The organism is Streptomyces sp. NPDC087300 (assembly GCF_044744425.1).
In the GTDB taxonomy this organism is placed as follows: domain Bacteria; phylum Actinomycetota; class Actinomycetes; order Streptomycetales; family Streptomycetaceae; genus Streptomyces.
Window position 1 is genome coordinate 343,960 of sequence record NZ_JBIUYI010000005.1, and the last position, 54,184, is coordinate 398,143.

General features: G+C 69.6%; 54 protein-coding genes and 8 pseudogenes (2 of these 62 running past the window's edge). 25 read left to right on the plus strand and 37 right to left on the minus strand.

All coding sequences use genetic code 11. The features are described 5' to 3' along the window. Positions 1 to 1,113 carry the 3' portion of a trypsin-like serine protease gene (locus tag ACIO9J_RS21770; RefSeq protein ID WP_402001874.1) on the plus strand. It extends 429 nt beyond the left edge of the window, so only the last 1,113 of its 1,542 coding nucleotides appear in the window; its start codon lies beyond the left edge, outside the window; the stop codon is at positions 1,111 to 1,113. Between the two features lie 559 nt (positions 1,114 to 1,672). On the opposite strand, the gene ACIO9J_RS21775 is transcribed toward ACIO9J_RS21770, so the two are convergent. From ACIO9J_RS21775 to ACIO9J_RS21785, 3 genes are all read right to left on the minus strand, one after another. Beyond that, positions 1,673 to 2,329 (minus strand): sigma-70 family RNA polymerase sigma factor, encoded by a 657-nt coding sequence (locus ACIO9J_RS21775; RefSeq protein WP_402001877.1) that lies wholly within the window; start codon positions 2,327 to 2,329, stop codon positions 1,673 to 1,675. An 88-nt stretch (positions 2,330 to 2,417) separates the two neighbouring features. Further along, entirely contained in the window at positions 2,418 to 2,729 is a 312-nt protein-coding gene (locus tag ACIO9J_RS21780; protein WP_402001880.1) for a hypothetical protein, read from the minus strand. Positions 2,730 to 3,055: 326 nt separating this feature from the next. After that, the gene (locus tag ACIO9J_RS21785) at positions 3,056 to 4,015 is read right to left on the minus strand and encodes an ArsR/SmtB family transcription factor (protein ID WP_402001882.1); all 960 of its coding nucleotides are present in this window, start codon (positions 4,013 to 4,015) and stop codon (positions 3,056 to 3,058) included. Positions 4,016 to 4,120: 105 nt separating this feature from the next. On the opposite strand from ACIO9J_RS21785, the gene ACIO9J_RS21790 reads away from it, so the two are divergent. Together ACIO9J_RS21790 and ACIO9J_RS21795 are read left to right on the plus strand one after the other, a co-directional pair. After that, positions 4,121 to 5,359, plus strand: coding sequence for an alpha/beta hydrolase (locus ACIO9J_RS21790; protein WP_402001885.1), 1,239 nt, complete (start codon positions 4,121 to 4,123; stop codon positions 5,357 to 5,359). 91 nt (positions 5,360 to 5,450) lie between these two features. Then, a pseudogene (locus ACIO9J_RS21795) lies at positions 5,451 to 5,884 on the plus strand (hypothetical protein); the annotation flags it as partial. Positions 5,885 to 5,923: 39 nt separating this feature from the next. On the opposite strand, the gene thpR reads toward ACIO9J_RS21795, so the two are convergent. Then, on the minus strand, positions 5,924 to 6,547 hold the full coding sequence (gene thpR / locus ACIO9J_RS21800) for an RNA 2',3'-cyclic phosphodiesterase (RefSeq protein WP_402001888.1): 624 nt from the start codon (positions 6,545 to 6,547) through the stop codon (positions 5,924 to 5,926). Positions 6,548 to 6,593: 46 nt separating this feature from the next. Between thpR and ACIO9J_RS21805 the strand changes: the two genes are divergently transcribed. Together ACIO9J_RS21805 and ACIO9J_RS21810 are read left to right on the plus strand one after the other, a co-directional pair. Further along, entirely contained in the window at positions 6,594 to 6,806 is a 213-nt protein-coding gene (locus ACIO9J_RS21805; protein ID WP_402001891.1) for a hypothetical protein, read from the plus strand. A gap of 1,143 nt (positions 6,807 to 7,949) precedes the next feature. Beyond that, complete coding sequence (locus ACIO9J_RS21810; RefSeq protein WP_402001894.1) at positions 7,950 to 8,759, plus strand: SAM-dependent methyltransferase; 810 nt, start codon at positions 7,950 to 7,952, stop codon at positions 8,757 to 8,759. A 25-nt stretch (positions 8,760 to 8,784) separates the two neighbouring features. Here the strand turns inward: ACIO9J_RS21810 and ACIO9J_RS21815 are convergent, their stop codons facing one another. From ACIO9J_RS21815 to ACIO9J_RS21835, 5 genes and pseudogenes are all read right to left on the minus strand, one after another. Then, the gene (locus ACIO9J_RS21815; protein WP_402001897.1) at positions 8,785 to 9,744 is read right to left on the minus strand and encodes a helix-turn-helix domain-containing protein; all 960 of its coding nucleotides are present in this window, start codon (positions 9,742 to 9,744) and stop codon (positions 8,785 to 8,787) included. Between the two features lie 80 nt (positions 9,745 to 9,824). Beyond that, a complete protein-coding gene (locus ACIO9J_RS21820) occupies positions 9,825 to 10,064 on the minus strand; it encodes a DUF397 domain-containing protein (protein ID WP_402001899.1) in 240 nt (79 codons plus the stop codon). Between the two features lie 523 nt (positions 10,065 to 10,587). Beyond that, positions 10,588 to 10,788: a hypothetical protein gene (locus ACIO9J_RS21825; protein ID WP_402001902.1), complete on the minus strand. Its 201-nt coding sequence runs from the start codon at positions 10,786 to 10,788 to the stop codon at positions 10,588 to 10,590. A 119-nt stretch (positions 10,789 to 10,907) separates the two neighbouring features. Continuing rightward, on the minus strand, positions 10,908 to 11,171 hold the full coding sequence (locus ACIO9J_RS21830; protein ID WP_402001904.1) for an FAD-dependent monooxygenase: 264 nt from the start codon (positions 11,169 to 11,171) through the stop codon (positions 10,908 to 10,910). Beyond that, positions 11,096 to 11,287, minus strand: a pseudogene (locus tag ACIO9J_RS21835) (ISKra4 family transposase); the annotation flags it as partial. The gene ACIO9J_RS21830 and the pseudogene ACIO9J_RS21835, both read right to left, overlap by 76 nt. A 44-nt stretch (positions 11,288 to 11,331) precedes the next feature. Here ACIO9J_RS21835 and ACIO9J_RS21840 point away from each other — a divergent pair. Beyond that, a complete protein-coding gene (locus ACIO9J_RS21840) occupies positions 11,332 to 11,463 on the plus strand; it encodes a hypothetical protein (protein WP_402001907.1) in 132 nt (43 codons plus the stop codon). Positions 11,464 to 11,494: 31 nt separating this feature from the next. Here the strand turns inward: ACIO9J_RS21840 and ACIO9J_RS21845 are convergent, their stop codons facing one another. Then, positions 11,495 to 12,613 (minus strand): serine hydrolase domain-containing protein, encoded by a 1,119-nt coding sequence (locus ACIO9J_RS21845; RefSeq protein ID WP_402001910.1) that lies wholly within the window; start codon positions 12,611 to 12,613, stop codon positions 11,495 to 11,497. 19 nt (positions 12,614 to 12,632) lie between these two features. After that, entirely contained in the window at positions 12,633 to 13,187 is a 555-nt protein-coding gene (locus ACIO9J_RS21850) for a hypothetical protein (protein ID WP_402001913.1), read from the minus strand. A 95-nt stretch (positions 13,188 to 13,282) separates the two neighbouring features. Here ACIO9J_RS21850 and ACIO9J_RS21855 point away from each other — a divergent pair, with 95 nt between their 5' ends. Together ACIO9J_RS21855 and ACIO9J_RS21860 are read left to right on the plus strand one after the other, a co-directional pair. Further along, positions 13,283 to 13,909, plus strand: coding sequence for a TetR/AcrR family transcriptional regulator (locus ACIO9J_RS21855; protein WP_402001916.1), 627 nt, complete (start codon positions 13,283 to 13,285; stop codon positions 13,907 to 13,909). A gap of 1,060 nt (positions 13,910 to 14,969) precedes the next feature. After that, positions 14,970 to 15,092: pseudogene (locus ACIO9J_RS21860) on the plus strand (DUF6531 domain-containing protein); the annotation flags it as partial. Between the two features lie 294 nt (positions 15,093 to 15,386). On the opposite strand, the gene ACIO9J_RS21865 reads toward ACIO9J_RS21860, so the two are convergent. Continuing rightward, entirely contained in the window at positions 15,387 to 16,037 is a 651-nt protein-coding gene (locus ACIO9J_RS21865) for a TetR/AcrR family transcriptional regulator (protein ID WP_402001919.1), read from the minus strand. A gap of 117 nt (positions 16,038 to 16,154) precedes the next feature. On the opposite strand from ACIO9J_RS21865, the gene ACIO9J_RS21870 reads away from it, so the two are divergent. Continuing rightward, the gene (locus ACIO9J_RS21870; protein ID WP_402001922.1) at positions 16,155 to 16,850 is read left to right on the plus strand and encodes a hypothetical protein; all 696 of its coding nucleotides are present in this window, start codon (positions 16,155 to 16,157) and stop codon (positions 16,848 to 16,850) included. A 72-nt stretch (positions 16,851 to 16,922) separates the two neighbouring features. Here ACIO9J_RS21870 and ACIO9J_RS21875 read toward each other — a convergent pair whose 3' ends face one another. The 16 genes from ACIO9J_RS21875 to ACIO9J_RS21950 form a co-directional block, all read right to left on the minus strand. Continuing rightward, positions 16,923 to 17,429 (minus strand): DUF6624 domain-containing protein, encoded by a 507-nt coding sequence (locus ACIO9J_RS21875; RefSeq protein ID WP_402001925.1) that lies wholly within the window; start codon positions 17,427 to 17,429, stop codon positions 16,923 to 16,925. Positions 17,430 to 17,571: 142 nt separating this feature from the next. Next, a complete protein-coding gene (locus ACIO9J_RS21880) occupies positions 17,572 to 18,393 on the minus strand; it encodes a hypothetical protein (protein WP_402001928.1) in 822 nt (273 codons plus the stop codon). Continuing rightward, the gene (locus tag ACIO9J_RS21885; RefSeq protein ID WP_402001931.1) at positions 18,390 to 18,692 is read right to left on the minus strand and encodes an acyl carrier protein; all 303 of its coding nucleotides are present in this window, start codon (positions 18,690 to 18,692) and stop codon (positions 18,390 to 18,392) included. Before ACIO9J_RS21885 ends, ACIO9J_RS21880 begins: the two co-directional genes overlap by 4 nt. A 46-nt stretch (positions 18,693 to 18,738) precedes the next feature. Then, positions 18,739 to 20,496 carry a fatty acyl-AMP ligase gene (locus tag ACIO9J_RS21890; protein WP_402001934.1) on the minus strand — a complete coding sequence of 586 codons (1,758 nt, stop codon included), beginning with the start codon at positions 20,494 to 20,496 and terminating at the stop codon, positions 18,739 to 18,741. A 125-nt stretch (positions 20,497 to 20,621) separates the two neighbouring features. After that, positions 20,622 to 21,419 (minus strand): hypothetical protein, encoded by a 798-nt coding sequence (locus ACIO9J_RS21895; protein ID WP_402001937.1) that lies wholly within the window; start codon positions 21,417 to 21,419, stop codon positions 20,622 to 20,624. 694 nt (positions 21,420 to 22,113) lie between these two features. Beyond that, positions 22,114 to 23,562, minus strand: coding sequence for an amino acid permease (locus ACIO9J_RS21900; RefSeq protein WP_402001940.1), 1,449 nt, complete (start codon positions 23,560 to 23,562; stop codon positions 22,114 to 22,116). A gap of 144 nt (positions 23,563 to 23,706) precedes the next feature. Continuing rightward, positions 23,707 to 25,473 carry a hypothetical protein gene (locus tag ACIO9J_RS21905; RefSeq protein ID WP_402001943.1) on the minus strand — a complete coding sequence of 589 codons (1,767 nt, stop codon included), beginning with the start codon at positions 25,471 to 25,473 and terminating at the stop codon, positions 23,707 to 23,709. A gap of 168 nt (positions 25,474 to 25,641) precedes the next feature. Next, entirely contained in the window at positions 25,642 to 26,877 is a 1,236-nt protein-coding gene (kynU, locus tag ACIO9J_RS21910) for a kynureninase (protein ID WP_402001946.1), read from the minus strand. Continuing rightward, on the minus strand, positions 26,871 to 27,926 hold the full coding sequence (gene dmpG, locus ACIO9J_RS21915; RefSeq protein WP_402001949.1) for a 4-hydroxy-2-oxovalerate aldolase: 1,056 nt from the start codon (positions 27,924 to 27,926) through the stop codon (positions 26,871 to 26,873). The genes kynU and dmpG overlap by 7 nt, the downstream gene beginning before the upstream one ends. Beyond that, on the minus strand, positions 27,923 to 28,837 hold the full coding sequence (locus tag ACIO9J_RS21920; RefSeq protein WP_402001952.1) for an acetaldehyde dehydrogenase (acetylating): 915 nt from the start codon (positions 28,835 to 28,837) through the stop codon (positions 27,923 to 27,925). The genes dmpG and ACIO9J_RS21920 overlap by 4 nt, the downstream gene beginning before the upstream one ends. Further along, positions 28,834 to 29,856 carry an amidohydrolase family protein gene (locus tag ACIO9J_RS21925; protein WP_402001954.1) on the minus strand — a complete coding sequence of 341 codons (1,023 nt, stop codon included), beginning with the start codon at positions 29,854 to 29,856 and terminating at the stop codon, positions 28,834 to 28,836. Before ACIO9J_RS21925 ends, ACIO9J_RS21920 begins: the two co-directional genes overlap by 4 nt. Continuing rightward, the gene (locus tag ACIO9J_RS21930) at positions 29,853 to 30,422 is read right to left on the minus strand and encodes a 3-hydroxyanthranilate 3,4-dioxygenase (protein WP_402001956.1); all 570 of its coding nucleotides are present in this window, start codon (positions 30,420 to 30,422) and stop codon (positions 29,853 to 29,855) included. Before ACIO9J_RS21930 ends, ACIO9J_RS21925 begins: the two co-directional genes overlap by 4 nt. After that, positions 30,419 to 30,847, minus strand: coding sequence for a RidA family protein (locus ACIO9J_RS21935; protein WP_402001958.1), 429 nt, complete (start codon positions 30,845 to 30,847; stop codon positions 30,419 to 30,421). The genes ACIO9J_RS21930 and ACIO9J_RS21935 overlap by 4 nt, the downstream gene beginning before the upstream one ends. After that, positions 30,844 to 31,623, minus strand: coding sequence for a 2-keto-4-pentenoate hydratase (locus tag ACIO9J_RS21940; protein WP_402001959.1), 780 nt, complete (start codon positions 31,621 to 31,623; stop codon positions 30,844 to 30,846). The genes ACIO9J_RS21935 and ACIO9J_RS21940 overlap by 4 nt, the downstream gene beginning before the upstream one ends. Further along, a complete protein-coding gene (locus ACIO9J_RS21945; protein ID WP_402001961.1) occupies positions 31,620 to 32,498 on the minus strand; it encodes a 2-keto-4-pentenoate hydratase in 879 nt (292 codons plus the stop codon). Before ACIO9J_RS21945 ends, ACIO9J_RS21940 begins: the two co-directional genes overlap by 4 nt. Next, the gene (locus tag ACIO9J_RS21950; RefSeq protein ID WP_402001964.1) at positions 32,495 to 33,922 is read right to left on the minus strand and encodes a 2-hydroxymuconic semialdehyde dehydrogenase; all 1,428 of its coding nucleotides are present in this window, start codon (positions 33,920 to 33,922) and stop codon (positions 32,495 to 32,497) included. Before ACIO9J_RS21950 ends, ACIO9J_RS21945 begins: the two co-directional genes overlap by 4 nt. 240 nt (positions 33,923 to 34,162) lie before the next feature. Between ACIO9J_RS21950 and ACIO9J_RS21955 the strand changes: the two genes are divergently transcribed. Continuing rightward, positions 34,163 to 35,152 (plus strand): LysR substrate-binding domain-containing protein, encoded by a 990-nt coding sequence (locus ACIO9J_RS21955; RefSeq protein WP_402001967.1) that lies wholly within the window; start codon positions 34,163 to 34,165, stop codon positions 35,150 to 35,152. A 168-nt stretch (positions 35,153 to 35,320) separates the two neighbouring features. Continuing rightward, complete coding sequence (locus tag ACIO9J_RS21960) at positions 35,321 to 35,587, plus strand: GlsB/YeaQ/YmgE family stress response membrane protein (protein ID WP_402001969.1); 267 nt, start codon at positions 35,321 to 35,323, stop codon at positions 35,585 to 35,587. A gap of 61 nt (positions 35,588 to 35,648) precedes the next feature. On the opposite strand, the gene ACIO9J_RS21965 is transcribed toward ACIO9J_RS21960, so the two are convergent. Further along, positions 35,649 to 35,879, minus strand: a complete 231-nt coding sequence (locus tag ACIO9J_RS21965) for a hypothetical protein (protein ID WP_402001972.1) — start codon at positions 35,877 to 35,879, stop codon at positions 35,649 to 35,651. Here ACIO9J_RS21965 and ACIO9J_RS21970 point away from each other — a divergent pair. After that, the gene (locus ACIO9J_RS21970) at positions 35,878 to 36,444 is read left to right on the plus strand and encodes a tetratricopeptide repeat protein (protein ID WP_402001975.1); all 567 of its coding nucleotides are present in this window, start codon (positions 35,878 to 35,880) and stop codon (positions 36,442 to 36,444) included. The genes ACIO9J_RS21965 and ACIO9J_RS21970 overlap by 2 nt on opposite strands. A 46-nt stretch (positions 36,445 to 36,490) precedes the next feature. Here the strand turns inward: ACIO9J_RS21970 and ACIO9J_RS21975 are convergent, their stop codons facing one another. Both ACIO9J_RS21975 and ACIO9J_RS21980 read right to left on the minus strand, forming a co-directional pair. Further along, the gene (locus ACIO9J_RS21975; protein ID WP_402001978.1) at positions 36,491 to 36,727 is read right to left on the minus strand and encodes a hypothetical protein; all 237 of its coding nucleotides are present in this window, start codon (positions 36,725 to 36,727) and stop codon (positions 36,491 to 36,493) included. Positions 36,728 to 36,801: 74 nt separating this feature from the next. Beyond that, on the minus strand, positions 36,802 to 37,356 hold the full coding sequence (locus ACIO9J_RS21980; protein ID WP_402001981.1) for a TetR/AcrR family transcriptional regulator: 555 nt from the start codon (positions 37,354 to 37,356) through the stop codon (positions 36,802 to 36,804). A 268-nt stretch (positions 37,357 to 37,624) separates the two neighbouring features. On the opposite strand from ACIO9J_RS21980, the gene ACIO9J_RS21985 reads away from it, so the two are divergent. Continuing rightward, complete coding sequence (locus ACIO9J_RS21985) at positions 37,625 to 38,806, plus strand: 4-hydroxybenzoate 3-monooxygenase (protein WP_402001984.1); 1,182 nt, start codon at positions 37,625 to 37,627, stop codon at positions 38,804 to 38,806. A 188-nt stretch (positions 38,807 to 38,994) separates the two neighbouring features. On the opposite strand, the gene ACIO9J_RS21990 is transcribed toward ACIO9J_RS21985, so the two are convergent. After that, positions 38,995 to 39,576, minus strand: a complete 582-nt coding sequence (locus ACIO9J_RS21990; RefSeq protein ID WP_402001987.1) for a DUF3291 domain-containing protein — start codon at positions 39,574 to 39,576, stop codon at positions 38,995 to 38,997. 69 nt (positions 39,577 to 39,645) lie between these two features. Then, on the minus strand, positions 39,646 to 40,107 hold the full coding sequence (locus tag ACIO9J_RS21995) for a nuclear transport factor 2 family protein (RefSeq protein WP_402001990.1): 462 nt from the start codon (positions 40,105 to 40,107) through the stop codon (positions 39,646 to 39,648). Between the two features lie 257 nt (positions 40,108 to 40,364). Here ACIO9J_RS21995 and ACIO9J_RS22000 point away from each other — a divergent pair, with 257 nt between their 5' ends. Both ACIO9J_RS22000 and ACIO9J_RS22005 read left to right on the plus strand, forming a co-directional pair. Continuing rightward, complete coding sequence (locus ACIO9J_RS22000) at positions 40,365 to 40,997, plus strand: TetR/AcrR family transcriptional regulator (protein ID WP_402001992.1); 633 nt, start codon at positions 40,365 to 40,367, stop codon at positions 40,995 to 40,997. Between the two features lie 201 nt (positions 40,998 to 41,198). After that, positions 41,199 to 41,366, plus strand: a pseudogene (locus ACIO9J_RS22005) (DNA-binding protein); the annotation flags it as partial. A 640-nt stretch (positions 41,367 to 42,006) separates the two neighbouring features. Here ACIO9J_RS22005 and ACIO9J_RS22010 read toward each other — a convergent pair. Further along, positions 42,007 to 42,543, minus strand: coding sequence for a hypothetical protein (locus ACIO9J_RS22010; RefSeq protein WP_402001995.1), 537 nt, complete (start codon positions 42,541 to 42,543; stop codon positions 42,007 to 42,009). A gap of 256 nt (positions 42,544 to 42,799) precedes the next feature. Between ACIO9J_RS22010 and ACIO9J_RS22015 the strand changes: the two genes are divergently transcribed. The 7 genes and pseudogenes from ACIO9J_RS22015 (at position 42,800) to ACIO9J_RS22045 (ending at position 47,799) form a co-directional block, all read left to right on the plus strand. Further along, positions 42,800 to 43,201 (plus strand): transposase, encoded by a 402-nt coding sequence (locus tag ACIO9J_RS22015; protein ID WP_402001998.1) that lies wholly within the window; start codon positions 42,800 to 42,802, stop codon positions 43,199 to 43,201. A gap of 207 nt (positions 43,202 to 43,408) precedes the next feature. After that, positions 43,409 to 43,792 (plus strand): annotated as a pseudogene (locus ACIO9J_RS22020) (IS5/IS1182 family transposase); the annotation flags it as partial. Positions 43,793 to 44,125: 333 nt separating this feature from the next. Next, complete coding sequence (coaD, locus tag ACIO9J_RS22025; RefSeq protein WP_402002001.1) at positions 44,126 to 44,581, plus strand: pantetheine-phosphate adenylyltransferase; 456 nt, start codon at positions 44,126 to 44,128, stop codon at positions 44,579 to 44,581. 339 nt (positions 44,582 to 44,920) lie between these two features. After that, a pseudogene (locus ACIO9J_RS22030) lies at positions 44,921 to 45,235 on the plus strand (aspartate/glutamate racemase family protein); the annotation flags it as partial. A 25-nt stretch (positions 45,236 to 45,260) separates the two neighbouring features. Further along, a pseudogene (locus ACIO9J_RS22035) lies at positions 45,261 to 45,473 on the plus strand (membrane dipeptidase); the annotation flags it as partial. Positions 45,474 to 46,099: 626 nt separating this feature from the next. After that, positions 46,100 to 46,348: pseudogene (locus ACIO9J_RS22040) on the plus strand (FAA hydrolase family protein); the annotation flags it as partial. An 86-nt stretch (positions 46,349 to 46,434) separates the two neighbouring features. After that, positions 46,435 to 47,799: a pyridoxal phosphate-dependent decarboxylase family protein gene (locus tag ACIO9J_RS22045; RefSeq protein ID WP_402002004.1), complete on the plus strand. Its 1,365-nt coding sequence runs from the start codon at positions 46,435 to 46,437 to the stop codon at positions 47,797 to 47,799. Positions 47,800 to 48,010: 211 nt separating this feature from the next. Here ACIO9J_RS22045 and ACIO9J_RS22050 read toward each other — a convergent pair whose 3' ends face one another. Then, entirely contained in the window at positions 48,011 to 48,976 is a 966-nt protein-coding gene (locus ACIO9J_RS22050) for a pirin family protein (RefSeq protein ID WP_402002006.1), read from the minus strand. 196 nt (positions 48,977 to 49,172) lie between these two features. On the opposite strand from ACIO9J_RS22050, the gene ACIO9J_RS22055 reads away from it, so the two are divergent. Further along, the gene (locus tag ACIO9J_RS22055; RefSeq protein ID WP_402002009.1) at positions 49,173 to 49,691 is read left to right on the plus strand and encodes a methanogen output domain 1-containing protein; all 519 of its coding nucleotides are present in this window, start codon (positions 49,173 to 49,175) and stop codon (positions 49,689 to 49,691) included. After that, positions 49,688 to 50,425 carry a hypothetical protein gene (locus tag ACIO9J_RS22060; protein WP_402002012.1) on the plus strand — a complete coding sequence of 246 codons (738 nt, stop codon included), beginning with the start codon at positions 49,688 to 49,690 and terminating at the stop codon, positions 50,423 to 50,425. Before ACIO9J_RS22055 ends, ACIO9J_RS22060 begins: the two co-directional genes overlap by 4 nt. Here the strand turns inward: ACIO9J_RS22060 and ACIO9J_RS22065 are convergent. Further along, entirely contained in the window at positions 50,397 to 52,619 is a 2,223-nt protein-coding gene (locus ACIO9J_RS22065; RefSeq protein WP_402002015.1) for a hypothetical protein, read from the minus strand. The genes ACIO9J_RS22060 and ACIO9J_RS22065 overlap by 29 nt on opposite strands. 229 nt (positions 52,620 to 52,848) lie before the next feature. On the opposite strand from ACIO9J_RS22065, the gene ACIO9J_RS22070 reads away from it, so the two are divergent. Next, positions 52,849 to 54,084 carry an acyltransferase family protein gene (locus ACIO9J_RS22070; protein WP_402002018.1) on the plus strand — a complete coding sequence of 412 codons (1,236 nt, stop codon included), beginning with the start codon at positions 52,849 to 52,851 and terminating at the stop codon, positions 54,082 to 54,084. 6 nt (positions 54,085 to 54,090) lie between these two features. Here ACIO9J_RS22070 and ACIO9J_RS22075 read toward each other — a convergent pair whose 3' ends face one another. Beyond that, a protein-coding gene (locus ACIO9J_RS22075) for an Lrp/AsnC family transcriptional regulator (protein ID WP_402002021.1) crosses the window boundary here: on the minus strand, positions 54,091 to 54,184 show its 3' end. The gene runs 401 nt beyond the window's last position; the window shows 94 of its 495 coding nt (coding positions 402–495); its start codon lies beyond the right edge, outside the window; the stop codon is at positions 54,091 to 54,093.

Here is a 54,184-nt window from a genome sequence, read left to right on the forward strand (position 1 = left end):
GCCCCCGCCGCGGGCGAGACGCTGACCGGTGCCGGCTTCGGCCGCACGAAGACCACCTGGGTGCCGGACGCGCTGCACACCGGGTCCTTCCGGGTGGACTCCACCGACGGCACCACCGCCGCCCTGACCGGTCTCGACGGCGCGTCGGTCTGCAAGGGCGACGCGGGCGGGCCCCTGCTGCGCGTCAAGGGCGGCAAGGCCGAACTGGTCTCGCTGCACAGCCGTTCCTGGCAGGGCGGGTGCCTCGGCTCGCAGGCCACACGCACCGAAGCGGTGGACGCACGGGTCGACGACCTGGCCGGCTGGGTCAAGGACGTCAGCCACCGTGACAAGATCCACCCCGCCGACATCGACGGCGACGGCAAGGCCGACCTCCTCGTCCACCGCACCAACGGCGACGTGGTCTACCACCGCAACCTGGGCAGCCGTTTCGCGGCCGGCACGGTCATGTCCTCCGGCTGGGGTCGCTTTGTCGACGGCAAGGACTTGGGCCGTCTGTACTTCTCGGATGTGACGGGTGACGGCAAGGCCGACCTGGTCGTACACGGTCGTGACGGCAAGGTCGTCGTCCGCAAGAACATGGGCGCCCACTTCGATGGTGGGACCGAGTGGACGAGTGGCTGGGGTCGCTTTGTCGACGGCAAGGACTTGGGCCGTCTGTACTTCTCGGATGTGACGGGTGACGGCAAGGCCGACCTGGTCGTACACGGTCGTGACGGCAAGGTCGTCGTCCGCAAGAACATGGGCGCCCACTTCGATGGTGGGACCGAGTGGACGAGTGGCTGGGGTCGCTTTGTCGACGGCAAGGACTTGGGCCGTCTGTACTTCTCGGACGTGACCGGCGACGGCAAGGCCGACCTCGTCGAGCATCGCCGGGACGGCAAGGTCGTCGTCCGCAAGAACATGGGCACCCACTTCGACGGCGGCACCGACTGGTCCTCCGGCTGGGGACGCTTCGTCGACGGCACGGACATGGGTGTCCTGCGGTTCGCCGATGCGAACGGTGACAAGAAGGCCGACCTCTTCGCCTACGTGATCAACGACGGCACTGTCTCCGTCCGCAAGAACATGGGCAGTTACTTCGACGGTGGCACCGTGATGCTCACCCTCTGACAGGTCCTCCAGGGCCGCAGCCGGACAGCAGCAGTCCGGCTGCGGCCCTTCTGTCGTGGTGGCCGCTCTGTCGTGGTAATCGCCTTGTCGTGCGGCTGCCTTGTCGGGGTGGGCGACGGCTGCCCAGGCGTCCGCTCTCGCACCACCCACCCGCCACTCACCCACAACAGAACTGGCTGTCAGCCGCGCGCAGGTGAGGGTGGCGCCACGTCCGACGGCGCTGACGGCGCTGACGACGGTGGCACGGGCTGCGGCGCCGGCGACGAAGGCTTGGTGCTCCTCTCGTGGGGGTGCGCCGGTTCGACGGGCGCTTCCCCGCCCTGCCGGTCGACCCAGCCCAGGGTCAGCAGGACGCAGGCCAGGACCGCCGCGAGCGCGAGCAAAGTCAACGCGGTCGCACGGAGAGGGAAACGCCTGCCCGCCTGCTCGGACGGCGGGGTCGGGCGCCGCAGGGAGTGAGGGCCGACCGTACGCGCCCGTGCGTCCAACGCGGCGCGCAGCCGGTCTTCGAGCAGTTCCTGCCCGGGACCTGGGCCGGGACCGTGCCCGTCCTTCGGGGTCATCGAGTACCTCCCAACTGCCTGCTCAGTGCGTCCAGCGCCCGGCTGGCGGTGGACTTGACCGCGCCGCGAGAGAGATCGAGGGTGGCGGCGATCTGGGCCTCGGTGAGGTGGGACCAGTAGCGCAGCACGAGCACCTCGCGCTGGCGCCGGGTGAGCCGTCTGACCGCTTCGAGCACCTCACGGTGTTCCTCGGCCAGCAGGACGTGCTCGTCGACAGGCGGAACGTGGCCCTCACGCTCGGGTGTGTGCGCACGGGCCGTCCTGCGGCGGCGCAACACGGAACGGGAGCGGTTCACCACGCTCGTCCGCAGGTACGCCTCCGGCTCGTCCACGCCTTCCAGGCGGGCGCCGTGTCTGCGGAAGAGCGCCGCGAAGGCGTCCTGCACGACGTCCTCGGCGGTCGGCAGATCGTCGACGAGGAACAGCGCGAGACGGACGAGGTCCAGGCGGCGGTGGTGATAGAGGTCGTCGATCCCGGGTCCGGAATCGCCCGGCGTGGAGAGGGGCGTGGTCGGCACGGACACCGACTGCCGTATCCCGGGCGGTGGTTGACCCGTACGAGCCAGGAGCCCGCGCAGCAGACGATCCCACCCACGGCGCAGCGCGCTGGTGGCGGGGAAGGCGGGGACGACCGGGTACGTCGCTGTCCTCATGGTTCTCCTGGACGCGGGGCGTGCGGGCCGCCGGGTGATCGGCCCGGCGGCCCTCCTACGGCTTGCGGCTACGGCCTGCGCTGCGACGTCACTTCACAGCCGGGCGAGCGGGGGCCGGGGACGGCGCTTCGTGTCCGGGCTTCCCGGGCGCCGGGGACGGCGCCTCGTGCTGGCCCTTGGCCGGAGCGGGAGCGGGCGCCCTGTGCTTGCCCTTGCCCGGCGCCGCGGACGGACCCCGGTCGGGCGTCGCGTGCTCGGCCGCAGCGGAACCGGACTTGGCCGGGGCCGGGGCGGGATCGGCGGAGGCGGCGTGTGCCACCGCGCCACCGCCCAGGGCGAGAGCGGCGATGGCCGTCGCGGCGCCCAGGGCCTTGCGGGTGGAGACATGACGCAGGGACATGCGGTTCCTCGATTCGTGCTTGTGGTCGTGCTTGTGGTCGGGGTCGATGCATCAAACGAAGGCGCCTTCACCCCGACAGACGTCCGGGCCCCGGGGAGGTTGCAGGTAGCCGCGAAGTTTTCACGGGCACTTTCACCCGGGGGCGGCGACGGCACGGTCCCGCCGGTGCGGCTCGGGTCTCCCCGGTTGGGAGAGCCCCTGGAGTCGGATCGCTATGGCTGCCCCATGGGAGCGGCTCAGCGACGGCTGGTGCCGTGTCCGCGTACGTTCACCGCTCCGCTGGCCCTGCCCGCACCAGAAGCCCCCGTGGCAGCTCGACGCGAACCCTACGCGTCCTGCCGCAGCAACAGACCGCCGAGCGCGGTGCGCCGATGCAGTACCGACTTGCCGGCCCGCGAAGTGGAGATCAGTCCGGCGCCGCGCAGAGCCGCGGTGTGGGCCGAGACCGTGGCGGCGCTGACGCGGAGCCGGCGGGCGAGTTCGGTCGTGGTGTGTTCATCGGCCAGCAGGTGCAGCAGCTCGACGCGGGTGTTCCCGATCACCTTGACCAGCGCCTGCGGACCGGCAGTGCCATCGGGTCGTGGCGGGAAGCCGGTACCGGCCGGGTACGTGAGAGCGACCGGGCGGTCGGCGAGTTCGGCCAACAGCGGTCCGCCGGTCCAGTGGAAGCTGGGCAGGAGAAGCAGTCCGCGCCCGCCGAGGTGGACCTCCCGAGGCGGGCCCGGGAGCTCCCAAACACCCCTGTGCAGGCGGGCGCCGGGCAGCAGCCCGGTCAACACCGAACCGACGCCGCCTTCGGCGAGTTGCACGGCCCGTCGCACGAACTCGGCGTGGTGCAGGTCCTGCACCTGCGACCAGACCGGGCCGAGCAGCACCTCGTACGCGGCCATCTGCGCACGGTGGATAGATCGCCATGCCTCGGGGGCACCCCGGTGCAGGTCGTGGATCCACACCGGGGCGGGCGTGCGCGCGGGTGCGTAGACCCGTTCCAGTTCGGCACTGACCAACTCGGCCGGGGCCGAGCGGACCTGTTCCAGGGCCTCCGGGAGCGAGTCCGCCAGCACATCCAGGAAGCCCGGCGCCCGCCCGGCAGGGACGAGGTCCGCGAGCGGGAGGGTCGCCTCCGGCAGCGCGCGCAACGCCCGCCGTCGCCAAGCCCCGTGGAGCAGCTCACCATCCCTGCGGCACATCATCGCCAGCGCCAGGTTGAGCTCCTGGAGCGGCGCAGGCCGTGGCGCGAGGCTGACCCGGGCGAAGTCGTCGGGCGTGAAGTGGATCCGGAACACGGCTCCCCCCTCGCGTGTCGGCCCCACACTTGTCCCGAGTGCAATCCTTGAGCCCCAAACCTAAAGGATCGCCGCCACCAGGCCGGGCGCACCAGCATGCATGCCATGACTCGCGACTTCTCCGTCAGCCGACGCACCGTCACCGCCTCCGCGCTCCTCGGCTCCGCCGCGCTGATGCTCGGTGCAGGCGGCCGCGCCTACGCCAACTCCCGAACCTGCAAAGTGGATCCGGACCCGGTATCGGCCGACGCCGTACTAACCCTGCCCGCACCCACCGGCCCCCACCCCGTGGGATGCCAACCGCTGTACCTCGTCGACGACACCCGGTGCGACCCGTGGGACCCCGCGATCCCCGTACGGGAGCTCATGCTGACGGTCCATTACCCCGCCGGCGACGTCACCGGCCTCACACCGGCTGCACAACTGCCCCCGCAGGCCGCGATCTGGTTCGGACGGATAGCCCCGCTCACCCTGCTCCACCTGCCCGCCGCAGGTGTGGACTGGGGCGCCACCCGGTCCCACGCGTTCGAGGGCGCGCCGCCCCTGCCGGGCCGATGGCCGGTGCTGGTGCACAGCCCCGGTGGCGGCGACCCGCGCGGCCTGGGGACGTCCCTGGCCGAGGACCTGGCCAGCCACGGCGCCGTCGTCGTCTTGGTCGATCACCCAGGCGACGCCGCAGCGGTCGAGTTCCCGGATGCCCGGCCGTATCGGGACGACACCGTGCGAACGACCGTCTTCCGCAGCGATCCCCGGGACCAGCCGGACGTGGCCCGCACGATGATCGACGCGCGTATCGCCGATCTGCACTACGTCCTCGACCGGCTCCGGCACGCGGCCGAACTGCCCCTGCCGCGCGGCCTCGCCGAGACGCTCGACCTGCGCCGCCTCGGCGTGTACGGGCACTCCGCCGGAGGGAGCGCCGTGACCGAGGTGATGTACGAGGATCGGCGGGTGCGTGCCGGGATCAACCTGGAGGGCTACTTGGACTATCCGCCCTCCGCGCCGGGGACCGCCGCCGAACCGTTCCCCGTCGCGGAGAAGGGGGTTGACCGGCCACTGCTCCTACTCGGCAGCGAGGGGTTCGACCGACGGCAGGAAATGGATCGCTCCTGGTCGGCCGTGGCCGCGCTGTCGGGTCGACGGGTCCGCCGCGCACGCGTCGCTGACGCCAACCACTGGACCTTCACCGACTACGCAGCGATGCTTCCCCAGCTCCAGGTGGCCGGGTTGATGACGGCGGCGGAGAGGAACGCGCTGGTCGGCAGCGTCACACCAACCGTATCGATCCCCACGGTCCGCCATACGATCCGCAGGTTCTTCGCACGGCACCTGGCCGGCCACTGATCTGAAGCGACTGCTTCCGCACTCGCAGTCAGGATGTATTCAGGTTGTGGCTGGCACGGTCACGCCATGACTCAGGACTCATCGCACCCGGAAGGCCGGGCTCGGCCTGACGGGTGTGTCGGTACTGATGAGCGTTCTGCTGGCGGGAGTGTTCGTCGCCCAGTTCCGCACGCGTGCCTACAGGCCGGGCGTCTACTGGTCGGCTGTCGCGCTCATCAGCGTCGTGGGCACTCTGATCAGTGACAACTTGACCGACAACATGGGAGTGCCGCGGGAGTTGTCCACGGCGGTATTCGCCGTGCTTCGCTCGGCCTGGATGCGGTGTGGAGTTTCTGGATGGCGTACATCCTCACCCGGCCGCTGGGCGCGTCGATGGGCGACTACCTCTCGCAGCCCACCGGAGACGGAGGACTGGGCCTGGGCACGGTGGTCACCAGCGTGCTCTTCCTCGCCGTCATCCTCGGTCTGGTGGTCCACCTCTCGGTGACCCGCAAGGACACGACGCCGTCCTCCACGCCGGCCTGAACAGGCGCTCGCCCCAAGTGCCCGGCTCCGCGTTCCGCGTCACGTGAGCCGGGCCTGCGGCGGTTTCGGAGCGGGATGGCCGTGCCCGGTGACCAGGGTCCATGCGTCGACGTCCTGATAGCGCCGCGGGCCCGAGTGGCCTCTCTCCGTGCTGCCGACCAGATGGAGGCGTTCGGTCCGCCAAGGGCTCCCGGTGAAGCCGTCGAGGCAGACGGCAGCCTGTCCCACCGACGTGCTGTCGTAGCGGCGAGCGCGGGCCAGCGTGAGGTGGGGGCGCAGCGGACGTTCGGGGAAGACGGTGTCGCAGTCCCTGACCCGCGCACGTACCGCTTCGGCCAGCTCGTGCAGTGGGTCGAGATCGCCCCCGATGCCGCTCCACAGCACACGCTCGTCGAAGTGTCCGCCACCGAGCAGCGTCAGTTCGAGAGAGGGGCGGGTGGCCGCCAGTTCGGCGAGGGGTGAGCGGAGCCGCTGGACGGTGCGCATCGGTAGCTCGCCCAGGAACGCGAGGGTGATGTGCCAGTCCTCGATGCGGTTCCACCGCAGGTCGGGGTAGGCGGCATAGGCCGGACCCAGCGCGTGTGCCAGCTCCTTCTTGGCGCTGTCGGGCGGAGCGAGGGCGACGAACGCGTGCTGGGTGGCGGTCTGGGGTGGTTCGGTCACGGACGTCTTCATACCTCATCGCGTCCCGAGGGGTACGACGCGGACCATGTCCTCCCCGCAGTTCGGTGCCGATGGCGCCGTGTCGGGCGTCGGCACCAGGCCGATGCTCCGGGGCGATTCTTGGCGCCCCGGGCTATTCGGACGCGGAATCGATTTCCGCGAGCATTCCCAGTCGATTCAGCTCTCCGACCGATCAAATGTGATCGAGGAAGAGCTAATTGCCTGGGGTGACGAAATGAAATTACGTGGGGGGCGCTGACGGCCAGATCATCTGGTTCGGCGCGGTACGTTTCCTGTCGAGCCCCTTCGTGGGCCCGCCCGGGTTGGGCGCGCTACGCCTTCCCCGGGGACACGAAGCTCGAAGGAAACACATGAAAATGTTCGAACTAATGTGCCGAGGGCCAATGCTCTCCGGGCATTTGGACGTTACCAGCTGGCCCATCACTCCGGCAGGAATTCGCCGGGAATCAAGTGGCAGAGCGACAGTTCGGCTGAGCGCTCTTCTCGCCGCCTTCGTCCTCGTCTGGAACCTCATCACGGACGCGGGTGTGGACGCGGCACGGTCCGCCTTCATCGCGATGATGCTCGGATTCGCGTATCACGCGAGCATCGACGTGGTCTGGCGACGCCCACGCAGGCAGTAACGGTGGTGCGGTCTCGCGCCCTTGGGGGTGCGACACCAGGTTCGGCACCACGGGTCGACGCGAGGAGTGTCTTGTCTACGTCTTCATCACTTACCTTCGGGACCACCGGATGCCAAGGATCCGTTCCCTGCCAACCAACCCGGTCGACAAGGCCGTCAGGGGCATCTGCGCTGGAACTCGGCTGCCTGGCGTTCGCCGAACGGAACAGGCCACAGTACGTACGCTTTGCCTTGTCCCACCTGGCAGCCGAAGACGCGGCGTACGCCGCAGTCGATGCGACTCTCTTGTACGCCCGAGAGAGGTGGAGTTGGCTGCTGACCCAGCCGCGACTCGCAGCCCTGGTCTGGACTGAACTCAGGCGGCAGGTCAGCGCTCGCGCGGGCCGCGCGTCCGCAACCGTCACCGATACGGCCGCGCTCTGTAGGCGACTTCCGCGCGTCAGCGCCGACAGCGTGCTGCTGTGCCATGAGCTGAAGCTGCCGATATCCGAGGCGGCCGACCTCATGGGCGTGGACTCCGCCGCCGTCGCAGCCGGGTTGGAAGGTGCCCGGCGAAGCTTGCCTCAACTGCACGGCAGAGTACGGTCTTGAATCCGTTCTGATCCCGCGCCACCGAGCACTACCGGCGCATGCCTTTGCGCCAGTCCCCGCCATCCCGCGCCACCCATCACTCGAATCAGTGGTGGTGTGCTGCGTGCTGCCCTCCTAACATGGGCAGTTCACTTCGTGAGCAGCGGATCCAGCGAGGGGACTTGTCCGTTGACGGAACAGAAGCGAGTCGATCTGTCGGTGCCCAGTGCGGCACGCATGTATGACTGGCTCCTTGGCGGCAGCAACAACTACGCGGTCGATCAGGCCGCTGGCGAGCAGTTGTTGGAGGTGGCGCCGACATCGCGTGAGATCGCACTCCAGAACAGGTGGTTCCTGGAGCGGGTGGTGCGGGCTCTGGCGAAGGAGCACCACATTAAGCAATTCATCGACTTCGGCTCGGGACTGCCCACGCAGCGGAACGTGCACCAGATCGCGCAGGAAGACGATCCGGGGGCGCGCGTCGTCTACATCGACAACGACCCGGTGGTCCTGGCGCTCGGGCAGTCGCTGTTGGCCGAGAACGAGAACACCGCGATCTTGGCCGCGGACATGACGGACACGGACACCATCTTCGCGCACGACGACGTGGTACGGCTCATCGACCTGGAGGAGCCGGTCGCGGCGCTGTTCGTGTCCGTGCTGCACTGTCTGCCGGATAGTGCCGACCCCAAGGCCATGGTCGACCGTGTCATCGACCGTCTGGCGCCGGGCAGCTTCGTCGTGCTCTGCCAACTGGTGAGCGAGGACGCCGAGGTGCGGGACGCCGTCACCAAACTCATGAGTGAACAGACCCATGACAACTGGGGGAGGGTCCGTCAGAAGAGCGACGTGGACGAGCTCTTCGACCGGCTGATCGTGCAGGAACCAGGACTGCGCGACGTCACCGACTGGCGCCCCACCTCCGAACTCCAGCAACGCCAACGCAGCATCGAGTGGACGGAGTACGGAGGGCTGGGCCAGGTGCCACCTCGGCGGTAGGCGCGGTCCGAGGCCCGCGGGCGGGCTACCGGAACCACCTGATGGCGTCGTCCAGCAGTTTGCGGCTCTCGGTCAGCGAAGCGCACGCTTCTCCTTGGAGACGCAGTAAGAGCTGCTGGTGGCGCTCGAACTCCATGATCTTCTGTGTCCGGTCCCGGGCGGTCTGCACCGGCTTGCTGAGGTAGTCGGCCTTGAGATAGCCCTCGGTGTAGATGAAGTCGGGCAGACCGCCCCGGCCGAACTTGAGTTCCGCCATGGAGCCGGCCATCGAGGCCTCGTTGCCCGCCAGGGGGCGGTCCAGCGGCACGAACCTGATGGAGACGCGCGGGCGGTCGGCGGCCTCGCGCAGAAACTGCATCTGCTCCCGCATCACGTCATCGGGCCCGACGCGTCGGCGCAGGACGGACTCGTCCATCAGGAACGTGCACTGCGGGGGGTCAGGCTGGTCCAGAACGCGCCGCTGCCGCTCAAGGCGTTGCTGGAGGCGCAGTTCCAGCTCGTCGCCGTTCTGCTCGTTCAGGTGGAGGCCGGTGCGGATGACGGCCTCGGTGTACTGGTGCGTCTGGAGCAGACCGCAGACGAGGCGTACGTCGTAGGTGACCAGGTGCACCGCCATCGACTCCATGCCCAGGAGGCGTTGCAGGTAGTCCGGGGTGACATCGGCGAACCGCTGCTGGAACCATTCCGGCTCCGTGGAGCGCTCCAGGAGCACGATCATCGTCTCGCGCTCGGACGCGTCGATCGGCAGCACTTGGATGATCTGCTCGACGGTGCGCGGCTCGACCTTCGCCTCAGCGGTCTCCAGACGGCAGACCGTGGGGGTCGACACGTGGGCCCGACCGGCCAGGAACTTCTGCGTCCAGCCGGCGGAGTCGCGCGCCGTGCTGACCATGACGCCCAACATGATGCTGGCGGCCGTCCTCGTCACACCCGGCCCGGTGATGGGCCGGGCCAGGCGGACGATCGAATGGGGTTCCGGGGGCACGCTGTCTCCTTAGAGCGTTGTCACATCGATAGTGGCACGCCCATGTTGACTACGCCCGTCGAACCCGACGGCCCATAAGGCTAGTTGGGAACAGCCAGGTGATCGAACTCGCCCTTCTTCGCGCCGTCGAGGAACGCGTCGAATTCCTCGACGGTATAGACCAGCGCCGGGCCGTTGGCGTCCCGTGAGTTGCGCAGGGCGACACCTCCTCCCGGCAGGCCGACGGCCTCGATGCAGGTTCCGTTGGCCTCGGACTTGCGGCTCTTGATCCATTGCCCAGGGATGAGGCCGGCGCTCATCCCGTTCGCGTACTCCTGCATTGCTAGGTCCCTTCTGTTCGACGGGCCTGCACGATCGATTGATCGTCGGGTCCAGTGCCTGGGATCGTGCAGGTGGGAGGCGTATGAAATTCCGTCATGAAATTTCACCAGCGCCGCCCCCGAATGCTAGCGCCTGGGCTTCGAAAGAGGCTGTCCCACGAACGGGTGGCGTTGGTCGTATCCGTTGCTGGTAAGCCCGGCTATCAGAACTTGCGGAATGCCCAGCGGCGCAGTCGAGCAATCCACCCAGCCCTCGGAGGTGATCCCCCATGCCCGACGACCTCACCCCCGCCGCCCGTCCGGGACAGGCTGCCCCGTGCCAGCGGAGGTCGGGCGGCGCATCACGGTCGGCGCCGGTCCGTTCACGGTTCGCAAGCCGTAGCAACCTGCATGTGATGCCGACTGCTTGGCCTGCGGGAACACGAAGAACCCACACCGTGAGCTGAGGGCTTCGGGGCCGCTGGCCCTCCGTTCCGACCGGCCGGCGCCGCTCAACACGGACCGGTCAGGGGCGGCGGGTCGGTTAGCGGGTGCCGGGCATCACGTTGCCGCCCGACGCCATGTTGAAGACGTCGTGCTGGCTCGGAGAGAGCTGCGCGGTGTCCTGCAGCGCTACGTGCCCAGCGTTCCCGTTCCAGTTGCCCAGGGCCGTGGTACCGCCCGGCGCCGAGCCGGGGGCGAAGTCGAGCGGTACGCCGGCTCCAGTCGGGGAGGGTCCGAACATGGCGTCAGTGCCAGGGTCCTGGTCGGCAGCCTGTGCAGGGGCAGCAATGACGAGCGCGCTGAGTCGGTCCTCCGGGAGCCTAAGGTCGTCTCTCACGTTGTCTGAGTCGTCCAAGAGGGTCAGGAAAGTCCCATCGCTATCGATCGCCTGATACTCGGTGTGCGTGACCCTGGGACCTGTTCGACCGTGAGTCTGCCCACCGCGCGGCGCTCGGATTCGTAGTCGTCCAGGACTCTCGGACCGGCGTCGCCGCGCACCGCGGAGACCAGTTTGGCGGTGAGGTTCCAGGCGTCCTGGATGCCGGTGTCCAGTAGGCGTCGAAGTCGCCGTTGTCGTTCAGCGCGCGGAGTTTGAGGACGGCTTCGGCCCCGGCGAGGCCCCATCGGGCTCCGGTGATCTCCAGGCGGTCGCCGATGCGGTGCCGGCAGACGCCCTCGAACGCTCCGGTCGCTCCGGTCGCGATCGGCCAGCCGCTGGCGAGGGCGGTGTCGTAGCGGAGTTGATCGAGGTGACCGGTGAGGTCACCAGGCGTACCGCGACGGCATGGAGGACCAGATCGACGTACTCGGCCTGGTCCTCGACTACAGCTTCACCGCCTTCGCTCCGGCCGTCGGCGCCCTGTGCCCGCTGCGCGACCCGGACTCACTCGAGCTGGACGAGGAGGAAGAGGAATGAGAGCGGCCAACGGGCGGTGCAGGCGGCCCGGTCAGCCGTACATCGCCACGCGGTACAGGATCGCCAGTGCGTCGTCGATGGGATGGGGTTGCGGCGTGCCGTTGGAACCGAGTCGGTTCCAACGCTGCATGTTCACCGCGACCGCCAGCTGTCGCTTGCCGTCGGCGCGGGTCATGGCCAGCGTCCCGCCGCCCCAGACGGTGCCGCCATGGCCCCAGAAGGTGCCCTGACCGGGACCTTCCATCGGGTGCAGGCCGAGGCCGTAGTCGATCACCTTTCCCTCTTGGGAGACGACCGGGACCGTGCGCCGCATCTGCGCCAGCGACGATGGGCTGACGATCTCCCCGGCCAGCAGCCTGCGGTAGAAGCGGTTGAGGTCCGCGACAGTCGATATCAGCGAGGCCGACGGCCCCACCCAGGACATGTCGAAGACGCTGTAGTCGCGCGGCGGGTCGATCATGCCGAACCATGCTTCGTAGAGCTGCGAGTGCGGCCCGTCGACATGTGGCGTGGCAGGGAATCCGGTGTCCCGCAGCCCGGCGCGCTCGATGACGTTCCGGGTGATGTGCTGCTCGCACGCGGTGCCCGTCACCTGTTCCAGGAGCTGGACGAGGAGCAGGTAGTTGGTGTTGGAGTACACCCCCGGAGCGCCGCCGGGGACGCCGACGGCGGGTGCGTTCACCCCCATCTCGATCAGCGCCGTGGGATCGAACCGCGTGAACCGATGGTCGTCCAGACTCTGCGGCCCGGTGTCAGCGAGGGCGGGATACGCCTTGAGGGAGGGGTAGGCGTACGGGAGATACTCGGCGAGGCCGCTGGTGTGGTTGATCAGCATCCGGACCGTGATCGCGTCCCCGCGCTCGCCGGGCACCAGCTTCGGAAGATACTGGCCGATCGGCGTGTCGAGGCCGATCCGACCGGCCTCGACCTCCAGCAGGACCGCGGCGGCGGTGAAGGTCTTGGTGACGCTGCCGACACGGTGGCGCATGTCGGCGGTGACGGGGCGTCCCGTGGCGACATCGGCAACCCCGGCGGCGCCACGCCAGACCTCGTCGCCATCGCGTACCTCGGCGAACAGGCCCGGCATGCCGGCGCGGTGAACAGCTCCGATGGCGGCGTTCAGTGCTGTGCTGTCCAGAGGGCTTGTCACGTCATGATTCCTTGTCACGTCATGAGTCCTTGTCTGTCCTGGGAGCCAGCCGTGCCGGCAGACTCCGGGTGATCGGCCGGTGGCCGAGGGCGGTTGTGCGCGCACCCTTACGGCGCCACAGCCGTATGACCGCCGCGCCCCCGAGCACGCACGGCAGCAGCGTCAGCACGCCGTAGCCGACCGGCACGATGACCTTGTACTGCTCGCCGCCCGCGCTGAGGTTGACCAGTGCCACCGTCACACCGGCGCCCCATGCCGCGGTGGCTGCGGCCCGCGCCCAGCGCCTGCCTGTCGCGACCGCACGGATCGTCAGGAGCCATAGCAGTGCCCCCAGTCCTCCGGTGACGGCGAGGTAGGTGGTGATCGCGGTGCGGTCCTGGCCTACGGGCCCCGGACCCCACTGGGGGTACGCCGCGCGGACGTGCCCGGCGATGGTGTCGGCGGTGGCCGCGTCCACCAGTGGGGCGATTGCGGTCACGGCGGTCAGCGCGAGTCCGGCGTACATCACGCCGATGGGGGCGCCCGGCGGGCGCGCGGCGGGCGCTGCCTTCGGCGGGGCGTCAGCGGTGGTCATAGGTGTCCCTCCCCGAGTCATCAAACCTACGGCGTAGATTTCAGTCGGCACGTTATGTTCTACGTCGTAGGTTTGGCAAGGGACAGGAGGATGGCGTGGTGCGACGCGCACGAGGCACTTCGGCCGGGCTGGATCGCGCGAGTATCGCGATTGCGGCGGTCGGCCTGATCGACCGCGACGGGCTGGATCAGTTCGGGGTACGGCGGCTGGCCGACGAGCTCGGGGTGGACCCGATGTCGATCTATCACCACGTCAAGGGCAAGGCGGCACTGCTGGACGCGGCCTGCGAGGTGGTCCTGGCTGAAGTGCGGATTCCCGACGGCGAACCGGAAGGATGGCAGGCCATCGCCCGCCGCACCGCCCACGCGTATCGGGACATGGCCCACCGTCATCCTCAGGTCTTCCCGCTGCTGGCAGGCCGCGCCCAGACCTCAGCCTCGGCGCTTGCCGCGCTGGAGCGGCTGGTCTCGGCGATGCGGGACGCGGGCATGCCTGAACAGGTCACCGCGGACGCGCCCTCGGTGCTCTTCGGGTTCCTCAACGGCCATCTGCTGGCGCGCACCGCGGCGGAGGCCCACGGAGCCGCGGCAGTGCCGGACTTCGACGCCGACGCGTATCCGACACTGACCGAACTCGCACCGCGGCTAGCCGACTTCGGCTCAGAGGCGGAGTTCGACCGAATGCTCGGCACCATCCTCGCGGGCATCGCGTCAGGACGCTGACCGCCAGCCCGGACCACCCACACGACGACGACACGCGTCGCATCCACGAAGTCGACCGGCTCGGCTGCAACCTCCCGGGGCAGCAAGTGGAAACGGATCAGGAAACCCGCTACCGCCGTCAGTAATTGCAGTAGGGCAGTAATCCGGGCCGTCAGATCGACTTCCCCGGCTGCCCATATGCCGTCAAACGATGGCGAGCCCAAGGAATGAGAGCACTAAGACGTTGTTGCGCATGCGGTTCCGGGAGAGGAAGCCAGGGCCGCCCGAGGGCGCGGTAGCGCCCTCGGGCCTCGCGTCAGGCGGCCGCGTCCTGCCTCGTCCAGCCGGGGTTCCTCTTTTTCTCGAACTGCCGCCGCCGGCAGGGGCGCGGCAACGCAACCATGCGCAGCGGGGCCCTTTCCAGCCGAAGCGGTCTCTGCCGGACCATTACTGGTGGGGCAGGAACCAGGTATCGGCGCGCCTTGCACGGTGGACCACTTGTCGCTTTCGCGGCAAAGGCCAGTAGCAATCGGGGCTGAAACACCAGGCAACCGATGGGGACATTTGTGCGATTTTTGCCGTGTGGTGTCTAGCGTGCGATGGCCCAGTGGCCGTCGGGGTTGCTGGGGTGCATTCCTGAGGAGAAGCATGTCTTCACGCACCACAGGAACACCGCACAGACGTTCGCGGATTCGCGCCTGACGTACCGCCGTGGCGGCTTTGGCCTCCGTTGCACTCCTGGCCGGAGTCGTTCCGGCCGCCTTCGCCCAGGGTGATCAGGCCGCCCCGTCCTCGGTCTGGGGCAAGGACGGGGACAAGGCCGAGATGCCCCCCGGTGAAGGTCGGCGAGACCAGGGCCCCGGCCTCCGTGTCCGAGCGCGAGCCCACATCGGATGTTGCGCGGTAGCGGGCGGCGCAGAAGGAGCGCGCCCACACCGCGACCGCGCAGCGGAAGCGCACCGCGCGGGCCGTGGCGGCGGTCGTGCCGAAGGGTCAGGGGGACGTGCCCTGGCACCAGATCTCCGACGTCCGAGTCACCGACTCCCTGGTGGCCCGCGTCAACTACTCCACCGGCAACCTCATGCTCGCCGCCACCGACTTCCAGGTCGCCGGGGTGGGCCAGTCCCTGCAGCTGACCCGCACCTACAACTCCCTCGACGCCCCGTGGGGCAAGATGTCGCAGCGCTGGTGGCAGAACTACGAGCGCTACCTGCAGGTCGAGGACGGCCAGATCGTGCTGTACGACGCCACGGGCGGGGCCGTCACCCCGCCCCGCCTTCGCGCCCGGGGCGGCGACCGGTCCGGTTCCGCGCCGGGTCGCCGAACTCCTGACCCCGCGCGGGAGCCGTCCGCGCTCGGCGCACTGGATCGCGCTGGCGCTCACCGTCGGTGTGGCCCTCTCGGCAGGGGCCGCGGTGACGGCGATGGCCGACGTCCACCACCGGGTCGAGGTGGCGCAGGGGGAAGCGTCCCGCTGACGGCGGGGCCGCCGGGCTGCTCAGGTCTCGGCGTCGCGGCGCCGGTCAGGGGTGAGGAGGTGGGCGATCGCCATGTCGCCGAGCTCGTCGGCGTACCGGCGCCTGGCCGCTTCGCCGGTGACGGCGTCGGGGCGTACGGAGTTGTGGAAGCAGGCACCGAGGACGGCGCGAGCCGCGGTGTCGAGCGCCTGTTGGGGATCGGAGCGGCGGATCTGGTCGGTGTAGGGGTGCGCTGCTTCGAGCAGGAGGCGATGGAGTTCGGTGATGGTGCGGGCCCCGCGGTCCAGCGACCTGGCCCCGCGCGTGCGCAGCAACTCGGGGAAGAGGCCGCTGCTGTCGGCGAAGGACTGCAACAGGGCGTGCGCGTATGCGTTCATGACACCTGAGAGCGAGGGCTCGGCCGCGCGCAGTTGCTCGGCCACGTATTCCTCGCGGCGTTCCAGCATCCGCTCGGTCAGGGCGGTGATCAGCTGTTCCTTGTCCTCGAAGCGGCGGTAGATCGTCCCGACGGCGACGCCGGCGCGCTTGGCGACACCGGCAATCGTCATCTCCTCCAGACCGGAGGCGGAGGCGATCTCCTCGGCCGCCCGCAGCACGCGGGCCAGGGTCGCGGCGCTGCGGGCCTGCTGGGGTTCCCGGTAGGCCGCCGGGCGTTCCGCCTCCTCGCTCATGTCCCGCATCGTATCCGCGGGGCTCTCAACAGGACCTTTTGACAATTGGTGAACCCCTCTGCGTACTCTCTCGATGTGAACGCGAATTCACATTCACATCCTATCGGAGGTTCGACCATGACCGACGACCAGACTTCTCCGCCCGTCACCGTGACGCTTGAGGCCGGACCCGCCGGTGCCGGGAGCATCGACGACCTCGAGCTCTTCTACGCCCGCCGCGCGCTGGACCGCTTCCGGACGCTGCTGGGCCGCCAGGGGATCCTCGACCTCCTGGCCGCGGACATAGAGGAGGGCAACGCCGTCCTGCGCGAGAGCGCCCGGACCTCCGACGGCGCCTTCAAGGGAGGTACCACCGTGCTCGCGTCGAAGGGGCTGACCTCGGGTGACTTCCTGGCCTGGATGGACCAGGCGTTCGCAGGGGATGAGCGCGTGCTCCTCGCGGCGCACCCCGAGCACTACGTGATGGGCACCGATGAGATCGGCGCGCGCGTGGTGGAGAACATCGGCCCGCACGTCGCCGACTTCTACATGGGTGGCTGGGGCACCGACGCGCTGGCCTGGGCCAAGGACGCGGCCGAGCTCCTGCCGGAGTCGCAGTTCCCGCGCAAGATGTCCTCGAACCTCTTCCTGGCCGACGGCACCGTCGTCGGGCGGGCGCTGATCCAGTTCGGCGACACCGCCGAGGGCTTCACCGCGAACCTGACGGTGTACTTCCCCGTCACGTGCCCGGACGAGGTCCTGGAGCACCATCTGCGGCACTACGCCGTCGAGTTCAGGAACTGGATCGTCGCTGCTGCGGCGGCTCGCGCCTGAAGTCTCCGGCCGCAGGCGGATCGCGTACGGCGGCGGCCGGCGCGGGGATGTCATGCGGATGCGAACGGGGCGTCAGGCCATGGAGAACTTGGCGACGTACTCGTCGAAGGGCTCGATGCCGACTTCCGCACGGAGTTCGTCCATGCGCTCGGGCTCCTCGCAGGGCCACGGAATCGGCGCCCCGTCCTTCACACCGGCGATCTGCGTTCCGAAGACCTGCTCGCGGCCCTCGTTGACCAGCGTGCGGTCGCGCAGGAAGGCCAGTTCGCGCGGGTCGGCCGCGCCCGCCGACACCGCCTCCCGCATCAGCTGGAGGGCCCGGCGCTGTACGTCGAGCTGCCGGTCGGCGTGCTGAGCGATCAGCCATGCCGCGCGTGCGGCCTCCTCGCCGACCTTCTCCGCCGTCGGCCAGCCGTACTCGCCCATGATCTCGCCCAGCCGGTCACCGTGCCGAGCGGTCAGCCGCCGCCAGGCCAACTGCTCGGCGGGGTCATCGCTGTTCGCGCGGACTGCGGACTGTTGATCGGCCGCGGCCATGTCCGTGAGCTCCATCGCCAGCGCGGCAACGTCGTACGCCACTTTCAACTCCCAGGTCGGATCCGTACGTTGTGTCCGCCCGCAAGCCTAGGAGCGCACATCGGGTGTAAAGATCATTCCGGAGAACGGTGACAGGCGCCTTGCCGTACCGCGATTATGGATCTACCCCCGGAGCCAGAGCGACTCAGTTGTCCCAGGCGGGGCTTGTGTTGGGCGGGTAGCCAGCGCTGGAGGCGCCGTTCACCCAGTCATCCACGTCCTGCCCGTCCCATGCCAGCAGTTCATCGGCGTTCCGCTTGCACTTGTCGTAGTCGAGGTTCCCGTTGAGTCTGCTGACGGTGACTTCTTGGTTGAGGTGCTGATACCCCTTGCCCTTCTTGTATTCCATCCGCACCGTGGTCCGGAGCATCCCGAGGTAGAGATCCCCGCGCACCACGGTCAGGACTCCCTGCTGGATGTTGCTGTTCTTTTCCTGCTGCCCCTCGTTCTGTACCGCCAGCTGGCCGATCTTCTTGATGGAGGTGATGATTTCGGCGAAGGCGTCCATCGGCACCACCCCGTCGAATTCGAGCGCATAGTAGACCGCCTCGATGACGGGCAACAGGGAGAGGGACGAGATGGACGCATCCGTGCTGTCGTCAATAATGTTGGTGAAGAGCGGCATATTCTTGAACTGCCATTCGAGGCTGCTCCACTCACCAGGATCGAATGCCGTGGATGACGGATCGAAGCCGGCGGATTCCTCGGCCTTGCGCAGGATGGTGGCGGCCACGGACTGCCACGAGCCGAAGGACGCCAGCGGCCCCAGACCGGGCAGCTCACTGCCATCCGTGCCGTAGCAATTGCCCACCCCTTTCTCCTGGTCGCTGTAGTCGAGCGAGCTGCCGTCGGAGATCAGCTGCTCAACCCTCTCCAACACCCCCTGGAGGGGCGTCGGCCTGCCCGCCGCCCACAGGGCGATCTCCGACGCCTCCCGTCGCAACTGCTCTTGAGTCCACGTGCTCACGGTTGTCCTCCGGCACCTGGGACGCGGCCTGCGTACTGCTCGCGCGACGCGCAGATCAGCCGCTCGATGTCCTGCACCGTCTGCACCTGAGGGATGGCCTCGAAACCCAGGTTGACCTGGAAGCCCAGCTCGACCGCGCCCAGCAGCCGGAGGAGATTCATGGAGTCGACCCCCGGCAGCTCTCTCACCATGGTGGTGTTCTTGATGTCCTCGGGAGACTCCGCGCCGCTGACGTCCAACTTCTCGCGGACTAGGGAGTACAGCCGCTCTCGCTCCTGGGGGGACAGTTGGGCGTTCATGGCTGCTCCTCAATTAAGGGCGTCATTAGGGGCGTACGGATGGTGTTCAGGTCGCGCTCGTCTGGAGCACTCCACCGTGGAGCGCTCCGTCGAGATATTGCTGCCGCGTCTGGCTCCGCTTCACCTTGCCGCTGGAAGTCTTGGGCAGTTCCCCCGGCGCCAGCAGGAGGATCTCCGCCACGGGGAGGGACAGCTTCGTCTGGATGTGGGCGCGGACCTGCCGCGCCACCGTGGCGGCGTCACCCCCGCGGAGCTCGGCGACGATCACCACCTCCTCGGTGGCCCGGCCCGGCCGGGTGAAGGCCACGACGTTGCCCTTGCGCAGGCCAGGCACCTCGGCCGCGGCCCACTCCACCGTCTGGGGGTCGTGATTGCGCCCGTTGATGATCAGCAGGTCCTTCTTGCGGCTCGTCACGTAGAGGACGCCTTCCGCCAGGTATCCACAATCGCCCGTGCGCAGGCCGTCAGTCGTGAAGCTCCGCCGGGTCGCCTCCGCGTCACCGTGGTAGCCCGCAGCCACGCTCGGCCCCTGGAAGACCACCTCGCCGATGTGCCGCTCCGGGAGCGGATTCCCCTCGTCGTCCACGATGAGGACGCGATGACCCGCGATGGGGCGCCCGCAGGGCACGAACGCCACCGGGGCCCCCGGGACCTCGGCCTCCGAGTCCGGGTTGGTCTCCGAGTCCGTCTCCGAGGCGGGCCGCGCGAGGCCGCTCGCGTGGTACGGCTCCTGCTGGATGACATCCAGGGCGAGCGGAACTCCGATCTCGCCGAACGAGATCGCGAGCGTCGCCTCCGCCATGCCGTAACACGGCACGACGGTCCCCGGCCGCAGCCCCGCCGCCGCGAAGTGCGCGGCGAAAGCGCGCAGCGTCTCCGGGTGGTTGGGCTCGGCGCCGCAGCCCACGACCCTCAAGCAGGACAGGTCAAGCCGCTTCAACTCCTCCGTGGAGGTGTGCTTGACGGCCAGCGCCAGGCCGAAGTTGGGCGCGAAGGTCACGGTCGCGCGGTGGCGGCTCACCGTTTCCAGCCAGAGCCTCGGTGAGAGCGCGAAACGTAACGTCGGCAGGAAGCTCACCGGGCAGCGTGCGACCAGCGGCGCCAGTACGAAGCCGACCAGCCCCATGTCGTGGTACATGGGCAACCAGCTCAGGCCCCGGTCTCGTCCGCGATCGAGGGAGAGGGCGCTGATGATGGCCGCGCAGTTGGCGAGCACGTTGGCGTGCGTGACCCGCACTCCCTTGGGGGCCGCCGTGCTCCCCGAGGTGAACTGCAGGAACATCACGTCCTCGGGGAGGATCGCCTCGGGCTCGGGCGCACCGCCCACCAGGGGCTCGGCGAAGAACTCCTCCGGGACGACGGCCTGCAAGCCCTCGACCGCCTGGAGGAGCGGAGCCAGCGGGTCCGCCAGACTGCGGGGCATCAAGAGGGCGCGGGCTCCCGCCGCGCGGAGGATGTGGGCGGCGTCCTCGCGGTACGCATCGAGCTTGCCGAAGTTCATGGGCGGGTACATGGGGACCGGGATGACGCCCACCGAGACCGCGCCCAGGAAGGTGAGGACGAACTCCTGCTCCTCGGGGACGATGAGCGCGATGCGCTCTCCCTTGCGCAGGCCGCTCTGGAGCAGCCGGCGCCCCCGGCGCAGGGCCTCCCGCGACAGCGCCGGCCAGCTCACGAAGTGCTCGCGCCCGTCTTCTTGGACGAAGGTGCAGCCACTGTCCGGGTGGCCGAGGTTCTCGGCAAGGACCTGGGCGAAGGTCGAGGCCGACGCACCCGCAGGCGGCGGCACTTCTATGGAGAACACGGAACCTGCCCGGAGTGAAGAGCTCCCAGGGCGGCGGCCCCCGCGTGAACAGTCCGTCCACCTGAGGGACTCACACCGGGAGCCCGATGGATTACAGAGCGGATTACCGAAAGGCCCCGACCGGCTCAGTTGTCCCAGGCGGGGCTCTGGTTGGGCTGCTGCGAGGCGCTGGCCGTACCGTTCGCCCAGTCGTCCACGTCCTTGCCGTCCCAGTCGAGCAGCTTGTCGGCGGAGCGCTTGCACTTGTCGAAGTCGAGCACGCCGTAGCCCCGGTAGACCTGGAGGCTCTGGGTCAACTGCTCGTACCCCTTGCCCTTCTTGTGCTCCATCGACACCGTGGTCCGGATGACTCCGAGATAGAGCTTGCTGGCATGGACCGACAGACACCCGATCTGCTGGTTGCTGTTCTTCTCCGTCTGACCTTCGGTCGAGAGCGCCAGCTGGCCGACCTTCTTGATGGATTCCACGATGCCCAGGTAATTCTCCGGCGACATGAAGTTCTTGAGCAGGTCGTCCACCGCATCGATGGCGCTCTTGAGGGAGAGCGAGGAGATGTCGGCCTTGCGGAAGTCAAAGGTGTACTGCAGGCATAACGGGTTCGTGGCGAACTTCGTGAGGAAAACGTCCCAGGCTTTCAGATCGAAGGTCGTGGCTCCCGGGTCGAAGCCACTGACGCTTTCGGCCTTGTGCACGATGGTGGCGGCGACGGACTCCCACGAGCCGAAGTCCGACAGATCCTTCCCCAGGTCGGGCAGGGTGCTGCCGTCTCCCACCGAGTTGTTGCCCACCCCTTGATCGTTGCTCGCGGAGTCGAACTGCGAGAGCAGGGACTTGGTGGCGGCGCTCGGCTCAGGGGGAGGCGTCTCCCACAGAGCGATCTCCGCGGCCTCTCGGAGGTACTGGGACTGACTGATCTCGGGCATGACTGCTCCTTCGTCTACGGGTGAGGAGGGGGCTCAGCTGTTTCAGGCAGGGCCGCCATGGGGTGAGACGGCACAGCTGTCCGTGCTACGAAGCCGCGTCGACGAGGCTGGGATGCTCAGGAGCGAGGCAGCGGGGCTGGGATGCTCAGGAGCAAGGGGAGCCTAACCGCCTTACTCCAGTGGCCGTGTACATGTGTTCCGGACAATGCAGGCAAGACGGAATTGACACCCTTGTGTCATTGCGGCAGATGCCGACGGGGCTTCGGACCTCCGGCGGGGGACCGGCGCCGGCGCCTTGTCGCGGACGGCATATGTCACGGGCCTGCACGGCGGAGTGGTCCGAACCTACGGCGCCTGCCCGGTGAACGCCCGCGTCCGCTGAGTGAAATACGCCAAGAGCGGCCGAGCAGGGGCGCGGAGGGCCTTGTTGGGTGGCCGGAACGTGGTGTGACCCCCGGGGGACGGGGCGCGGGTAGTAGCTCACGGGAGCAACTACGGCGCATTGGCACGCGGCGCACATCGGGCCGCGCGCCGGCGCACGGCGGACAGGCGCCTCCGATCCGTACCCGCCCCATCCCAGACCCGCGTGCCGCGCCACACACATGGCACGGCACGCAACCCTCACCCCGGGCGACCGCATCGGCGACCGGAATGCGCACAGCTCAAGGAGTTACCGCCCGGCTCAGCCGTGGCGTTACCGCCCAGCCCCCGCCCCCCTCTGGCGCCACGCCACCACCCCGTACCCCACCAGGAGCACCGCCGTGAACGCCAGGCCCACGCCCGCCGCCTGGCGCATGTCCGGGACCTCGATCGCTGTTGCGGCTACGGCGAGTACGCCGGCGCCGGCCACCAGGGCGAGTTTGGGGCCGCCGGGGATGGTGAAGCCCGTGAAGTCGTCCGGGTGGGCGTCGCGGTGGCGGCGGAAGGCCACGTACGAGGCGAGGATCAGCAGCCAGACCAGGAGTACCGCGAACAGGGCGATGGACATCAGGATGCTGAAGATGCCGCCGACGTCGTAGAAGGCGAGCAGTGCGGCGGCCGCGATGCCCACGGTGGAGGCGGCGAGTGCCACGGCCGGGACGCCGCGTGCGGTGAGGCGGGCCAGCGGGGCGGGGGCCAGGCCGTCGTGGCCGAGGGAGTGGAGCAGCCGGGAGGCGCCGTACAGGTGGGCGTTGGCCGCGGAGACGGCGGCGATGAGCACCACGAGGTTGGTCAGGGTGGCGGCGGCGGGCACGCCGATGTCGGAGAAGACGCGGACGAACGGGCTCGCCTCGACGCTGCCGTCGCCGGAGGCCAGCCGCTTCCACGGGATGAGGGCCACCACCAGGGTGATCGACAGGACGTAGAACAGGCTGAGGCGCCAGGCGAGTTGGCGCATGGCCGTACGGATGGTGCGCTGCGGGTCGGCGGCCTCCGCGGAGGCGATGGCGACGACCTCGAACCCGGCGTACGCGAACATCACGACGGACATGGCGATCCAGATGGACTTGGCGCCGTGCGGCACGAACCCGCCGTCGTCGGTGAGGTGCGCGAGACCGGTGGCCTCCGTGTCGGGCAGGCCGAAGAAGACCAGGAAGGCGGCGCACAGGATGAACGCGCACAGTGCGGTCACCTTGATGGTGGAGAGCCAGAACTCGGTGGTGCCGAAGGACTTGACGTTGATGACGTTCACCGCGAGGACCACGGCGGCGACGGCGAGGATGGCCACGCCCATCGGGACGCCGGGCCACCACCAGCGGATGTACAGCGCGGAGGCGACGACTTCGGTGCCGATGACGACGACGGCGCTGAACCAGTACATCCAGCTGGCGACGAAGCCGGCCCAGGGGCCGAGGTACTTGTGCGCGATCGTGCCGAAGGAGCCCTGCACGGGGTGGGCCGCGGACATCTCGCCGAGCAGGACGGCGATGACGGCGACGAGGACCGCGCCGATCGCGTACGAGATGATCACGCCGGGTCCCGCGACGCCTATCGCGGAGCCGGAGCCGAGGAACAGGCCGGTGCCGAGCGCCGAGCCGAGGCCGATCATGGTGGTCTGGCGGTGGGTGAGCGAGCGGACCAGGCCACGGCCCGCAGGCGCGTCGGCGGGGGTGCCGTCGGCGGCGGGTGGTGCGGCGGGCGTGGGTCTTTCCGGTGCGGCCATGACGGGGACGTCCTTCTGTGCGGTGGTGCGCGGTGGGAGTCGGGGGCGGCGGGCGGCTCGTCCGCCGCCCCCGGGAGGCCCCCGGGGTTCGCGGGGCACGACCTGCTGTGCTGGCTAACTCACTGATGGCGAAGACCTGTTGATCTAGAACTCGCTGTTGCGGAAGGGCTTACCGGGGCGGGTCAGGTGCGGCTTGCCGAGCACCTTGGGCGCGGACAGGGCGTAGATGCCGTGGTTGGTCAGCGCCCAGGCGATGTTGCGGTCCCACTCGACGTACACGCCGTGGGTCTGGTTGCCGTACGCGTAGTCGGGGGTCTCCGGGCCGTACGCCTTGGGCACGAAGTAGGCCTCGACCTCGGGCTTCGCGGGCTTGGAGACGTCGAAGAACTGCACGCCCGCGTTGTAGAAGCCGTAGCCGAGGACGCCCGCGTCGTGCTTGCCGGGGTTGGTGTAGTAGCCGGTGCGCTTGGGGCCGAAGCTGCCGCGGCGCTGGCAGAAGTCGTTGAAGGAGGCGGACTTCGGCGGGGTCGGGCGGGGCAGGGCGCCGACGACGCGCGGGTTCTTCGGGTCCTTGGCGTCGATCTGGTAGACGTCCTTGTACGGCTCGTAGCAGTCCTCGGTGAGGGGATAGCCGGAGAAGTAGATCAGGCCCGTGCGCTCGTACTGCGAGACGTCGATGTTGTCGCCCTCGGTGCCGGAGACGGACGGCGGCAGGTCCAGGTGGCTGACGGTCTTCATGTGCGCCGGGTCGGAGATGTCGAGCACGGTCAGGCCGTAGCCGCCCATCGCGGCGAAGGCGTAACGGCCGCCCCTCTCCACGGGCTTGGGGATGAACAGCGGCATGCGCGCGCCCATCCAGCTGGTGTGGTTGCCGCAGCGCGGGTTCGCGCGGTACGCCGCGTCCTCGCCGGTGCGCTGTCCTGGCAGGTGCCAGGTGTCCAGAAGCTTCGGGTGTGCGGGGTCGGACATGTCCCAGGACTGGTAGCCGGCCGAGTGCAGGTTGGTCGGGTACTCGCTGCCGGAGTAGGTGTCGTTCGGGGCGGTGGCGATGAACATGTACTTCTCGCCGGTCCAGTACGGCACGTCCAGCGAACCGGAGCCCTGCTGGGGCTTGTTGACGTCCGACTTCAGCGGGTCCTTCTGCGTGGAGTCGGTGGAGACCGTGGCGAGGAGCTTCCAGTCCTTCTTGCGCGGCCCGTCGAGGCGGAAGACCTTGAAGCCCTTCAGGCCGGGCTTCTCGCGGAGCTTCTTCACGCCCTCGGGGTTGTTGTACTTGTCGTGCTCGGGCTCGTCGGTCAGCTCGGAGACCTGCCGCTTGTCCTCGAAGCTCATCACCATGACGTAGGCGTTCAGCTTCTTGTTCCACTGGATGGTGGAGGCGCCCCAGTAATCGTGGGGCGCCCAGGAGGAGTTGCCCTTGGTCTCGTCGCCGTCGACGTCGTCGCGGGTCATCTTCTCGACGACCTTGACCTTCTTGACGTCCGTGACGTCGTAGACGCGGCCCTCGGAGCGGTCGTACTGGAACAGGTAGCGGCGGCCGTCGAAGTCGACGACGTTCTGCCAGGTGTGGAAGTAGTCGGGGGTGAAGTCGGCGCCCTCGTAGGCGGCTTCGACCTTCATGTTCTTGATGTACGACTTCGTGTCGTAGTCCTTGTTGCGCCCGGGGAAGGAGTGCTCGTGCTCCTCGTCGACCGGGGTGAGCGCCGGATGGCGGAAGGTGCCGTCGAGCTGCATGCCGTACGCGCCGGGGTCGGCGGGCCCGGGGCGGCGGTCCTCGCAGACATCCGGGATGTCGGGGTCGGTGGCGGCGGTCGCGCCGGAGGTGCCGGGGGCGAGCAGGGTCGCGGCGGTGGCGGCGACCACGGCGGCGGCGACGGCCGCTCCGGCGCGCTTGGTGCGGAGGGATCGCATGGGAGTCCTAGGGGTCTCGACGGCTGAGAGCGGAGAGGGGACTTGCGACGGTGTGCGGTGGTGCACGTGCACGCGCGCCGGAGTGGTCGCGCGCGTGCGTCTGACGGGGCGCCGGTCCGGAGGGGGCCGGACCGGCTGGGGATCCCGTCGGATCGGGGCCCGGATGCGTCAGGTGACGGTCGGGCGGGCCTGGAACTCGGGCGCGTGGTGGGCCTTCGTCGCGACGATGTCGCGCAGTTCCTCGACGGCGTGCAGGACGTCGGCGTGCGTGAGGTAGAGCGCGTTGAAGCCGAAGCGCAGCAGGTCGGGGGCGCGCATGTCGCCGATGACGCCGCGCGCGGTGAGCGCGGCGACCAGCGGGTACGCCTCCGGGTGGCGCAGGGCGACCTGGCTGCCGCGGCGCTCGTCCTCGCGCGGGGTGGCCATGGTGAAGCCGTGCCCGTCCAGGAGATCGTCGGCGCACTGTTGGAAGAAGCGGGTCAGGGAGAGGCTCTTGGTGCGTACGTCGGCCATGGCCAAGCCGTCGTACGCGGTGAGCGCGGCCTCCAGGGCGACCAGCGAAAGGAGCGGCGGGGTGCCGATGCGGGCGCGGGTGATGTCGGGCGCGGGAGCGTAGGTGCCGGACATGGAGAACGGCGCGGCGTGCCCGTGCCAGCCGGTGACCGGATGGTCGAAGTCCTGCTGGTGGCGGTGGGCGACGTACGCGAAGGCGGGGGCGCCCGGACCGCCGGACAGGTACTTGTAGCCGCAGCCCACCGCGAAGTCGGCCTGGATCGCGTCGAGTTGTACGGGCAGCGCACCGGCCGCGTGGCACAGGTCCCAGTGCGCGAGGGCTCCCGCGGCATGCGCGGCGGCGGTCAGGGCGGCCATGTCGTACAGCTCGCCGGTGCGGTAGTCGACCGGGGCGTACGCGGCGACGGCGACCTGCTCGCCCTCGGCGGCCAGGACGGCGGTAACCTCGCGGGCCGGGACGCGGCGGACTTCCAGGCCGAGCAGGCGGCCGACGGAGTCGGCGATGTACTGGTCGGTCGGGAAGTGGTCCGGGTCGGTGAGCAGCAGGCGGCGGCCGGGGCGCAGCCGGGCGGCGGCGAGCAGCGTGTTGAAGAGCTGGACGCTGGTGGAATCGCCCGCGACGACCTGCCCCGCAGCGGCGCCGATGAGGCGGCCGACGGCGTCGCCGGTGCGCACGGGCGCCTCCCACCAGCCGTTGCCGTTCCAGGAGCGGATGAGGTCGGTGCCCCACTGGCGGTGGACGGCGTCCTCGATCGCGGCGGGGACGGCGGTGGGCAGGGCGCCCAGGGAGTTGCCGTCGAGGTAGGTGACGCCCTTGGGCAGGGTGAAGCGGTCGCGGACGTGCGCGAGGGGGTCGGTGGCGTCGAGCTCTGCGGCGCGCTGGTTCAGCATGCGGGGACTTCCTCGCTACACGAAGGAGTGGTGCCGTCGGGGGCGGTGTCGCGGCCCAGGTCGAGCGCGATGTCGGTGAGCAGGTCCTCCTGGCCGCCGACGAGCCGACGCCGGCCCGCCTCGACGAGCAGGTCACGGGTGTCGAGGCCGTGGCGCGCTGCGGTGGTCTCGGCGTGGCGCAGGAAGCTGGAGTACACCCCGGCGTAGCCGAGCGTGAGGGTCTCCCGGTCGACGCGGACGGGGCGGTCCTGGGTGGGGCGTACGAGCGCCTCGGCGGCGTCCATCAGGGGGAACAGGTCGCAGCCGTGCTCCCAGCCCATCAGGTCGAACACGGCGATGACGGGTTCCAGCGGGGCGTTGCCCGCGCCCGCGCCCTGTCCGGCGAGGGAGGCGTCGACGCGCAGGGCGCCCGCCTCGACGGCGACGATGCTGTTGGCGACGCCCAGGCCGAGGTTGTGGTGGGCGTGGATGCCGATCTCGGTGGCGGGGTCGAGGGCGTCGCGGTAGGCGCGGACCCGGTCGCGCACGCCGTCCATGGTGAGGCGGCCGCCGGAGTCGGTGACGTACACGCAGTGCGCGCCGTAGGACTCCATCAGCCTTGCCTGCTCGGCGAGTTGGGCGGGTTCGGCGAGGTGGGACATCATCAGGAAACCGGCGACGTCCATGCCCAGTTCGCGGGCGAGCCCGATGTGCTGCGCGGAGATGTCGGCCTCGGTGCAGTGGGTGGCGACGCGGACGGAGGTGACGCCGAGCGCGTGGGCGCGGCGCAGGTCGTCGGCGGTGCCGATGCCGGGCAGCAGCAGGGTGGTGAGCCGGGCCCGGTCCAGGACGTCGGCGGCGGCCTCCAGCCACTCCCAGTCGGTGTGGGCGCCGGGTCCGTAGGTGACGGAGGAGCCGGACAGGCCGTCCCCGTGGGCGACTTCGACGGCGTCGACGCCCGCCGCCTCCAGGGCTGCGGCGATGGCGCGGACCTGGTCGGTGGTGTAGCGGTGGGCGACGGCGTGCATGCCGTCGCGCAGGGTGACGTCCTGGACGTAGACGCGGGTCATCGGTCCTGGGTCCGTTCGGTCAGGCGCTCGGCGGTGCGCAGCGCGGCGGACGTCATGATGTCGAGGTTGCCGGCGTAGGCGGGCAGGTAGTGGGCGGCGCCCTCGACCTCCAGGTAGACTGAGACGAGCAGGCGTCCGCCGCCGGAGAGGGCGACGAGCGGGTCGTCGGCGGCCAGGGTGCGGAACTGGGGCTCCTGCTTGAGCCGGTAGCCGGGTACGTACGCGGCGACGGCGGCCGTCATCTCCCTTACGGAAGCGGCGACTTGGGCGGTGTCGCAGTCGTCGGTGACGCAGTGCACGGTGTCGCGCATGAGCAGCGGGGGCTCGGCCGGGTTGAGGACGATGATGGCCTTGCCTCGGGCGGCGCCGCCGACCTGCTCCAGGGCGCGCGATGTGGTCTCGGTGAACTCGTCGATGTTGGCGCGGGTGCCGGGTCCGGCCGAGCGCGAGGCGATGGAGGCGACGATCTCGGCGTAGTGGACCGGGGCGACACGGGAGACGGCGGCGACGACGGGGATGGTGGCCTGGCCGCCGCAGGTGACCATGTTGACGTTCGTGGCGTCCAGGTGCTCGTCGAGGTTGACGGGCGGGACGACGTACGGGCCGATGGCCGCCGGGGTCAGGTCGATGAGCGTCTTGCCGTACGGGCCGAGCGCGGCGGCGTTGGCGTGGTGGGCGGCGGCGGAGGTGGCGTCGAAGACGACGTCGATGTCCGCGAAGTCGTCCAGGGAGATGAGGCCTTGGACGCCGTCGGCGCTGGTGGGTACCCCCAGGCGGCGGGCGCGGGCCAGGCCTTCGGATTCGGGGTCGATGCCGATCATGGCGGCGGCGGCGACCGCCCCGGACCCTCGGACGATCTTGATGAGCAGGTCGGTGCCGATGTTGCCGGAACCGATGACGGCGGCCTTCATCGGGCGCCCTCCTTCACCAGGTGGTGCAGTCCGAAGAACCGGACGGCGTTGCCGCCGAGGACGGCGGCCTTCTCGTCGTCGGTGAGCGCGCTGCCGCGTACGAGGCCGCCGATCTCCTCCTCGCCGAGCGGGAAGGGGTGGTCGGAGCCGAGCAGCACGCGCTCCGCGCCCATCACGTCCACGAGCAGGCGCAGCGCGCCCGGGTCGAAGACGGCCGAGTCCACCGAGAAGCGCTCGGTGTACGCGGACGGCGGCTTGGGGCTGTCGGCGCGCACCAGGTCGCGCTGGTGCCAGGCGTTGTCGGCGCGGCCGAGGAGGTACGGGAAGCTGCCGCCGCCGTGCGCGAACATCAGCCGCAGCGAGGCGGGCAGTTTCTCGAACGCGCCGGACAGGATGAGCGAGAGGATCGTCAGGTGCGTCTCGGCGGCCATGCCCGCCAGCCAGGCCAGCATGTAGCGGGAGAAGCGCGGACCGGCTGGCAGGTCCCACGGGTGGACCAGGACCGCGGCGTCCTGCTCGGCGCAGTGCGTGAGGAATTCGAGCAGCGCGCCGTGGTCGAGGTCGCGGTCGCCGAGGTGGTTGCCGATGTGTACGCCGCGAAAGCCCTGGCGCACGGCCTCGGAGACCACGGTGCAGGCCGCCTCGGTGTCCTGGAGCGGCACCTGGCAGAGCGGAGCGAGCCGGTCGGGGGCGTGCGAACTGTAGGTCAGGATGCGTGAGTTGACCATCCGGCACCAGTCGGCGGCCCGCTCGGCCTCCAGACCGTAGCCGAACATCAGCGGCGTGCTGGACAGCACCTGCACGTCCACGCCGAGCCGGTCGAGGTCGGCGACGCGGGTCGCCGGGTCCCACAGGGTGCGGCGCACCGGCCGGTACTCGCGGGCGCCGGCCATCATCATTCCGGCGTCGGGCCCGTCGGAGGTGCGCAGCCAGGGGCCCTCGTCGTCGCCGGTGAGGAGCCGGGACTCGGCACGGCTGATCTCGGGGAAGACGTGCGCGTGGATGTCGACGACGGTCATGCGCGCTCCCCGTCCCGCCGGGTCCGCGGGCGCAGCGCCTCGGGCCACTCCTTGCCGGGATGCACGGCGCCGCAGTTCCCGCAGGTGCGGGCCGCGTCGTCGCCGTAGAAGGCCTGGAAGACGGGCGGCAGGTCGTCCACGATCGAGGTGAGCTGCACCTCGCTGCGGTGCACCAAGTGGTGGCAGTCCATGCAGTACCACTCGAAGGCGTCGACCTGGCCCCGCGGACGGGCGAATTCGACGACCATGCCGATGCTGCCCTCCTCGGGCCGCTGCGGCGAGTGCCGTACGTGCGGCGGGAGCAGGAAGACGTCGCCCTCGCGGATGTGTATGTCGCGCGGCGGTCTGCCCTCCTCGTCCATGACGCGCAGCACCATGTCGCCCTTGAGCTGGTAGAAGAACTCGTCGATCGGGTCGTCGTGGAAGTCGGTGCGCCGGTTGGGGCCGCCCACGATCGTCACCATCAGGTCGGCGTCCTGCCAGATCTGGACGTTGCCCACGGGCGGCTTGAGCAGATGGCGGTGCTCCTCGATCCAGGCGTGGAGGTTGAACGGGGGCATGGTCATGCGGGCTGCTCCTGGTTCGTACCGCTGATCGGTAGGTGGGCGACGGCGCTGATCTCGATCAGCAGGTGGGGGTGCGGGAGTTGGTGGACGGCGACCGTGGTGCGAGCCGGGCCCGACTCGTCGAAGTACTCCGCGTAGACCTCGTTGTAGCCCCCGAAGTCGTTCATGCTGACGAGGTACGTGGTGAGGGACACCAGGTCGCCGAGGCCGCCGCCGACCGCGCCGAGCAGGCCCCCGATGTTCTCGATGACCGCGCGCGTCTGGGCGCGGATGTCGAGGTCGGTGACGCCCATCGGGTCGGCGCTCGCGCCCGCGAAGGTGCCGTCGGGCCTGCGGGAGCTGGTCCCTGAGACGTACACGAGGTCGCCCGCGCGGCGCAGATGGGGAAAACGGCCGCGGGGCTTCGCGGCACCGGGGACGATCATGCGGTCACGCCCTTGTCGGCAGGGGCTTTGTCGGTGGTGAAGGACACGCTGCCCAGGCCCGCGACGGTGGCACGGACGTGGGTGCCGGGCGGCAGCGGTACGGCGGCGGTGGCCGCGCCCGCAAGGACCACGGTCCCCGCGGGCAGCTCCCCGGCGAGACGGGCGGCGGCGGCCAGGGCGCGCAGCGGGTGGCCCAGGATCGCAGCGGTGGACCCGGACTGGGCGAGGCGTCCTTCGAGTTCGAGCAGGACGCCGAGGTTGGCCAGGTCGGCGAGGGCGCTCCAGGGGCCGACGGCGTACCCGGCGGCGGAGGTGTTGTCGGCGACGACCTCGGGCAGCGAGAACGTGAAGCCGTCGTAGCGGGAGTCGATGACCTCCAGTGCGGGCGCGACGGCGGCGACCGCGGCCGCAGGGTCGCCGCCGGGGCGCAGCGTCGCGCCGAGCAGGAAGGCGACCTCGGGCTCCACCCGTGGATGGATCAGGCCGGATACGTCGTACCGTCCGCCGTCGGCGATCTCCATGGCGTCGGTGATGCGGCCGTGGATCAGGTCCGAGACGCCCATCTGGCGCATCTTGGCGAGGCTGGTGAAGCCGAGCTTGAAGCCGGTGACCCGCTCACCGCGCGCCATCTTCCGTGCCACCAGGGCCCGTTGGGTGGCGTACGCGTCCTCGGTGGTGGTCAGTCCGGTGGTACCGCCGGGCAGGGTGCGGGCGTCGAGGGCGGCGGCGTCGAGGCGCTCGGCGATCGCGTCGAGGTCGAGGGCGGTGCTGGTCATCTGGCGTCCTCCTGGTGAGTGCCGGACGCGTCCGTGTCGGTGCCGAAGGCCGCGCGGACCGAGCCGAGTCCTTCGATGCGGGCTTCGAGTACGTCACCGGGGGCGACGGCGGTCATGGGGCCGAGCGCGCCGGTGAGCACGGTGTCTCCGGCGCGCAGCGGGTGCCCGAGGCGCACGAGCGTGTCGGCGAGCCAGACGGCGGCGTGCAGCGGATGGCCCAGGCAGGCGGCGCCCGCTCCGGTCGAGACCGGTTCGCCGCGCCGCTCCAGGACCATCCCGGCGGTGCGCAGGTCGAGCCGCCCGAGTGGTACGGGCCGGTTGCCGAGGACGTACGCGCCGCTGGAGGCGTTGTCCGCGATGGTGTCGACGGCCGTGATGTCCCAGTCGTGGATGCGGCTGCCGACGACCTCGATGGCGGGCAGCGCGAACGCGGTGGCCCGGATGACGTCGGCGACGGTGTGCCGCTCGTGCGCCAGGTCGTGCTCCAGGACGAGCGCGACCTCGGCCTCCGCCCGGGGCTGGAGGACCGTACCCCAGGGCAGGTCGGCGCCGTCGGGGACCGCGGTGTCGTCGAGCAGGGCGCCGAAGTCGGGTGTGTCGACGCCGAGTTGGGCCTGTACGGCGGACGAGGTCAGACCGATCTTCCAGCCGGTGACGCGGTGGCCCTCTGCCAGGCGGCGCTCGGTCAGCAGGGACTGCACGGCGTACGCGGCGTCGAGGTCGTCGGCGTCCAGGACGTCGCGTACGGGGGCGCAGGGGACGCCGGTGCGGCGGGCCTCGTCGAGGCGCTCGGCGGCGGTCCGTACGGCAGCGGTCGCGGCGGTGTTCGCGGTGGACGTGGTGGTTGCGGTATTCGTGGTGGTCGGGGTCCTCACAGCTTCACGCACACATTCATCGGCTCGGAGAAGAAGTCGAGCGAGTGGTGGCCGCCCTCGCGCCCGATGCCGGACGCCTTCACGCCGCCGAACGGGGTGCGCAGGTCGCGCAGGTTCCAGGTGTTGACCCAGGCGATGCCCACCTCCAGGGCGGGCGCGACCCGGTGGGCGCGCGCGAGGTCTCGGGTCCACACGGTGGCGGCCAGGCCGTACGGTCCCGCGTTGGCGAGCGCGAGGGCCTCCTCCTCGGTGTCGAACGGGGCCAGGTGCACGACCGGGCCGAAGATCTCCTCCCGTACCACCGGGTGGTCCTCGGGCAGCCCGGCCAGCACGGTCGGCTCCACGAAGAAGCCCGCGTCGCGGTCGTCGCCGAAGTGCGGCGCGCCGCCGCCCGCGAGGACCTCGCCGTCGGCGGCGGCCCTCGCGAGATATCCCAGGACCTTGTCGCGGTGGGCGGCGGAGATCATCGGGCCGTAGCCGTCGAGCTTGCGGGCCTCGGCCGCGAGCCGCGCCGCGAACTCGTCGAACACCGGCCGCTCCACGTACAGCCGCTCGGTGCACAGGCAGACCTGGCCGCTGTGCGTGAAGGCCGAGCGGACCGTGCCCGCGACCGCCTCGTCCAGGTCGGCGTCGGCGAACACCAACCCGGCGTTCTTGCCGCCCAGTTCGAAGGAGACCGGCGCCAGACGGTCCGCCGCGGCGCGCATGATGGTGGTGCCGGTGCCGGACTCGCCGGTGAAGGCGATCGCGTCGACGCCCGGGTGCTCCGTGAGCCACTGCCCCGCCGCGTCGCCGCCCTTGCCGTGCACGAGGTTGAACACCCCGTCGGGCAGGCCCGCTTCGGCGGTCACCTCGGCGAGCAGACAGGCCGTGCTCGGGGTCAGCTCGGAGGGCTTGGCGACGACCGTGTTGCCGGTGGCAAGCGCGGGCGCGACCTTCCAGGTGAGCAGCAGCAGCGGCAGGTTCCACGGAGAGATGACGGCGACCACGCCGAGCGGCTTGCGCACGGTGTAGTTGAGCGCACCGCGCCCGTCCGGGGTCCCGGTGTGCCAGGACTGCTCGCCGCGGCCCGCCAACAGGTCCGCGTAGGAACGGAAGTTGGCGATCGCGCGCGGGATGTCGACGGTGGACGCCAGCTCGCGCGGCTTGCCGGTGTCGGTGCACTCGGCGGCGACGAACTCCTCGAAGCGGCGCTCGATGCCGTCGGCGACGCGGTGCAGCACCCGGGAACGGTCGGCCGGGCTCCACGTGCCCCACGGCCCGCGCAGCGCGTCCCGGGCCGCGCGCACGGCGCGGTCGACCAGTTCGGCCGAGGCCGCGGGGACCTCTGCGACGGTGCGCCCGCGGACCGGGTCGACCAGTGGGAACGGCTCGCCGGAGGCGTCGAAGTCGCCTCCCACGTAATGCCGCACAGGCGTACTCACCTTGGGGACCTCCCTTGCCAGGCCGGGGCGTTCGGTACCGTCGCCGGTTCCGTTCTCGGTTCTCGAGCCCCGGATCGTGCACGCATCATGCGTCGACTCAGGCATGCCGAACCAATGCCAGTTGGTGTAGTTCCCATACCGATCCGGGTATGGGAGGGTCAGGACGCGGTCGTATCCGGTTCACGGGGCGTCCACACGGCCGCAACGAACCCGTCGGCGTACCGGAAGGGACAGCTCGCGGTGAACCTCCTGGACGGCCGGCTGAAGTTCCGGCACCTGACACTGCTGGTCGCGATCGTCCAGCACGGCGGTGTGGCCAGGGCGGCGGAGTCGCTGCACCTGACGCAGCCCGCCGCCACGCGCACGCTGCGCGAGCTGGAGGCCATCGCGGACCTGCCGCTGTTCGTCCGCGAGCCGCGCGGGATGCGCCCGACGGTGTACGGGGAGGCGCTGGCCGGGCACGCGCGCGCGGTCATCACCGAGGTGCGTACGGCGGGCGAGCACTTGGAGGGGCTGCGCCAGGGCCACGAGGGCACGGTCACCGTGGGCACGCTGCTGGCCGGGGCCAACGTACTGCTGCCGCGCGCGGTGGCCCGGCTCAAGTCCGAGCGCCCGCGCCTGACGGTGGTGGTACGCGAGGGGACCCTCGACGTGCTCCATCCGGCCCTGCTGGCAGGGGAGTTGGACGTCATCGTCGGCCGGGTCGGCCCGGCGCCGAAGGAGGCCGAGCGACTGCACCAGCGGATGCTGTACCGGGAACGGATCATGCTGGCGGTACGGGCGGGCCACCCACTGCTGGCCGATCCGGCCGCGTCCCTGACCGGCGCACTGACCTACCCCTGGATCCTGCCGGTCGAACAGACGGCCCTGCGGCAGGAGTTGGGCGTCCTGTTCGTCGAACGGGGCCTGACGCTCCCGGCGGACCGGGTGGAGTGCACGTCGATCCTGACGATGCGGGCCCTGCTGCTCCAGACGGACATGGTGGCGCTGCTACCGGAACTGGTGCTGCGCGACGACGAACGCTTGGCGGCGCTCCCGGTGGAGCTGCCGTCGGTGGGGCGCACGGTGGGCACGACGGAGACGGCCCACCGCACCCGTACTCCCGCGCTCCGGGCACTGCTGCACCACCTGGACGAGGAGGCGGCGCTGTTGCGCGGGACGTTGAATCGGGGCGGCGGGCACGGTGTGGCTGTGATGCCTGCGAATGGGCATACCGGCGAGACCGGCTAGGCGCGGGGGAGGCCATCCGCCGGGCGGACCAGTAGAAGTAATCAGGACTTTAGTCCTGTGTATAGGTTTTGTGAGCGGATATCTGGATCTCGCCGGCCTTCTACAGGAGGCGGCCGGTATGCATCCAGGCGGAAAGACCGCCGGATTCTCGAAACCTCAGGAGACGTCGTGGGCATCATCGCCTGGATTCTGATCGGTCTTATCGCGGGCGCCATCGCCAAGGCGCTCATGCCCGGTAAAGACCCGGGCGGCTGCCTCGTCACGATGCTCCTGGGCATCGTCGGTGGTCTGCTCGGTGGCTGGCTCGGCAAGGTGATCTTCGGGGTGCATTCCATCAACGGGTTCTTCCACCTGTCGACGTGGATCGCCGCGATCGTCGGCTCGGTGATCGTGCTCATGATCTACCGCCTGGTGACCGGCCAGCGGTCGCGCTGACCGGCGCGGGGGTGGCGGCGCGGGGTTCGTGGAGCAGGCCTCGCGCGCTATGCCCCGCGCGCTACGCCCCAGGTCCCGAGAAGCGGAAGAGCTTGCCGGACCAGGCCGCGTACAGGTCGTCGCCGAGGGTCTGTGCCGACCAGGAGCCGGAGCCGCCGGTGGCCCGGTAGTGCCAGGCCTGCTCGCCGGTGTCGGCGTCGAAGGCGTACAGACCCTTCGTGCCCGGGGGGAGCCGGGTGGGCCTGCTCCAGAGCGTCCGCCTGCGCGAGCAGGCGCGGGCGATCGCCGTCATGGGCGCGGCGGAGCGTGCGCTCGGCTGCCTCCCGGAGGCCGCGGCCCACCTGAGCGAGGTCATGGGGCTCGCCGCCCGGCTCGACGACGACTGGCTCGCCGGGATGTCGAGCTGCCAGCTCGGTGCCCTGCACGACCAGCAGGGCCGGCCCGAGAAGGCGCTCACGCTCTATGGCACCTCCCTCGCGTTCGCCGAGAAGATCGGCTGCCCCAGAATGATCAGCAAGACGCTGTGCTTCACCGCCGAGGCCCACCTGGCGCTCGGCCGGTACGCCGAGGTCAAGGACTTGGCGCGGCGTGCGGCGGAGCTGGCCCGGGAGGTCGGCGACGTGCAACTGCGCGCGACCAGGCTGTCCCTGCTCGGCGCCGCGGAACACGGCCGCGGAGACCTGCCGCTGGCCATCACGCTCCAGCGCGAGGCCCTCGCCACGCTCACCGAGCACACCAGCAGGCCCCTGGAGATGGAGGCCCGCCGCCGCCTCGGACGTACGTACGCGGCGGCGGGCCATCCGGCCGAGGCTGAGCGGCAGTTCCACATCGCCAGGTCCCTGGCGGGTCCGGCGTAGCGGAACGGGTCCCCACCCGGGCGGTCTGCCGACGGGCTCGCGAGGATCAGCGCGGTGACCGCGCCGAGCACGGGAAGCGCCGTCGGCGTACGGAAGTGAGGGCCGCGAGCGTGACGCGCCACGGGACCGCGCCGGCCGCTCCGCGGTCGGTCATGCCGAGCTGGGCCGCCTCCTCGGCGCTCCAGGGGGCGAGGTGGATGAACAGGTGAGCGGCGCTGAACTCCGGGAGGCGTGGGGTCGCTTCACCGTCAGGGCGGGCCCCCGGACCGCGCGGTACGCCCATCGAACGAACACCCCTCTGCCCGCAGGGTGCTCCTCGTCACTGCGCCATAGCTTCGACAGGGCGGAGCCGCACACTCAGCGTGGAACGCCGAGGCCGTCGAGGACGATGCCCACGGCGCGGTCGAGGGCCTCGCCTTGGCTGAGGTCCGTGGCGTAGGCGAGGGCGCGCAGGAGGAGGGAGACGTCGGCGCCGGTGACGTCGGGGCGCGCGGCGCCCGCGGCCTGGGCGCGGTGGAGTGCGTCGTCCAGGGCCGCACGGAATGCGTCGGCCGCCTCGGTGACCGGCCGTGACAGGCCATGGCCGTCGTCGTCGTGCGGGGGCAGCAGATCCAGCAGGGTCATCTTCACCGGCCCGGCCGCCGCGAGGGTCCTCATCAAGGAGGCGAAGCCTTTGCGGGGGTCCTGGCTGTCGGCGAGCTTCCGCGCCTCGGCGGTCAGGTTCTCCAGGTAGCGGCACGCCGTGGCCTCGATGAGGTCCTGCTTGGTGGCGAAATTGCGGAAGACGGTGGCGATGCTGACCTCCGCCCGCCGCGCGACCTCGTCGGTGGACGCGGCGGCCCCCTTCTCGGCGAACACATGCTCGGCGGCCAGCAGGACCCTCTCCCTGTTGGCGGCTCCATCGCGGCGCATGACCTGACCCCTTTTACAAACGTAGTGAACACTACGTATGATGCGTAGTGAGTACTTCGCTTAAGGGTATGGGATCCCTCCCCGGTGCGCCAAAGGCCGGGGAGGTCCAGCGTCCGGCGGTCACCGCGTGCAGCGCGGACCCATGAGTGCGTCCCTCCCAGGTGAAGGCGCCCATCCGTCGCACCGCAGACCCCCAGAACCTCAGGTCGCCGGTGCGACGCAACGGACCTCTCCAAGGGACGGTAAGAGACACGAAGGGGCTTCAACCATGTCCATAACGGACGAGAACACCACTGTCGTCATCGTGGGTTCAGGTGTCGCCGGGCTCGCTCTCGGCAACTTCCTCCTGCGCGGCGGGATCGACTGCGTGGTGCTGGAGCGGCGGAGCCGCGAGTACGTCGAGCAGCGCCAGCGGGCGGGCGTCATCGACCCCAGAGCCGCGCGCATGTTCCGCGGGTGGGGCCTGGAGGACCGGGTCCTCGACGGCGCGCCCTTCGCGCCGGTGCTGAACTTCAGCCTCGACGGCGAGGCGCGGCCCTTCAAGTACGCCACCGACGACCACGTCGACGGACGCTTCTGTCCCCAACAGGTCCTCGTACGCAACCTCATCGACGTCTTCGTCAGCGACGGCGGCGACCTTCGCTTCGAAGCCGAAGACGTGGAACTGCACGACATCACCGGTCCCCGGCCGCGCGTGCGCTACCGCGACAGCACGGGCGTGACGCGGACCATCACCTGCGACTTCATCGCCGGCTGCGACGGGGACCACGGCGTCAGCCGGGCGAGCATCCCCGACGACGTCCTCACCCGCCACGCCCACGAGTACGGGTACGCCTGGCTGACCGTACTGGCCGACGCCCCCGCCAACCATCAGTCCATGATGGCGATCCACGACCGGGGATTCGCCGGCCAGTTCGCCCGCGGCCCGCAGGCCAGCCGCTTCTACCTCCAGTGCCCCCTGGACACAAATGTCGAGGAGTGGACGGACGACCGGATCTGGGCGGAGATCGAGGCACGCTTCGGCGAACCGGTCACCATGAAGGGCACCGTCACCAGCAAGACACTGGTACCGCTGCGCAGCGTGGTCCACGACCCGATGAGCTACGGCCGCCTGTATCTGCTCGGAGATGCCGCGCACATCGTGCCGCCCATGAGCGCCAAGGGCATGAACCTGGCCCTGCACGACGCCGACGTGTTCGCCACGGCGGTCCTGAAGCAGGTCAAGGAGCAGGACGCGGGCCCGCTGGCGGCGTACTCCGACACCTGCCTGAAGCACGTGTGGAACTACCAGGCGTACGCCGCGTGGTTCACCGACCTCATGCACGACGCCGGAGACGTCTCTTACCACGGTGAGTTCCGACGCCGCCTCGCACGCGCCGAGTTCGAACGCCTCTACGACTCCGACACCGCCAACCGACTCTTCGGCGAGTTCCTCACGGGCCTGAACTGAACCCCGTTGGACCTTCCACGGCTTGAGGTCGTCCTGCCCGCGCAAAGCCTCGTTGCGCGCCGTCGAAGCCACGCCGTGTGCCATGGAGTCGGGGGTCGTCACAGAGGGCCCGGTCCCAGCCCGGCTCACCTCACCGAACCGCGCGCCCATCAACTGTCATCTGGGTGTGGACGCCACCTCGCGTACGCTCAATTGCGTGTACGCGAGGCGGGATTGGGCACGTCGCTCCTCGGTTCGATGCCTTGGGGCGTGGTCGGTGTTCCTTCCGCATCGAACGAGTCCTTGAAGGTGAAGGCGTCCGGTGCGTAGCCGTTCTCGTGAAGGTGTTCCAGCCTGGTGACCCCGTCCTGCCAGGTGGGTGTCTTACCGTCCGCGACCCACCAGAACACATAACCCGGGTGTCCCGTCTTCTCGAACCAGTCGTAACGCCTTTTGAGTGCCGTACGGTGCGGACCGCTGTAGACGGCGTAGTAAGCGGATCGCAGGTCGGTCCAGAGTGAGAGGGTCGCTATCAGGGCGAGGGTTTCTTCAGTGCGGCCTTTCTCGTACCAGGCCGGAACAGTGAAATGCCCCCATTCGCCCCAGTCGTAGTCGAACAGTGTGCCTTGGCTGCCGTCTGCCGGTAGCGCCTGAGCGATGAATCCAGGGTCCTGGTGGAAGTCCTGGTAAATCTCCGCACCATGTGCATGGAACTCCCGTGTAAGACGTTCTTCGGGATCGTTCATGGGTGACTTCAGGGTGCCGAATGTGTACAGAGCGAGTTGGGGCATACGTCCCTCACTGGCTGAAGGGCCTGGTTGTGGTCGTAGCAATACGTCCTGACGGTGCGATCAGGCCCGCTACGTAACGGGTATGGTCACCACCGAGGCGTCGCCGTTGTCCCAGATTCCTCGGATCTGACGCCTGGTGATTTTCCAGCCTTCGTCCGTTCGGCGGAGGTTGTCGTCGTAGTGGCCACCGAGGATGTACTGCCCGCTGCCGCTCGCTTGTGCGCGCACATGCTGAGCGATGAAGGTGGCATGCGTGGAGGCGGTGTCGGATTCGACGGCGATTTGAAGGTTTCCCACGAGGTGCTGGGTGACGTCAAGGGGCGCAAGAAATGCCTTGGTCCCTGCGATGATCGCCTCACGGCCATCGACGTCGGCGTTCATGTAGTCGCCCACGGCTTCCGGGGCGTAGCAGGTCGCGAGCAGGTCCCAGTCGCGGGAATCCATGGCGCGAGCGACGGTGTAGATCAACTCGGTGATGGCGGCACGGTCATGGAGCTCTCGGACGGGGCCGGATTCTGTGGCTGCAGTCATGGTGGTTATTCCTTCGAAGAGGGTGTGGGACGGGGTGGCCCGGGGCGAACTCCGCCTCGCCACCCGGGGCGCGCACCCGGCGTCCGCCCGGAACTCAGCGACGATGCGGTTGTTCCAACCGGCGACGGTAAGGGCCCTGGCTCCGTTGGTGGTTGTGGGCGGTCCAGCATGGCGCTCCCTTCGCTATCCGGAGCATCTGCTCCTCAACGTAACACAAAGCGGAGCGCATGCTCCGCATAAGGGGGTATGCTGGCCACATGGCAGTAGCTGGATCAGAAGGCACAACCCGGCGCCGCGCTCCGCGCGCGGACGCGGCCCTCAACCGGGAATCGATCATCGAGGCCGCGTCCCAGGTGCTGGCCGAGCAGGGCACCGCGGTGGACGTACGCGAAATCGCCCGCCGCAGCGGAGTGGGCATGGGCACCCTCTACCGGCACTTCCCGAAGAAGGAAGACCTCGTCCGCACGGTCCTGCACCAGGACTTCTCGAAGTGGGCGGAATCCGCGCGCGAGGCGGCGATCGACGCCAAGGACCCCTGGGCGGCGCTGACCGACTTCTACGAGCAGGCTCTGACCGGGTACGCACGGCACAGCGCGATCATGGAAAATTTCGCGCTGACCTGGTCGGATTCCGAACTGGAAGGCATCCATCAACTTCGCCTCGTAGTCGAGGAACTGTGCACCCGCGCCGCGGACTCGCTGCGCCCCGGTGTGACCACCGACGATCTATTGCTACTGCTGGTCTCACTGGGCCACGCCGTCCAGGTCACCGACAAGCGCGACTCGCACATGTGGAACAGGCTGCTGCGCATCTCCCTCGACGGTCTGCGCGCCGATGGCTGCGAACCACTTCCCACCGACGCCTCACCGAACACCCGCCGCCCGCTGTAGGGCTGTCTGCGGATGGGGACCGACCCCATCCGGCCCGGACATTTGGCCGTCCTGCGAGCTGACGTCATGTCACCCGCGACACGCTGAAGTGGAACTCCGCCACAGCTGTCCTGACCTGCGGTTGGGCGGGCGCACCCCAGCGCGGGGCCGAGCACGAGCCGCTGAGCGAGGCCGAAGTCCGCGCTGCGCACCGCGAATTGCCTCACCGCGGTGCAGCTGCCGAGCGACGCCGGCGGCCTGCACAGCCACAAGTACGCCATCGACGCACTCGTCGCCGCGATGGTGCCCCGCTTCCCGGCACCCGTCCTCGTACCGACCTCGGACCACGACGAGTGGTCGAAACCGTACGGCGACCGCGTACAGATCAGAGCATCCGTACAGCCCCAACACCCCGGCTACGCTCCCCGCATGGACCAAGGGATCTTGACCGTCATCGGCGTCATAGCCGGTTCCGCTGGCGCCATCACCGCCGCCACCATCACCGCCCGCGGCGCGCGCCGTCACCAGGCCCACACCCAGCGCCGCGACAAACGCCGCGACGCCTACGCCACGTTCCTCGCCGCCGCCCACGACTTCGACGCCTCCGCCTACCCTCACGGAGCGAACGGATTCTTCTCCGCCCCCGGAGAAGAGAAATACGGGCCGGACTGGCAGATGCAGCTGTCGGACGCCTACCGCAAACTCGCCGGCGCGTACCCTCTGATCCGCCTCGAAGGCCCCGACGAGGTCATGAACGCGGCACAGGAGGTCATGAACAGGGCGCTGACGCTGCGAATGAACGTCAACGACCTCGGCGATCCGGAACGGCGCACCGGCCCCTCAGGCGACGAGCTGAACAAGCTCGGGCTGGCCACGGAGGAGTTCCTCGTCCAGGCCCGCAAGGCCCTCGAACCCTAGGGCCCGGCACCGGCGGCAGCTCGTACGCCAGATACACGTCTGATCCTCATGCCCGGCATGCTGACGAGGATCCGGTCGAGTAGCTGCCGCTGCTCTGGAGTGGCACGTCTTTTCAGACCGTGCCGTCGTCGTCCAATACCTGTTGGGCGTGTTCGGTGAACGTGTTGATGAGGTCATTCAGCTGGACCACCATGTGGTGCGCTTCGAATTCGAGCCTGTCGACCTGGTTTCGGAGGGCGTCGTCCTTGCAGTGGACCCAGATCGCCGCGCCTTGGCTCGTGAGCTTCATGGAGCAGTCGTACACATCGGACGCGGCCTCCTGCACGCTTCGTGGCCCGGCGAGATTCACTGTTAGCCACGCTGCGAGAACGCCTCGCATGTGGCTCTGGGCTTCGCGAAGGAACTCCTCGTCGAGGGTCGGCCTGCCATACATTTCCTCAAGGCCGAAGAACATGGGGAGCGCATGATCGCGAAGAGCCCCGGCCGCGCTGATGAACGCCTTGTACGCCTCCTCTCTGGGGCTGTGTCTGAGGCGCCGGTGCTCCGCTCTGGCTGTGATCCTGGCCTGCTCCCGCGTGGCCCAGCCGGTGGCTATGCCGGCCAGGATCGTTCCGATCCCGCCTGCCAACGCCCCGAGTACTGCTGCCAAGCCTGCATCCACAGGAAGAGTGTGGCGCCGTAGCGGCCCTGACGGGGGAGGAATCGGAGCGGGGGCGGCGGGGTGACGAAGTGGGCCGGCCTGCGCTACGGCGAGGATTCAGGCCGATGGCGTCCTGCGCGATGCCTTGACGGCTCGCGCGAAGAGGGTGAGCGCCTAATGGGTACGTCATCGCACCTAGTGGCAGCGGTGATCGGCTCGCAGTCCGTGAATGTCGCCGCCACCGTCCCGCGCTCCACGTCCGGCTATGACGCCGAAAAAGGGCGCCGGGGCGGAATCGGCACATCATCGTGGACCTCAAGGGCCTCCCCTGTTCGTGATGGTCACTCCGGCTGACAGGCACGACGGCGTTGCGGCGCGTGAAGCGCTCTTCCGGCCGCGGCTGGTGCACCCCGAAATCACCATCCTCTGGGCTGACTTGGCCTACGCGGGCACATTCGTCGCCTGGGCCAAGTCCTTCCTCCACCTGACGATCAAGACTGTGAGCAGGCCGAAGGCTGCCAGGGGCTTCGTGATTTTCCCGAGGCGCTGGGTGGTGGAGAGCTCACCGGCGTGGCTGCTGCATGCGCGTCGCAACGTGCGCGACTACGAGATCGGGGGCCGAGCACTCCGAAGTGATGCTCACGCTCGCCGCGGATCACGCTCATGACCCGCCGGATTACCCAACCCCCATCCACCCGACCCTCATCCACCCAACCCCCATCCACCCAACCCCCATCCACCCAACAGCCGCAATTCCCAAGCCCTCTTCGGTAGCGCCGGCGCTGTGATCACAGTCCACCTGCCCGCTAGGGCGTGTCCGATGGGTCGTGTGACGCTGCTGCTGGGGACTCGTTGCGTGGGGCATGGATGGGGCATGGAGCAGGGAGATCTTTCGGATAAAGAGTGGGCCCTGCTGGAGCCGCAGTTGCCAAGGAATCGCGGGCGGGGTGGATGTTGGCAGACCGACGCCGACGCCGAGGGCCGGATCGCCTGGAGCATGGTCAGCGCCGATTCCACGACCTGCCGCGCTCATCAGCATGCGGCTGGCGCTTCCACCCGCGCCCCGAAGATCCCGGGACGGCGCAAGAGCCCGGCGCGTCACCACCCGGATGAGGCCCTGGGACGCTCGCGAGGTGGCCTCGTAAGCAAGATCCACCTTGTTGGAGAGGACGGGCGCCGCCCGCTCGGGTTCGTGATCACGCCTGGGCAGTGGGGAGATGCACCCCAGATGATCCCCGTGCTGGAAGAGGTCCGTGTGACCCGGCGGCATGCCGAACTCCGCCGCGCCCACGCCGACATCCTCGGCAACGGCGGCGATGTACCAGGGCAGTTCTGAAGACTGCCGCGCTCAGACTTCCCTACGTTGTTGCACGGGATAGGGCGACCCTCCTGTACCCGCGCGGGCAGTTCGTGGTCTACAGCTGGCCCTCATGGGAGCCGTTCCACCCGGAGAACGGGCACCGCTATACCCGCGAGGGCGTGCTGGCGTGCGTCCATCCATCCGGACAAGATCGGTCTGGATCCCTATCTTGGTGGTCGGCTGCCCTGGCACTTTCCTACCGGGGACGGACGCTTGTTACCCTCTCTGATCATGCGAGCCCTCTTCCCAGGATCCTTCGACCCGGTCACTCAAGGGCACCAGGACATACTCCGGCGCGCTGCCCTCCTGTTCGACGAGGTCGTCGTGTGCGTGATGTTCAATCCGAACAAGACCGGCCGCCTCCTCATCACGGAACGGCTGGAGCGGCTCCGCGCGGCAGCGACTGGCTTGACTAACGTCACGGTCGACTCCCACACCGGCGGCCTGCTGGTCGACTACTGCCGCCGTGTCGGAATCGACGTCGTCATCCGCGGAGTCCGCGGCGTTGCCGACCTCGACTACGAAATGCCGATGGCCCGCATGAATCGCGAGCTGGCCGGCATCGAAACGTTCTTTATCGCTGCCGACCCCGCACTGGCCCACATCTCCTCCACCCTGGCCACCGCGATGAGTGAACAGAATCGCGAGCTTCTTCCAGCAGGTGGGGGCGGCAGTGAGGGTTCCTGAGAGCACGTGAGAGGCCGAGGAGGTCAGCGCTGCCGAGCCGGAGCATGATCCCCTCGTGGAGTCGGCCCCAGACAGCCGCTACAAGCGGAGCACTTGTTTTTGGTCTGCGGGACGAACTCACGCGCGACGAAGCGGCCCATGATCTCCTCAACGTCGTTGATACCTGAGAGGCCGTTCTTCTTGACCGCTCCCATGATCGCGTCTTCGCCCGAACTGACGCATGTTCGCCCCGCTCTGGGAATTCTCGGCGGGATGGGCCCGATGGCCACGGCCGACTTCTACCGCAGGCTCATCTCACGTACCCCTGCCGACTCCGACCAAGGGCATCTGCCGGTGCTGATGTGGGCCGACCCGGCGGTCCCGGACCGGACCGCAGCGCTGCTGGGCCGGGGCCCTTCGCCTGTGCCGGCTGTTGTGACGCGGGTGGGGATCCTCTCCACACGGGGGACGCGATCGGCCGGCCTGTACGAGCGTGCCGGTGCCCGGATGGGTATCGACGTGCTCCAGGTTTCCGGCCGTATCCAGAGCGCGTACGTCGATCCGGCGATCCGCGCGGTCAAGGCCGGAGCCGATGGTGCCGTGCCGGAGCAGCAGATCGCCTCGGCTGCCGTGGCGCTCAAAGAGGCGGGTGCGCAGGTCGTGATCGCCGCGTGCACGGAGATCCTTCGGGCTCGGCTCGGACTTCGTCCGCGAGGTCATGAACGACGTCATCCCGCCCTGCTGCGAGAACCTCGACGACGAGGACCCCATGTTCGACTTCCCCGGCCTGGAAGGCCCGTCTGGGATGCCGCTGGTCACCGAAGCACTTCTCCGCAGGGGGCTCGCCGAGGACGACATCCTCAGGATCCTCGGCGGGAACACGCAGCGCGTCCTGAGTAAGGACATGGGCTGACCTCCACCCGTTCGCGATCTCGACCGGCCGGTTCATGGGCAGCGGCTCTGGCTTGACTTCCGTTGGGCGTTCATGCTGAGCGACAACTGCGATTTCCTGAGCGCTCTTGGGAGTCGCCCGCCCGAACACGAGTTGGGGCCAGGGCCGTTGGTCCGACGGTTCGGGGACACGGGAAGGACCGTGTGCCGGCTGCAGCAGTGGCTACCGCTGGCCGGGAATGTTGGGCATCCATGTGCGAGGAGGAAGTGCCGATGCCGCTCCGCCGTCCGCGCCCTGCGATGCGGGGTCCCCGGTCGCGCAGCGATCGGAGACCTCTCCACGCGCGGCTCCACGGACCGTGCTCTCTCGGCCGTAACGCAATTGTGTGAGATGGAGGCGCCTGCGCCGCATGGCGAAGGGTGGACACCACCCGTACGACTCGCGGGACTTGCGCGGATCCTCGCAGTCGATGACTTCGGCAGCATTCCGGCGACCCCTCTCTATGTCGAGTACGCATCGCGCTGACCGCTGGAACGTGTAGGCGGCGAGGTGCCGACGGCTGGAGCCGAACCGGCTTGTCGGCGTCCCCTCCGCCGGCTCTTCGCTCAGCCGTACCTAGGAGTCTCACCATGCCTGAGTAACGCCGCATCCTCTTCGACGGTGCCGCCGTCCAGGTCACCGCCGACGGCGACGAACTGGTCGCCGGAGACGGCCGCCGCGTCAGGATGGAGGACGCCCAGCATCTGCCGCCGGTCGGCCAAGGCGATTGCAGTCCATCTCAATCACACAGCCGGGTGGACGAGTTCGGGATCAATCTTTCGGCCACTCCCACCTACTTCCACAAGCCGACCTCCTCCCTCAATTCCCACAAGGGTGCGATCGTCCCTCCCCAAGGGCGGCGACCGGGAGTTCCCCGGCATCCGCCCGCCCGAGCGCCGAGCCCGAACCGCACCGACTCGCGAGATCACCGAGGAGCGTCGACATGGATCTGACCAAGTGGCTGGCCGAGGCGGTCGCGTCGAACGCCGACTGGGCGAAGACCTTCGGCCCCTTCGAGCAGCACCCGGCACTGGCCGTCGACGACAGCCGGTTCGGCGCCGCGTTCCAGGTCTTCACCGAGCGGCTGAAGGACAACTACCCCTTCGGCCATCCTCGCTACGCCGGCCAGATGCTCAAGCCGCCGCACCCGGCAGCCGTGGTCGGCTATCTGACCGCGATGCTGATCAACCCCAACAACCACGCCCTGGACGGCGGACCGGCCACCGCCGCGATGGAGCGCGAGGTGGTCCAGCAGCTCGCCACGATGTTCGGCTACGGCGCCCACCTGGGGCACCTGACCACCAGCGGCACCATAGCCAACCTCGAATCTCTCTTCGTCGCCCGCGAACTGCACCCGGACAAGGGCGTCGCCTACAGCACCGAGGCGCATTACACGCACGGCCGCATGTGCGGCGTCCTCGGGATGGAGGGCTTCCCCGTCCCCACCGACGACCTCGGCCGCATGGACCTCGACGCGCTGGAGGAGCTGCTGCGCGGCGGCAAGGTCGGCACGGTCGTCCTCACCGCCGGTACCACCGGACTCGGCGCCATCGAGCCGGTCCACGAAGCGCTGGAACTGCGCGAGCGCTACGGCGTGCGCATCCACGTCGACGCCGCCTACGGCGGATTCTTCATCCTGCTGGCAGGTACGGACGGCCCCGAGGGCCTGCCCGCGGACCCCTGGCAGGCCGTCTCCCAGGCCGACTCCATCGTGGTGGACCCGCACAAGCACGGTCTGCAACCCTACGGCTGCGGCGCCGTCCTCTTCCGCGACCCCTCCGTCGGCCGGTTCTTCCTGCACGACTCGCCGTACACCTACTTCACCTCCGACGAACTGCACCTGGGCGAGATCAGCCTGGAGTGCTCGCGGGCGGGTGCGGCGGCTGCCGCGCTGTGGCTCACGTTCCAACTGCTGCCGCCCACGCGCAAGGGGCTGGGCCAGGCGCTGGCGGCCGGCCGGCGCGCGGCGGTGCGCTGGGCGGAACTGATCGAGCGCTCCGAGTACCTGGAGCTCTACCAGCCCCCGCAGCTCGACATCGTCAGCTACTTCCCGGTCACCGCAGGGCGCACCCTCTCGCAGATCGACGCGGCCAGCGACCGCATCCTGCAGGAAGGGATGACCGACAGCCAGGACCCGGTCTTCCTCAGCACCCTCCGTGTCGGCGCCGAGCGCTTCACCGCCCGACACCCGGAGATCACCGCGGACGCCGACGACGCGCGCATCCTGCGCAGCGTGCTGATGAAGCCCGAATCCGAGTCCTACGTCGAGCACCTGCACCAGCGCCTGGAGCAGCTCGCCCGTTCATGAACACCTCCCGGCGCCACCGGCTCGCTGCGGCCCCGCACAGCGGTGAATCCGTACCGGGCGCTCGGCCAGGTCATCCCGTGACGGCCACGCGGCGGGCGACATAGGTCTTGGTCGCCGGATCCAGCCGCATCCTCAGGCTCCTCCCCGGGGGGCTGCCCATACGTCAGCTCTGGCCCGCCACCCGGCTCAGTCACTCACCCATATCCCCAGCTCACCGCACCCGCCCCCGTGGCTTCAACGGCGCGGAGGGTAGGGAGGGCGCAGCCAGCGGCCCCCCGTCGTAGCCCTTCACCTCACCGAATCGGCCCCCCGTCATCCAGTCCGTCCGCGCCTGCTCGATCTCCTCCTGCGTACGGCCCACGAAGTTCCACCACATGATCAATTCCTCGTCGAACGGCTCGCCGCCGAGGAGCATGACGGCGGCGTTGGAGGCCGCGCGCAGGGGGAGTTCGGTGCGGCCGCAGCCGAGGTAGAGCATGGAGCCGGGGAGGACGGGGACGCCGTCGACGTGGACCTCGCCGGACATGGCGAGCACGCCGTATTCGAAGTCGGGGTTCAGGGGGAGTCGCGCCTCGGTGGACGCGGTGAGCGTGATGTCGGCGCCGACGATCGGGGTGTACGCCGTGCCGGGTGACTCCGTGCCGTCGAGTGAGCCGAGGATGACCGTCGCGTCGAGGCCCGCGGCGGTGACCTTCGGGAGTTCGGCGTGGTGCTCGAACTTGGGGTCGGTGTGCCGGTGCTCGTCCGGCAGCGCGACCCACAGCTGCGCGCCGTGCAGGAAGCGGGCGTGGGACTTGGGGCTCTCCTCCGAGTGGGAGATCGCCCGGCCCGACGTCATCAGGCCGAGCTCGCGGGGGCGGATGGTCTGCAGGCTCCCCGTGGAGTCGCGGTGCAGCACCTCGCCCTCGTGCAGCCAGCTGACGGTCTGCAGACCCATGTGCGGATGCGGCGGCACCTGCATGCCGGGCTCGTCGGCGATGTCGTCGGGGCCGTACTGGTCGACGAAGGCCCAGGCGCCGATCATGCGGCGGCCCAGGTTCGGCAGGAGCCTGCGTACTTCGGTGGACTCGCCGAGCTGGACCCGGCGAGGGCTGAGGAGTTCGCGCACGGGCTCGGCGACGACGAACCCGCGTCCGCCGCACAGCGAGGGGACTGCCTGACGGTCAAGGTTGCTCATGCCGCTCAACCTAGCCTGCGACAAGGCCGCCACGGCAGACGCATACCGGCGTACGGGCGGTGACTCGCCAAGTCGGCCCACAAGGGGGCGGGATGGGAGGAAACCGGTCGACATCTCGCGTCACATTGAGCAATCCTGTAGTCACACAAGGCGAGCACCCCGGGTCCGGGGTGCTCGCACGAGGGGGGGGGCTCCAGTGGAACCGTCCGAAGCAGTCATCGCTCTCGACCGCGACGTGTTCATGCGGAGCCTGATCCGGGAGCTCGCCCGCGTCCTGGAGGACGTGGTCGGCCTGGAGGAAGCGGCGGGGTACGTCAGCCTGGTCAGCCAGACGCTCGGGGGCGACATCAACGGGCAGTACACCAAGGCGCTTTCGGTCGACCGGCTCGACCGCGCCCAGGTCGCCCAGGTCATGGTCGACCTCAAGAGACGCCTCGGTGGCGACTTCTTCGTCGTCGAGGAGAACGAGCGGCGCATCGTCCTGGGCAACCGGGTCTGCCCGTTCGGCGAGAAGGTCATGGGCCGCCCCTCGATGTGCATGATGACGTCGAACATCTTCGGGACCATCGCCGCGGAGAACCTCGGCTACGCCAGGGTGGAGCTGGAGAAGACCATCGCCCGCTGGGACGTGGGCTGCCGGGTCGTCGTCCATCTGCGTCCACCCTGCGAATCGGAACAGCACACCGGGCGTGAGTACTACGGCGACATGCCGTGATCCGCGAGGACAAGCTCGCTCTGTTCCGGAGGATCACCGCCCTGTTCACCGAGCCCGTGCTGCTCGTCGCCGCCGACGCGGAGGTGCTCGCCGCGAACCCGTCGGCGGTTCGGCTGCTGCCCGGAGTCGAGGACGGCAAGCCGCTGAGCGGACTCGTCTCCGAATCGGCCGACGACGTCGACCGGTGCGTACGACAGTGGCTGCGCATCGGTCATCCGACGCCCGCGGGCCTCACCCTGCACGGCTTCGACGGCATGCGGCTGCGCTGCCGCTGCTTCGGGGCGCGGGCCCAGTGGCTGCCCGTCCCGACCGTCCAGATGCGCGCCGTCCGCATCGACCCGGGAGACCGCTTCGTCACCCTCAAGGACCGCGTCAGCGCCCTCGAACGAGAGCGCACGATCCGCTTCCGCGCCACCGAGGACCGCAACGTGCTCACCACCTCGCTGACCGCCGCCCAGAGCAGGCTGGACCGGCTGCACGCGCTCATCGTCGCGCTCGCCACGGCAGGGACGGCGGACGGCGTGATCCGGGCGGTCGCCGAGCACGCGGCCGCCGCGCTCGGCTGCGCGGAGGTCGAGCTGCACCTCACCGAGCCGGCCCCCGTGCCCACCCGGCTGCACGTGCCCGTGCCCCCGCACGCCACCCTGGTGCTGACGGCACGGCAACTGCCGCCGCCGGAGCACCTGGAGTCGGTGACGACGCTGATCAGCGGCGCGCTGACCGCTCGGTGTTGAGCGCGTCGACCGCGCCGAGCGCATCACCGATCGTCGCGAAGTCGACCGCGACGAAGTTCACCGGGCGTCCGCGTTCCGCCTCGCAGCGGCGCACCCGGTCGAGGATGAACTGACGCGTGTTGACCACGGCGGCGTCGAGGCGGCTGCCGCCCGCGTCGGTGATGAAGTGGTTGAGCAGGAAGAGCCGCTTGTCGTCGCCGCCCCGGTGCGGGACGCAGGACATCTCCGCGGGCTTCTTGAACGCGAACGGCGTCTCCATGCCGTACCGGTAGAAGTTGCGGTACCAGGGGGCGGGACCGTCGGCCTGCTCGGCGAAGACCACCAGCCGCCGGTCGGAACGCACCATCTGACCGAGCGTCGGCCACGGCTTCGCCGGGTCGGGGTCCGGAGTGAAGAGCAGATGGTCCAGGCCCGCCTCGTGGAAGGCGTCCCGGGTCCGCTCCCCGGTGATGGCGTCCTGGACGACCAGGGTGACGACTTCACCGGGATGGTCGTCGAGCCAGCCGCCGATCTGCCGCAACGTCTCCACCAGGCCGATCGCGCCCGCCCTGCACACCGCGTGGCACAGCCACAGTCCGGGGCGCGGCGGGTTGGCCCTGGCGACCAGATCGGTGATCTGCTCCTTCATCTCCGCGGAGATGTCGGCCTCCTGGAGACGCTCGGTGATCTCTTCGGGCGTCTCCCAGGTGTAGGTGTCGATCAGCAGCCCCCGGGCCCCCGCGTTGAGCTGGGCGACGATGTCGGGGTCGTGCAGCGGCCCGATGAAGCGGTCCTCCGTCGTCGACATGGAGTTGTGCGTGGCGAGATAGGCGACCTCGTCGTACCGCTTGTCGCACAGTGCCGCCGAGCCCAGGCACAGGTCCTTGGCGTCCTTGCCCGCCACGGCGGGGGCCAGCACGGAACCGGCGAGCGCCACGGCCACCGCGAGTCCGCCCGCGGCCGCCGCGACCCCGGTGCGCCGCCGGGTCGACCAGCCCTCCGTGCGCCGCGCCGCGAACCGGTCGTACAGCAGCGTGCCGCCGATCAGGAGCAGCCCCGCGAGGAACGGCACGGCGGCGGTGATCAGCCCGACCGCGCCCAGACCGTCGGCCGCGGTGTGCTGAAGATCGTCGACAAGTCGATTCAGGGACGGTGGCCAGTCCGGCGCGGGCTCCGCCATGAGGTCGTCCGCCGCGCCGCGGGCCAGCAGGCAGACGGCCGCGGTCAGCGCCCCGCCGACCGCGAGCGTCCAGCCGACCGTACGCAGCCGTGCCGTCCTGGTCCCGGGACCCGTGAACGCCAGCAGGGCCGTCGCGGCGAGGCCGAGCAGCAGCGCGACGGGCTGCACCACGCCGAGGACGAGACGGGTGAAGGACCTGGCCGCCTTGACCGAGCCCAGGTCGACGCCCGCCGCCTCCAGGTCGGGCACGATCTGCCAGCGGCCGCCGTCGGTGATCGAGGCCAGATCTGCGCTGCCGCGCCCGGACCGCTCACCGAGCAGATGCGGACCGACCGCGGCAAGCGCGGTCGCCACGTCGCCGGTCGCGAGCGCCGCCTCCACCTGCGGGCGCAGGGACGGGCGTACGGACTCGGGCAGGGCGTCGACCAGTGTGTCGGCGGCCGACTTCGCCGCACTCTCGTCGAGGTGCAGCTCGGGCAGCGAGTCGGGACGGCGGCCCGCCGCGATGTCCTCCATGGCCCCGGAGAGGCCCTGCACGAACGCGGGGAAGTCGGGCGCGGGCTTGCCCTGGACCGAGGCGACCAGATCGCCGAGGTAGATCTCGGCGAAGCTGCCGATGTTCGTCAGGACCGGCTTGACGTCGACGGTGAGCCCGAGCGTCGCCTCCTCGCCCCGCATGTACGCGACGACATGGCCGATCTGCTCGTCGACCAGGGTGCGCAGGGTCGCGGGCGGCAGCACGTTCTTCAGGTTCGAGGTGATCTGCGCGGGCGGCACCGGGATCCTGCCGAGCAGATCGCGCATGGCACGCCCGGACGCGGGGTCGACGAGGACCTCGTCGTACAGCCGCTCGTAGGAGTTCTGCTCGTCGAGCACGTCCTGGTAGAACGCCCTGCTCAGGAGCGTGCTGCGGGCGGCACCCGCCAGCGCGAGGACCAGCACGCTCAGCACCGCGACGACGCAGGCGACGGCCCGCGTCCAGCGCGGCAGCCCGCCGCCGGTCCGCTTCACGGAACCCTCGTGCGCATCGGCCACACCGCGATCATCTTTCATCCCGTGCCGCCGGGTGGGACCCGGGGGGCCATTGGGGTCACCCAGGCGCATGGATCTCGCCACGGTCCCGGGTGCGAAAGCCCACACGCAGCGGGGTTGTACGGGTGTCGGGTGCGGTGACTAGGGTGCCGGGGATGTCTCACGTCACCGGATTTCCCGCAAACAACGTAAGACGCGGAATCGAATCCCTGGGTTGCCTGTGGGGGGTGCCGTGACCGATACGGCACCCGCGCCGGGGCGCCACCGGGCGCCACTGCCCCCGGCCCGCCCCGCGCCGCCGCCCATCTCCGGGGGCTCGCGGTCCGACAGTCCGTACGCGCCCCAAGGAGCTCGGACGTCGACGCCCGCGTCGCACGGCGCCCGCGCCGTGAAGCCACGGGACTCGTTCTTCGACAACGCCAAGTACCTGGCGATCGTGCTCGTGGCGATGGGCCACGCATGGGAGCCGCTGCGCGGGGACAGCCGCACGGCGGCCGCGCTCTACATGACCGTGTACGCGTTCCACATGCCCGCGTTCATCGTCATCTCCGGCTACTTCTCGCGGAGTTTCGACGCGAGCCCCGGGCGCGTCAGACGCCTGGTGACCGGCATCGCCGTCCCGTACGTCCTCTTCGAGGTCGCCTACACCCTCTTCAAGAGGACCGCGGGCGACGACCCCACCTATCCGATCAGCCTCCTCGATCCCTGGTACCTGACCTGGTTCCTGATCGCGCTGTTCGTCTGGCGTCTGACCACGCCCCTGTGGAAGATCGTGCGCTGGCCGTTGCCGCTCGCTCTGGCCATCGCCGCTCTCGCCTCCGCGTCCCCGGACATCGGCGACGACCTCGACCTGCAACGCGTCCTGCAGTTCCTGCCGTTCTTCGTGCTCGGCCTGGTCCTGAAGCCGGAGCACTTCAAGCTCGTACGCCGGCGTGAGGCGCGCCTGTTGGCCCTGCCGGTCTTCGCCGCCGCGCTCGCCTTCGCGTACTGGGCGGCGCCGCACATGAGCGCCGCCTGGTTCTACCGCAGGGACAGCGCCCAGGAACTGGCCGCTCCGGGGTGGAGCGGGGTGGTCATGACGCTCGCGATGTTCGGCTGCTCCGTGGCGCTCGTGGCGTGCTTCTTCGCGTGGGTGCCGGGCCGGAAGCTGTGGTTCACCGCGCTCGGCGCGGGCACCCTCTACGGCTACCTCCTGCACGGCTTCCTCGCCAAGGGCTCACGCTTCGGGGACTGGTACGAGGCGGACTGGCCGCACACGCCGCTCGGCCAGATCGCGGTGACCCTGGCGGCCGGTGCGGTGATCACGGTGCTCTGCACCCCGCCGGTGCAGCGTGTGTTCCGCTTCGCCATGGAGCCGAAGATGGAATGGGCCTTCAAGCCACAGGCGGGGACGTCCGCCGGGGCGTCTTCCGGGATGTCCGCCGGGGCGTCTCCCGGGACGGGCCGGAGACGGCGCGCCGCCTGCTGATTCCGGTCAGCGGGACCGGCGTGCGGAGCGCGGACGGTCCGGATCGGTCGGCTCGACGCGGCGGGACTGGACGTGCTCGTAAACCATCGTGGTCTGCACG

Excerpts from the sequence above, each read along its gene's own strand:
- ACIO9J_RS21775 (WP_402001877.1), bottom strand. The coding sequence starts at position 2,329 with ATGAGGACAGCGACGTACCCGGTCGTCCCCGCCTTCCCCGCCACCAGC.
- ACIO9J_RS21780 (WP_402001880.1), bottom strand. The coding sequence starts at position 2,729 with ATGTCCCTGCGTCATGTCTCCACCCGCAAGGCCCTGGGCGCCGCGACG.
- ACIO9J_RS21790 (WP_402001885.1), top strand. The coding sequence starts at position 4,121 with ATGACTCGCGACTTCTCCGTCAGCCGACGCACCGTCACCGCCTCCGCG.
- ACIO9J_RS21805 (WP_402001891.1), top strand. The coding sequence starts at position 6,594 with ATGTCCTCCCCGCAGTTCGGTGCCGATGGCGCCGTGTCGGGCGTCGGC.
- ACIO9J_RS21820 (WP_402001899.1), bottom strand. The coding sequence starts at position 10,064 with ATGCAGGAGTACGCGAACGGGATGAGCGCCGGCCTCATCCCTGGGCAA.
- ACIO9J_RS21825 (WP_402001902.1), bottom strand. The coding sequence starts at position 10,788 with ATGTTCGGACCCTCCCCGACTGGAGCCGGCGTACCGCTCGACTTCGCC.
- ACIO9J_RS21830 (WP_402001904.1), bottom strand. The coding sequence starts at position 11,171 with ATGGGGCCTCGCCGGGGCCGAAGCCGTCCTCAAACTCCGCGCGCTGAA.
- ACIO9J_RS21840 (WP_402001907.1), top strand. The coding sequence starts at position 11,332 with ATGGAGGACCAGATCGACGTACTCGGCCTGGTCCTCGACTACAGCTTC.
- ACIO9J_RS21850 (WP_402001913.1), bottom strand. The coding sequence starts at position 13,187 with ATGACCACCGCTGACGCCCCGCCGAAGGCAGCGCCCGCCGCGCGCCCG.
- ACIO9J_RS21865 (WP_402001919.1), bottom strand. The coding sequence starts at position 16,037 with ATGAGCGAGGAGGCGGAACGCCCGGCGGCCTACCGGGAACCCCAGCAG.
- ACIO9J_RS21870 (WP_402001922.1), top strand. The coding sequence starts at position 16,155 with ATGACCGACGACCAGACTTCTCCGCCCGTCACCGTGACGCTTGAGGCC.
- ACIO9J_RS21885 (WP_402001931.1), bottom strand. The coding sequence starts at position 18,692 with ATGAACGCCCAACTGTCCCCCCAGGAGCGAGAGCGGCTGTACTCCCTA.
- ACIO9J_RS21895 (WP_402001937.1), bottom strand. The coding sequence starts at position 21,419 with ATGCCCGAGATCAGTCAGTCCCAGTACCTCCGAGAGGCCGCGGAGATC.
- ACIO9J_RS21900 (WP_402001940.1), bottom strand. The coding sequence starts at position 23,562 with ATGGCCGCACCGGAAAGACCCACGCCCGCCGCACCACCCGCCGCCGAC.
- ACIO9J_RS21905 (WP_402001943.1), bottom strand. The coding sequence starts at position 25,473 with ATGCGATCCCTCCGCACCAAGCGCGCCGGAGCGGCCGTCGCCGCCGCC.
- kynU (WP_402001946.1), bottom strand. The coding sequence starts at position 26,877 with ATGCTGAACCAGCGCGCCGCAGAGCTCGACGCCACCGACCCCCTCGCG.
- dmpG (WP_402001949.1), bottom strand. The coding sequence starts at position 27,926 with ATGACCCGCGTCTACGTCCAGGACGTCACCCTGCGCGACGGCATGCAC.
- ACIO9J_RS21920 (WP_402001952.1), bottom strand. The coding sequence starts at position 28,837 with ATGAAGGCCGCCGTCATCGGTTCCGGCAACATCGGCACCGACCTGCTC.
- ACIO9J_RS21925 (WP_402001954.1), bottom strand. The coding sequence starts at position 29,856 with ATGACCGTCGTCGACATCCACGCGCACGTCTTCCCCGAGATCAGCCGT.
- ACIO9J_RS21930 (WP_402001956.1), bottom strand. The coding sequence starts at position 30,422 with ATGACCATGCCCCCGTTCAACCTCCACGCCTGGATCGAGGAGCACCGC.
- ACIO9J_RS21935 (WP_402001958.1), bottom strand. The coding sequence starts at position 30,847 with ATGATCGTCCCCGGTGCCGCGAAGCCCCGCGGCCGTTTTCCCCATCTG.
- ACIO9J_RS21940 (WP_402001959.1), bottom strand. The coding sequence starts at position 31,623 with ATGACCAGCACCGCCCTCGACCTCGACGCGATCGCCGAGCGCCTCGAC.
- ACIO9J_RS21970 (WP_402001975.1), top strand. The coding sequence starts at position 35,878 with ATGGGCGCGGCGGAGCGTGCGCTCGGCTGCCTCCCGGAGGCCGCGGCC.
- ACIO9J_RS21965 (WP_402001972.1), bottom strand. The coding sequence starts at position 35,879 with ATGACGGCGATCGCCCGCGCCTGCTCGCGCAGGCGGACGCTCTGGAGC.
- ACIO9J_RS21975 (WP_402001978.1), bottom strand. The coding sequence starts at position 36,727 with ATGGGCGTACCGCGCGGTCCGGGGGCCCGCCCTGACGGTGAAGCGACC.
- ACIO9J_RS21980 (WP_402001981.1), bottom strand. The coding sequence starts at position 37,356 with ATGCGCCGCGATGGAGCCGCCAACAGGGAGAGGGTCCTGCTGGCCGCC.
- ACIO9J_RS21985 (WP_402001984.1), top strand. The coding sequence starts at position 37,625 with ATGTCCATAACGGACGAGAACACCACTGTCGTCATCGTGGGTTCAGGT.
- ACIO9J_RS21990 (WP_402001987.1), bottom strand. The coding sequence starts at position 39,576 with ATGCCCCAACTCGCTCTGTACACATTCGGCACCCTGAAGTCACCCATG.
- ACIO9J_RS21995 (WP_402001990.1), bottom strand. The coding sequence starts at position 40,107 with ATGACTGCAGCCACAGAATCCGGCCCCGTCCGAGAGCTCCATGACCGT.
- ACIO9J_RS22000 (WP_402001992.1), top strand. The coding sequence starts at position 40,365 with ATGGCAGTAGCTGGATCAGAAGGCACAACCCGGCGCCGCGCTCCGCGC.
- ACIO9J_RS22015 (WP_402001998.1), top strand. The coding sequence starts at position 42,800 with ATGACGCCGAAAAAGGGCGCCGGGGCGGAATCGGCACATCATCGTGGA.
- coaD (WP_402002001.1), top strand. The coding sequence starts at position 44,126 with ATGCGAGCCCTCTTCCCAGGATCCTTCGACCCGGTCACTCAAGGGCAC.
- ACIO9J_RS22045 (WP_402002004.1), top strand. The coding sequence starts at position 46,435 with ATGGATCTGACCAAGTGGCTGGCCGAGGCGGTCGCGTCGAACGCCGAC.
- ACIO9J_RS22050 (WP_402002006.1), bottom strand. The coding sequence starts at position 48,976 with ATGAGCAACCTTGACCGTCAGGCAGTCCCCTCGCTGTGCGGCGGACGC.